Source organism: Geminocystis sp. M7585_C2015_104, from assembly GCA_015295805.1.
GTDB lineage: Bacteria > Cyanobacteriota > Cyanobacteriia > Cyanobacteriales > Cyanobacteriaceae > DVEF01.
The window spans coordinates 1-57,671 of the sequence record DVEF01000093.1 but is presented as its reverse complement, the minus strand read 5'-3'; the positions used below and the strand labels follow the sequence as shown (position 1 = coordinate 57,671).

Genomic DNA, 57,671 nt, shown 5'->3' with positions numbered 1-57,671 from the left:
AGGCACAGGTTGTGTGGTAGCCCTAGGGATGCGAATTTTTCCCCCCTGTGCCATTTCTGTGCTAACACCACTAGGAGTCTGAGGCTCAACCCGGGCGTACACCCCCAGGGTAGTCACTAAACTAAGTAAGACTACGATAACTCCCGTAAAAACCACCTGTCCTATGTCCTCCCAGTGGTGGCCAAGGAGGGTGAGCAGGAGGAGACTAAACGAAAAGAGGGCCGAGCCAATACAGTAGTAACATAATGTTTGGAGTTTGAAGGCCAAAACATACATCAAATAACTGCTGACAGAGGCCATGACAAAGGCCCCCACCAACATAAACCACCAAGTCCAGTCTTCCAGTTTTTGGCGTAGTTGTTTATTCTGCTCAGGGTTTACAAACAGGGGACAGAGGGCAAAAGTGGCCATGCCAAAATAGGCTAGTGCTCCGAAAAGACTCAAGGGGGGGCCTGTTTTCCCCATAGGATCTAACGGGTAGGCATAAGGACTATCCAAGACGCTGTTACAACCGCCACTGGCCCCTTGGGAGGCGTCGCAAGCCACTGAACCCCCGGCCATTTTACTAATAGTCAAATAAAGGGTTAGAATCAAACCTACAATGGCAATGGCGCCAATGAGAAAACGGGATTTTTTTTGTAGCCAAGACTGTTGACGGTAACGAAGCATAGTTGAGCTACTCCCCCAAATCAATGCCATCTCAATTCTAATACAGGGGAGGAGACTGTCATGATACCTTCGTCTTGAAAGAGGAGGAGGTAGGGGAGGGGGGTATACTGTTGGCCGCCTCTACAAACTGAGCTACCCTGATGGGATCGATGGGCTCCTCTATCTTGCCATTGCGCTTTAGAGAACTGGCTACAATCACACCGTCGGCAATGGTTAGTAGTTGTCCAATGTTTTCCCAATTGGCCCCACTGCCTACTAATACAGGGGTGTCCTTGGCCGCCTCCTTGGCCAACTCTAGGTCTTCTAGACTGGGAGGCAACCCGGTGGCCCACCCCGACAAAATCACCGCATCTGCCAACCCCCTCTCAATGGTGTCTTGTACCGCTGTGGTTAAATTGGGAGTTCCTAGAGGACGGGCGTGTTTCACCAGCACGTCAGCGAAGATGGCAATGTCCTTCCCTAATTCTCGTCGATATTTTTGTAGTTCATGAGCTTTACCTTCTATGAGACCCTGATCAGTAGCCATGACGCCGGTGTAGACGTTGACCCTGATAAACTGAGCCCCCACACAGGCAGCAATGGCAAGGGCACTGTGAGCGTCATTGCGTAGGACATTCAGGCCGATGGGCAGCATGACCAGATTCATAATCCTGTCCACGATGATGGTCATGGCACTTACCACGGCCGGATCAACTCTATCTTTGGGGAAGGGGGCATCGAAAAAATTCTCCACGATAATCCCATCCACCCCACCAGCTGCCAAAGCCGTAGCCTCCTGTTCAGCTCTTTCAATTACTGCCTTTAAATTCCCCCCCCATCTTGGCGAAGTGGGCAAAGGCAACAAGTGAACTACACCAATAACCGGTTTTTTCTTAGCAAAAATCTTCTCTGTTATCATAAACTTTTAATATGCCAGTAGAGTCACCAGAGCAGCAAATGTAGTAAATATAGCTTCGAATATAGCTTCTCACCAGGCGGGATTTTATTGTACTCGTCGGTGAACCTCTCCCAACATTTTACCCCAACTGGTTTATGACCCCTTGGAAAAGTGCGAAAAAATTTCCCCTCTTCTTCCTCCCCGCTTTCTTCGGCGTTGGTGCCATTGCCATCTGGCAGGGCACTGTAACATTTTGGCACAATCTAGTTTCCACCTTTACCCCTACTGTTGTCACCCCTGCTATCACAGACTCCTATTCTCTTCTCCAACAAATTCGCTCTGTAGGGCATCTGGTTACTACTGTGTTCTCGATGGAGACCATTGTGCCTGCCTCCTCCCAAAGAGTAATCGGCAAATGGGTGATTGGCGAAACCAAGTTGCTGTATCTGGCTAGGGGGGAGGTGAAAGCCGGCATAGATTTGAGTCAGTTACAACCACAACACCTCCAAGTCACAGGTGATAGGATTACAATCCAACTGCCCCCCCCACAAATTCTAGACAGCAAAATCGATGTCAACAACTCTCGGGTATACCACTACGATCGTGGTTTCCTCAATCTAGGTCCAGATAATGCCCCACAACTACAAGCCCTTGCCCAACAACATACCCTCCAAAAAATCACTGTCGCCGCCTGTCAACAAGACATTCTCACCCAGGCCAACGAAAAAGCTGTTACCATTGTGGAACAATTACTTAAAAACTCCGGCTATAACCGTGTGGAAGTCAAAACTAGCCCCTCCTCTTGTCCTCTGAATTCTCCCCAATAGTTTAATTGCTTTATTCTTCTCTTTTAATCTCCCCGGTTTTTCTGTTATAGTCGCAGTCTGTGCCTTTTTATTTTGCCGGCAAGTTATTTCTAAATAAAATTTAAACAAACTTTAAGATTGTCAACCAGAATACGGAGGAGCTTGCATATTTGTGCTATTATAGGGCCAGGAGTAGTTGTTAAATACTAATTCAAAAAACTTATTTAATTAATGGAAGCGGCTGACCCTCCGAGGAATAAAAACAATTCACAAAGTCTCCATGTGGAGCTCATAGGGACTATAATAGCCATTACTACCCTAATTACCCCAATAGTGTTGATAAGTAATTTTTCCAACAGGCCGGGTTATTCTTCCCTTGAGCCTGTTTTATTGCTAAAAAATGACTCCTGATAATACCTTTTTAAAAACTCATTTGCCGTGAGAGATTGCCCTGGGTTGGTGGGCTTTTTTTTTGGCTAAGTTGACATTGGTTCTCTGGCAGTCTAATGGATAGAATAAATGGTTTCATGGAAACTCTTGCTTTCTTGCCAGGGAAAAGAGAAAGTAAAAAAATACCATTAAGGCCCGGAAAAATTGTCAAGAGATGGCCCTAGGGTTTTGGGCCATATTTACATAAAAAATGACCCCTTTTTAACAACCCAAACCTATGAGCTTTTTCCCAAAAACCCTTGTATTCTAACCTAATTTTTGCTGTCATATTTCTTCCCTACGATTGCTTTTGCTTATGGTATCATCCTATGGTTGTAACTGGTAAAAACTGAACCATCCATAGGAAAGGCATTCCCCATGAACCACCAGGAAAAGGGAGCAGTAAAACGCCTTGGTTACATGGCTTACAAAAAATAGTTCACCCCGTGGCAGGGTTTGGGCATTTACATCTCATCAGAGAGCATTTTTATTCACCTATTCCCGAAACCCGGAATTTTAATAAAGACGAATTGTGGACAAAACATTTTGAACTTGTCGGCACCAATATTAACGGATATACTAGCTGTAATTGCTTTCCATTTTATCCCAGTTAAAGTTCTAATATTATAGCTTGCTACTCAATTTTATTTTCAGTTTAATGTTCTATAAATATTAGACAAAAAATGGGATATTTGATTCGGTTTATGGGGAATTTTATCCCCTATTTTTCTTAATTTTACGCCTAGAAAAGCCTTCGAGATTGGTTTAGGATATTCCATCCTTGTCTGGGGGGGATATTTTAAAGAATGAAGAAGAAGACAAGAACTACAAAGGCGAGTTGGTAGCAATTGAGCTATTTTAAAATGATATTCTAAAAGCTGGTTTTACCCGCCCCGATTAATGCCTAAAATAGTTCAAGATATTCCTCTGACAGAATTTGAGAAATTATGAGAAAATGATATTTTATTTATTAACTCAACTCATGGGTTAAAAATTGGGAGTGATGTTCAGTATGAATACCTCGAAATGTTGCCAAGACTAAACAAAGGAGTAATAATTCATAGTAACCACATATTTTTGCCCTCGGAATGCCCAAAAGAATGGGTACTGGAACCATGCAGATTCTGGAATGAACAGTATTTGCTTTAGGCTTTCCTGGCTTTCAACCTTTCCAGGTTTTATGAGCCGGCAGTTATGTGCACTAAAAACATCTCGGTAAACTGGAATTAGTTCATATAACAGAAATGAGGCATGGCCCGATTTTTGATGAGAAAATTTTGGATGAGAAAAATTAAATGAGAGAGAAATGAGAGAAATAGGGGTATCTATTAGAAAAAGTTGTTGTTATTTAGAGATTTACCCAGAGTTGGCGGACAAAGGTTCATCTTGAAGGTTCTATTAAGGGGGTTCAGGATTTAGATTTATGTAAAATAGGGTTACTATTCATTTTGGGAAAAATAAAGGTTTAACAAGAAAAATTCCCCTCTTGTTCGTGCAGGGGGGCAACAATAATGGCAGCAAAAAGGATAAAACCAACCCTGGGCCATACTCAAAAAAACCCAGGGTTATTATTTATTATGCATTTTTGATTATAATCAGCCCCTTATCTCCGCCAAGAAACTTTTGGCATAATCTGATTCATATCTACCCTGTCTTTGTATTTCATGGCAAAGTTGAGAAGAGAATCCAAGAGGGAATCAGAAAGGTAATGGGGTTGTAAACCTAAGTCTAATAGTTTGGTATTTTTGGCATTAAAATAGTGTTCTTCTAATTCTACCCGTGGATTTTCAATATTCTGAATTTCTACCTTTAAACCCATGGCCGCACCAGCTTTTTGTACCATATAGGCTAGATCTCTGATGCTAAACAACTCGGTGAATTGGTTAAATACCCTGAATTGCCCTGGTTCGGCTGGATTAGCTATGGCAAGTTCCACACATCTTACAGTGTCGCGGATATCCAAAAAGGCCCGGGTTTGTCCCCCCTTGCCATATACTGTTAGAGGATGTCCTATTGCTGCTTGAATACAAAAACGATTCAAAGCGGTGCCAAAAATGCCATCATAGTCGAGACGGTTGATTAAAATCTCGTCCATCCCGGTTTCTTCCGTCAAAACCCCGTAGACTACCCCCTGGTTCAAATCAGTGGCCCTCAAACCCCAAACTCTGCAGGCAAAATGAATATTGTGGCTATCATGGACCTTACTGAGGTGATACATGCTACCAGGTTGTTTGGGATAGGGTAGGATGTCTTTTCTGCCGTTGTGTTCAATTTCAATGTATCCTTCTTCAATGTCAATATTGGGAGTGCCATACTCCCCCATAGTACCCAATTTTACTAGGTGGGTGTCGGGAAACTCCTCCTTCATGGCATACAGGATATTGAGGGTGCCTACCACATTATTTACCTGGGTAAACACCGCATGTTCCCTGTCTATCATAGAATAGGGAGCACTTCTTTGTTCGCCAAAGTGTACTACCGCTTCCGGCTCAAATTTGCGAAAGGCTTTGATAAGAAAATCGTAATTGGTAATGTCACCTATGAATAATTCTATTTTCTTCCCCGTTAACTCATACCACCGTTGAATCCTCTTTTGAATTGGGGCAATAGGAGTAAGGGTATTCACCCCCAGTTGCTCATCCCACAGACGACGTACTAAACTGTCAACAATCCCCACTTCATAGCCTCTGTTAGACAGATGGAGTGCAGTGGCCCAACCACAATAACCGTCTCCGCCTATTACTAGTACTTTCATCTTGATTCTCTCACTTTTTCTGTCTTAACACATTTAGGTTAATGTACCAAATTATTGCCACTGACAACATCTTTTGTTCAAGATTTTTAATTGCCGGGTTTAATGTTGTACTTTACATAATTCCCTACTGCCGTTGAAGTAGTGGCCATAACCCCAGTGGCTTAAAACAACAAAAATACGTGGCTCGTAGCTCCTTTAAAGAAAGAAAGGAAAGAAATAATATATAGTCTTAAGAGGCGCATACTGTTCAGAACCCTATAGGATATAATCTTCTGTAGTTGCTTGTTTGTTCCATCCAACAGGCATCCCGATTTTAAATTCTGCCATCCACCAACGGGGAAAACATGACGAAAGCAAGAAACGTATTTGGAAAACCCTTAGAAGTTTGTTGTAAGTCTCCCCTCACCGGTTTCTACCGCGATGGTTGTTGTAATACTGGCCCCGGGGATTTTGGACTACATCTTGTATGCGCAAAGGTAACAAAAGAGTTTTTAGAATTTACACTAAGCAGGGGGAATGATTTGATTACACCTATGCCCTTGTATAACTTCCCGGGTTTGAAACCAGGAGATAGGTGGTGTTTGTGTGTTAGTCGTTGGTTGGAGGCCCTAGAAGCTGGTGTAGCCCCGCCTGTAAATTTGCATGCTACCCATGAGAAAACACTAGAATTTGTCCCCCTCGAGGTGTTACAAGAGTACTCTCTAGATCTTTGATTTTAACCTGTCTTGAATATTACAGTGCCATACTCTATTCTTACCCCTGTTGTCTCTTTTTTTTCTCGCTTTTGATGAGTCGTCTAAAGCCGTGTTTAGGATTTTTCTCCCATTGTCTTGACAAAAAACACAACCTGTGTTGGATTTGGTTGGGAATGGGGATAGCAGAGGGGTTTGAAAATGGAAGAAAGCATGGCGAGATGGGTATGAATTAGAGAAAAGAGAACCATTATTGATATGGATAGGGTAAATTTTAAGGACTGTTATAACCTGGCCCCTAGAGCAATTTTTGAAAAAGTTTGGCAAAAAGGAAGATAAGCACTAGCGGGGTTTAACTGAAAAGATAGCGCAATGCTGTTGGTACGATCCTATCTACGGGGCGCGTAAGATCATTGAAATTTATAGTAGTAATCTGGCCCATATTGAATACTTTGCCACCATACGGCACGAAGCTAAGTTATATCCTAGTTGTGGGGATTGAAAAACTGGTGCCTATTGATTAGAAGTCATGAAGTCTTTGAAGTAGCCGTAGTTTTTTGCTACAAAAACGTTTTTTCCCCTCTTCTGCTGGGTGTCTGTAGCCGGGTTTAATATTTTTCATCAGTTTGTCTTTCTTGGTTCCTATAAAATAGGCCCACAAAAAATGCAATTTATATTATCTACGGCGGGAGATTATAACCAATTTTGCCTGGGAATAAGTAGGCGAATTGCAAGGTTTGAAATGACTATTTCAGGTGGGAGAATAACTCCTCTTGAATTCTGTCAATGACAGACATGATTCCTATGTTAGGGGCGCGGAGAAGTTGGTATTTCAACTCTTGTAGATATTCCATCAAATTTTTTTCTAAAATAGGTCTTTCTACTTGGGCGTTGTGATATACATCCCAAAAATCCCACAGCAAAATACCGAAACCAATAGCTGCGTCTAGGGCGTAAAATGCCATCTTAGCCGCCAACTTTCCTCCTGTTTTAGTGGCGATTTTTGTGCCCAACTTTGCCGTAATCTTGCCGCCAGCCGCCGATAAAGATTTTACCAACAAAGAGGCACTAGCCCCCACAAATAGTTTCGATGGGGTGTTGGAAACACTGCCAACATAATAGGTAGTAACAGCTAAATCTCTCAAATATCTATCCCATTCTTCTTGGGGTATTTTAAACTCCGCCTTAACATTATCAATAGCGTTTTTAACTTGTTCGAGATAGTATTCTACTGTCTGCTGAGTGATTCTTTCTATTTTTAATTGGGCGGTTTCGGGGGATAGTACTCTTTTGGCAAATTCTCTCTGAAAATCTGCCGTGATTTCTTCAGCTACTTGGGTATTTATGTCTTTTTCGCTTTTCCCCAATATTTTAGATATTCCTGCCCTCCCTAGGGCTAACAATCCCCTATATTCTATCCTCTTTTGGTTCCAATAGCTAAAGTACCAATCCAAAAAACTGGGGTTGATTTTCTTCTCCAAATATTCAAACCAATCGTCTAGTTTTCCCGCAGCATACCTCTCAGTATTTTTATAAGCAACTTTTACACTATTTCTGACGGCTTCATCTACCTTCTCCCAATCAATTTTTCGGGTTTCTATGAGGATTTCTTTTGCGGGTTTGCTTGGGGGTGCCTTGAAGGAGTTGGCAACAGTTATTTGCCCTATTATAGGTACAATCACAAGGATTATAACTGCCAGCCAAACATAGGGAGTAAATGCCCTTAATACGTCTGCTATTGCCCTCAAATACTCGGCTTTTGCGGTAATTTTGTTAGGATTTTCTGGTGGTTCGTAACTAGATTTTTCTTCCGTATTTTTCTGGCTTCCTTCCGACATAAATTCCGACACAAAGTGGGTAAAAAATGGAGTTTTTCAGTTATTGTATCATACAGCCCATTGCCGCGGGATTTGGGTATAGGGGTTGGGGTGTGGAGGGTGGGATAAAGGGGGTAAGGGAAAAGGGTTTGGGGCTAATGGCGTTTTTCAGTATAAATTTCTGTGTTTGGCCTTTAATTTTTTATTAGTACTTCTTATTATTCGTATTTCTAACAGTAGCCTCTTGAAGTTGGGTTTATTCTATAATATCCCATATAGTGGGGTTTTAGACATTAAATTTTATTCTCTCCTGTTTAGGGTTGTCATTATGCCTTCTAATCTCCCTTTACAACATCTGCCTCTTAGTAAAGTTTTTAAAGCTGGTACATTTAAATTTAACTCTGTCTATGTCTTTTGCTGAGTATTTTTTTTTGACGCTTTTTTTGCCCGGCATGGCTTGTGGGAAGAAATATTTAACTATCTGAGCCGGCTAATTTCTACCTGTAACTGGGAAATTGGCACTATAATACAGTAGTAATAAAAATAAAAGAAAAGAAAGGAAGACGACCCTTGGCAAAGTCTGAAAGTCTAAGCTCATTTTTTCAGATGTTTATATTTTTTTACTCATACAAGGTAGCGCCTTAATGGCTAATAAACCTCCATATTCTACACTTTTTTTATTGCAATATCCTTAGTGATAGTCTGAGAAACCAACACCGATTCGGCCCTCTAACCCCCTTTTTTTAGTGGCATCAAAGGGAAAAAAAATTACATGTTTTATTGTGGGTAAAGGCACAAGTATTATTAATGCAGCAAAAAGCAGGGGTTAAATTACTTTAAAAACCTGCTACTGCCATAACAAATTCATCTAGGGCACCGGGAAGGAATGCTTTTTTGGTGTTAGGGGTTATTTTCTTGTTTAACACAGAGGAAATAAGGAGTGTGAATCTAGGTTCTAATAAGGGCTTTAGTTAAGCAAATGCCTGGGGGTTGCAACAGAAATAAGCCGAGAGGGATTAAAACCTTATCCTTTTAACTGTGGCCAATATATCCCCTAGTTTGCCATGAATTTCTAATAACTTCTCCCCTTTTAAATGGACATCAGAAGTAGGATAATGTTCTAACACTTTGACCACACTAATACTGTTGTTTTCAAGGGCACAACTAACCAAGGCACCACGGAGAGACTCCCGAGAAGCCTTGCCAGTGGGAGTGGAGATGATTTCTGAAAAGGTATCGAGGATAAGGTCGCCAACGGGATTATTTAGCATCCTGGAAAGCATAACGCCACTAACGGGAATTGGTTTACAGAGAAGACTGTTGGTGCTGTCGATTGTTTGTTTCGACATTCGCAAGTAAGACTCCAAAGCTGGGGTGGTTTTGCCTGATTTACAAAAGTCGGTAATGTCGGCAACGGGAAGGGATTGTCGCCAAATACCGTATTCGATAACCACCCTTTCGGCGGCAAACAGGGGTGAAAGAGGGAAATGTGATGATATTGCCGCCAAGACGCCTATTACCTTTAAACCTGCTGTTAAACTGCAATGCCTAATCCTAGACATTTTTTTTCTTTTTTAGGATATAGGGGGAATATGAGCCTAGGGGTTTAAAATCACAAACCTCTACTAGGCAGGACGATTTTTGTGTAAAAATGTTCAGTCTATGTCTGGATGACCTATAAATTCGATGGATTGTTTCCCTTCAATGACTTCCCCTATGACATAAGTGTCTATCCCGACTTGTTGGAAATGTTGGCAAGTGGCTTCCATCTGTTGGGGGTCGACGATGACTACAAAGCCAATTCCCAGATTGAAGGTATTTAGCATATCCTCGAATTTAACCTCCCCTTTCTCTGCCAACCACCGGAATATTGGGGGAATGCGCCAGCTGTCTAGATTCACTACAATGGATTTGTCTTGGGGGAGACAACGGGGTAAGTTTTCTGGAATACCACCACCGGTAATATGCGCCATCCCTCTTATTTTTATACCCTTTTTTAATGCCTCTAACACTGGCTTGACATATATCCTGGTGGGGGTTAAACAAATCTCTCCAAGGGTTTGACCGCCTAACTGCCTACAACGATAATCCCAAGTTAACCGGTGGGTTTCAATAATCTTGCGCACCAGGGAGAAACCGTTACTGTGAATACCACTGCTGGCTAATCCTATTGCTACATCCCCCACTTCAATTTGACTGCCATCGATAAGCAAACTTTTTTCTACTACCCCTACGGCAAAACCAGCCAAATCGTATTCCCCCGGCTGGTAAAAACCCGGCATTTCTGCTGTTTCTCCCCCTAACAAGGCGCAACCACTCTCTTTACATCCCCTAACAATACCGTCTATAACTCCCTCTAACTGCTGTTTGTCTAGTTTGCCTGTGGCTATGTAATCCAAAAAAAATAGGGGGGTGGCACCCAGGGTGAGAATGTCGTTAACACACATGGCTACCAAGTCTATTCCCACCGTGTGGTGAATCCCCAGCTTATGAGCAATTTTCAACTTAGTCCCCACTCCGTCTGTTCCTGATACTAACACAGGCTGTTGATCCCCCGGAGGTAATTCAAAACAACCACCAAAACCGCCTATTCCCCCCAACACTCCCACGCCATGGGTGGAGGCTACCTTGTCTTTTATCCTTCTAACAAAGTCTCTTCCCGCTTCTACGTCTACTCCTGCCTGTTTGTAGTCCATTTGTACAGCTCCCTTCTATAAATTTTCTTTATACCCTATCAGTTTGCCCTCTGACAGATCAAAATTTCTTATTGTAACTGCCCAGTTTTTTGACAATTTCTTTACAATTAGATGATATCACTCCTCTTCCCCCCTGTCCAATTTCCCCATTTGTGTTGGCTTGAACTCTATTTTTTCCTTTTCTATTCAGTTATATTAGTAACCCTTATAACTTTATAATGAGCATTTTTGTGTCATTTTTTATTTTCTTTTTATATTAAGTTTACAAGAGAAACTTTTTATATTCCCTAGGCCCTTGTTCGGCAATTGCTCTGAAAATGAGAGCGAATAGAATCCCCTAATATGGCGGAGACTGACCTATTAGTTCTTTAAAACTAAATCTGGCTTTTGAAAAAAAGTACAAACTATCCATTCTCTCTTATTTAGCGATAAAAAGCAATAAAAATAAAAACAAAAAATAATACAAAATGAGATGTATAAGAAATAATTAAACATCGATAAAGGTGGTTGTGTTAATTTAGTTTAAGTCGAAAGAAGGGGGCAATGAGAGAAAAAAATAGAGGGGGAGAGATTTTAACCCCCTCGGAAACAAAACCAAAAGACACACGCTGAATCACACCCAGAAAAGGACTATGACCATGAACGAGAAATTTTTTACTAAAGTTGCTAAAGGCTCAGTCTTAACAACACTAATTAGCATAGGAATTACCGGACAATCGCCTGAGGGAGTAGAAGCAAAAAACTACCCCAAGCAACAGGAAAAAATAATAGTCCCCGTTGAAAATGTTTTAGCACGAAATGCCACAGAGCCCATCAAAGAATTTCGTTTCACCAGACTATATAGACACCAGTTACAAAACCGTGGTGCCATAACTTTATACTACCAAAATACTCCTCTGTTAACGTTTCTGGAAACCCCCAATGGCGGCGCTTTAGATGGTGCAGTCAAATTGGCGGAGAAATTGGAAGCAATTTCGGATAAGCCTTCTGTAGCCTCGCAAATCAATGTTATTTGGAATGCTGACAATGACTATTCCCTCGTAGTTGGCAATGAGGAATTAATAAGACTAAATCAACACACTATCTTGCCGGATAGTACTGACAATTCTGCTGAGGATGCTTTACAGTTAACTAATCGTCTTCGTCGTCTAGTGGGGGGTGCCCCCCCCTTAAGACAAATTCAAGGGCAACCCAAAACCGTTGTCAAAAATAACTTTAACCCCCTTGCCCCCGTTAAGAATCTGAGAAAGGCTGCCCATGGCATAGCTTCTTGGTATGGCCCCGGATTTCATGGACGACGCACCGCCAGTGGCCAAAGATTCAACCAACATGAATATACTGCCGCCCACCCTTCTTTACCTTTTGGCACCCTTGTCAGAGTTACTAATGTCCGTAATGGTCGCTCTGTTGTAGTACGGATAAATGACAGAGGGCCAAGAAAACGAGGACGAATCATTGACCTGTCGGCGGCGGCGGCGAGGGCTCTCGGTTTAAAATCCAGTGGTATAGCACCAGTTACCATTCAGGTTATAGGCAGGTAAGGGAAAATCTAACTACAAGTTTGTCACTGTCAATGTTTCGGTTGTGAATTCGGGGTGAGGATGGGCATTGAATTCTTCTCCCCCCAGCTGGTTTGTAATGACAGTTGACAATAAAAACCCTACAACCGACTACAACTCACCCCTCCTCTGTTAGCCTCCCGTGCCCAAAACCTCCCTCGACAGGGGGGGGACTTTGTAGCCTTGAATCCTGATTGAAACACAAACATTTATGGTTGGGTCTTTTTCCATCTATTCAAGGGGAGTATTTTGACCCAACCCTGAGTGTAACAGTTAGGCGCCTTTTAAACCCTGGGAGGTCATTTTCATGATTTCACGGGTAGAAAAGCCAATATTGGCCAAGGCGTCACCATAGCTGATCAAAAAGTCTTCTACTAGTTCTTCCTTTGTCATACCTAAGGTTTTGGCGTCTTTTTCCACCTGGTTTAACATTTGCCACACCAGGGGCAGATTTTCGCGGTTAGCCTCTTCCAATTCGGCTTTGCATTCCTGGAAGTGGGCCTTTAACCATTCTTCGCCAAAATTGAGATGTAAATACTCGTCTTTGACAACTCCCTCTGTGATTTTACGGGCAAAGGGATCGGCTACAGGAATATATATGTTGTAGGCGGCAATGGCAAAGGCTTCAATAATTAGTGCCTGGATTAACAGACAGGTGGCTACTTTCCCCTCTGCCTTGGCTTTTTGGAAGTTTTCCCGTAACTGGGCAAAAAATTTTTTGGCAAACTCCATGTCAGGAATGACATCTAAATTCCGCCCACAGGATTCAAAACCCCTTCTGTGACGGGATTCCATCTTGGCCAAACGGGTTAATTCCTCTTGGTATTGGGGAAGTAATTGGGCTATGTCAATATAGTTGTCGTGAGCCTGCTGTTCCCCTTCAATTACAATGGCATTAATACGACTATAGGCATCTTTGTAAACGTCACTAGTATAATCTATGGTGGCAGCGTTGACCGGTTGCATAAATTCTCAAATCTCCTCTAAGTTTGTCTATAGACTAGTGCAGCAGATATACGACCTGGGCAGTCGTGTTTCCCTAGTGCAAGATGATGAATTATTTTATTACAATTTCCGCTCATGTTGTCGATTTTTTCAGGGAATTAGGGCTCTGATTCGATTTTATTTGCTGATATGTTATCTAGCTACTGATTAGTTGAAATAGTACAATAGAGTGCCCTTTACTGCTACCATTCAGTTTCGTCTAACCGGCCTTACATTCCAGGGGGTTGAATTTGTTCAATTATCTTCTGGAGACGTTGTTTGAGGGTGGGATTTTGTTTTATCTGCTGGGTAATCTGGTTAAATTGACTGACAGTTAGCCCATTATTTTTCACAATAACCTCTGACTGATTACAATATTCTTCCGCCATATTGCGGGCAGCCGGGGGCAGTTGACTAAAACTCTTTTTTTGATCACAGGAAACAGATAAAGAGGCATTAGAACCCACTATGTTCTCTATACTAGCATAGGTGGCCTTTCTAAGATTCTCAATGGCAATGACAGCTTTGGCGTATTTTCGCAACTGTTCTTCAGTAATCTCCTGTGTCTGTGCCAAAACGGAAGTAGAAGAGAGGGGAAATCTAGTCACCGGGAGGAGATTAAGGGCAACCGCCATGCCTACAAGGCCACCAACCAGTAAACTATGAGAAGACTTTTTCATTGTCCTTGTCATAATCTGCTCAGAAGAATAAGGCAGACAATATCCCTACTACCTAGTATGAAGTAGAGGAGTAACCAATAGTTCCCCCTAGCGGGAGTCTGGTACCATAATACTAAAAGTAACACCGGAAGTTGCTAGGCAGGCGAGAAATAACAATACCCATCTTAGGCCAAAATAGGTCTCTGCTACCCCCGCCAAAGCCAAGGGCAAAGAAAGGGCAATGTTCACGGCGTTATTCTGTAAACCGAAGACTTTTCCCCTCTTGTTGGGAGGGGTTTCCACCTGGATGGTGGTTTGCATGGGCACTCCTACAAAAGAGGCAGAAAATCCCAAGACTACGGTGATTATAAGAGTGGACACTAGACTGTTCATCACCACAGGCAACACCAACAGACTACCACCCATACCCACAAAGCCCCAAAAACTGAGACGGGAATAGGGTATTAGTTTCCCTTGTTGAGTCACAAATGCAGCGCCCATAGCCACCCCTACCCCTGTAGCCGCCAACAGATACCCAAATTCTTCCGCTCTCATCCCCGGTATCTTTTCCGCCATTGGCACTGCCAACACTGCTAGAGCTGCAAAAAGGGAAAAAAGTAGTATTTGCTGTATTATTGCGTATCTAACAATGGGGTTAGCCTTCAGGTATTCTATTCCCTCCTTGATGTCCTGCCATAGGTGAATTTCACTGGTTTGAAGATGTTTTTTAGTTTCCCTAAAGTATAAAAGTGTCAGTATCCCCCCTGCTGTCAGATAACATCCTCCTACCAGTAATTCTCTCCCGTGGGGAAGGGGTAGGGTGTCTGCCATTGTTAATAGGGGCTGTCCTATGGCAAAACCCACAATTAACATCCCCATCATGGTGGTAGTGTAAATGGAGTTAGCTGCTAATAGGTCTTTCCTCCTGACAATTAGCGGTATTGTCGCTTGTTCGGCTGGTGCGAAAAACTGTGTCAAAGTAGAAACACAAAATGTTACCAACAGAGTAAGCCAGAATCCCCATGGCAGAGAAAACAGTTTAAGATGGGTTGTTTGCCACGACAGACACAAAGGGATAATTAGTACTAACAACCCTCTTCCCAAATTGGATGTTACTAATACCATTTTCTTTGACCAACGATCCACGTATACCCCCGCCAGACTCCCGAAGAGAATCGCTGGGATGGTGAAGGCGATCATCACCATGGATACTTTGCCGCTGATACTTTCCCCTGGTTGTTGAAAATAGGTTTTAATTATCCCAATCATCAATACCAGGTAGATTTTGTCTGCCAGTTGTGAGAAAACCTGTCCCAACCAGAGGAGCAGAAAATTGGCATTTTTTATTACATTCATTATTTCATTATCTGTTTCCTTAGGCCCTTCTCTCAAGAGTTTATCGTATTCTTCTTTTTTTTCTAGGGAATCTGTAGGCATTTTCATTGTTTTTTAGAATAATATTTGCCCTTTTTTAGGGAATCCCGTTGGACAATTCTACCACATCTTTCTCCCAAAGAAAATTAGGAGGAGAATTTGAACAAAAAAACACCAATCCTCCTTTGAAAAATTTTTGTTTTCGTGGGGCTAAATCTCCAGCCCTGCCGGGATTAGGAAAAGCGGGTTAAAACTCCATCAAAATGTCTGCTAGTACCTCGGCGGAACGGATTTTGAAGCCTAGATACCATTGTAGATAGTTTTTCAAAAGGTTCTCTATTTTTTGCCAACTCCTTCTCAACAACAAGTCATCACAGTGGAGGAATCCTGCTGGGAGAAAGGGCTGGGGTAGGGCCTGTAATAACGCCAATTCTAAGGCATTTAATTCCTCTTCTACCAGTGCATATGAACTTTCTTGTCTAAAACACTCACTGATTCCCCCACCGGCAAAGGAAAATCCCACACGCCACCCTGGTTTGTCAAAATTGGGGGTTATGGGTCGCTGACTGAAGACACAATTGTATACTTGCGGCGCTATACCACTGAGGGCTAGGAGATGATATATTGCCTGGGCTATATGGGGGAATAGCCAGTCCTGTGGTTTCAAGTCTCCTAGTCGCCTCAAATGGGCCCTGAAAAGATTATACAACTCCTCCTGGGACTGTCCGCTCAATGCCAGATGCAACACCACCTCTGCTAGATACTGACTGGCTGCCAGTTTGCCTATGTTTTCTCTTAGTCTGGGATAGTACTGTTCCGTTTCTATCTCCTTGATCTTGTCTAGACTCCGTCCCCTTATCAACAGGAAATTGTTTTCCAACAACAATTCTGTCTTGCCTCTTAGGGGGGATTTGTGTTTCTTTGCCCCGGGCGCTATGGCTTTTTTCAACCCCAGGCTAGGAGACAGAAAGGTAACTAGCACATCCTCTTCCCCCAACGCCTTCCGTCTCAGTATAATCCCTTTGGTTTCAAAAACATTACTCATTTACTGGTCGAGTAGCTGTTGTTGTTTCACCAACTCCAATCCTCGGGATGTGCCCAAACGGGTGGCGCCGGCTTGTATTAGTGCCAAGGCTTGCCCCAATTCGCGAATGCCACCAGCGGCTTTAATCCCCACTGCCCCGCCAACGATTTCTGCCAACAGCCTTACATCTTCCACATTGGCGCCGCCAAACCAGCCTGTGTTGGTTTTCAAGAAGGCGACTCCTGCTTCCAAACATACCTCTGCTGCCATTTTCTTCTCTTCTACAGTCAGCAGGTTAGTTTCCAGAATCGCCTTTACTCTTTTACCCGTTTCTTCTACAATGGTGGCTATTTCCTCATGAATTGAATCCCATTTGCCCTCTTTTGCCCAGCCCAGGTTTATTACCACCTCCAACTCCTCGGAGCCATTTTCTGCCGCTTCCTGTGCCTCATACAATTTGCAGCCGGGGGTGGTGTTGCCGGTGGGGAAGCCAATCACCGTGGAAACTATCGTTTTCTGCCTGTGGAGCAACTCTCTGGCCAGTTTCACCGCCTGTGGGTAAACACACACTGCCGGAAAGTTGTACCTGATGGCAATCTCACAGCCACGCCTTACATCTTCCCTGGTGGCTGTGGGTTGTAGTATGGCAAGGTCAATATATTCGGCTATATTAATCTCCTCACGCCCCATATCCTAATTTACGAGTTTTGGGTGTCTTCTGGGTTTCCTGGGGATGATTCATAAAGGGAATCGAGTTTCCGACGCGCTTCTTCCAGGGAAACTGACCGAATCACCAATAGAGGTTCATCAATGGGTTTCCCTTCTTTGTCAAACAATTCCGGGTGCGTTCCCTTTTCACTAACTCCTCCACCTCCCCCCTTATTAATCCAGGCCCTTTTCTGGGATTCCACACTTATACTGACTAGGCTACGGATTAGATTGCTAATGGCAAAGAAGGCAATCACCGTAAAAGCCAATATGTACACCAGGTGCAACATCTTTTCCTCAGCCATAACTCCCGTTATAACTAATGAATGGAACTAGAAACTGCCTTGTTTTAACTCCCGCCATCTTCTTGCCACATCCCAACATTCTGCCACCAGCTTATGCCAGGGTAGAAGTGCCTTCGTGTCCACTCCCACCTGTCCTCCGGTGGCCCTAAATAGCATAATTGCCGTTTCCACCTCCTTCTTGGCTTGCCTTAGTCTGGCCAACAACCCTTCCTGTTCCTCTTCCGTGAGAAAAGGCATCCTCTCCGATTCTAGCAAACAGGAGGCTCTATTGAACCAGTACACGAAGTCCTCTAGGAGGGGGGCTAAAATTTTCTCTAAAATCTCTTTTTCGGTTGGTTGCGACGGCTGCGACGGTTGCATAGTCTTATTTGCCCTCTTACTCTTATTCTACTATTCTAGTCTTCATCTTAACCTAGTTTACATTTTTTTACAATTTCCTCATTTTCTGCCTCCCCTGTCTGTGGTCTACCATGATAACTGTTTGTTGTTAGGCTAGGGGTGCCATGACGCTAACACTAACAGAGTTTGTGGTTCGCCTCATAGTGGCGTTTTTACTGGGTTCAGCCATTGGCTTGGAACGACAGTGGCGGCAAAGAATGGCGGGTTTGCGCACTAACACCCTGGTGGCCATAGGGGCAGCCTTATTTGTGATGCTGTCGGTGTTGACGCCGGGAGATTCCAGCCCCACTCGCATTGCCGCCCAGGTGGTGTCTGGCATTGGCTTTTTGGGGGGTGGTGTAATTTTAAGGGAGGGACTGAGCGTGCGGGGGTTAAACACGGCGGCTACCTTGTGGTGTGCGGCGGCCATTGGCGCCTTGGCAGGGGCTGGTTTTTTGACCCAGGCAACCCTTGGAGCCTTATCGGTTTTGGCCACCAACTTATTCCTGCGGCCTTTAGGTTATCTCATTAATCAGCAACCTCTCAAGGGAACAGAGATAGAACTGTGTTACCGTTGTGATGTCGTTTGTAGGGCAGAGGTGGAGGCTCATGTTCGTGCCCTGTTACTCCAGTCCATGGGCGGTGGCAAGTTACAATTGCGTTCTCTTTATAGTGAGGACTTGGAAAACAAACCCGACTGTGTCAGTGTGGAGGCTGAATTGATTAGCCAGGAGAGAAATGATGCTCTTTTGGAGAATATTGTCAGTCGTTTAAGTTTGGAGCCGGGGGTTGTTTCCATTCGTTGGCGTATTATTGAACAGGAATTTGGCTGACAGCCCGGAGAATATTTTTTTCCCTGTTACAATAAGTCCCAGACCATTAGACTAGGATTAGATAGTAAATCCGGTTTTGGTTTAGGTTATGTGGAACAGTCCCCGCTGCGATCGTTGTGGCAAGGAGCTTTCCTATAGTGACTATCAGTGGGCCAAGCGTTGTCAGAATACCTATGGCCGGGCTCACCTGATTTGCTTCGACTGCCTCAGTGGCCCTTGTTGTCCCATTTGCGGTTCCCTCCTGGAAAACACCGAGTAGGGGGTGGTAATTTGGGACCTTAAGGGGTACTAGGATTTGGGTATTTTCTTCCTTGAAAAAACACAAGGCCACACCCTCCCATCACCACGGATGGGCAAGAGGCGGCACACCGCCGCCATTGTACATCAAAAAACGGGAACTTGTCAAGGGCTATGGGACATTCTTTGGCTTTCCTGACGGGGGAAAAAGGGAAAACAGGGGTATAATAAAACCCTAGAAGAGGAAAAGGGGAGGGTTATGGAACAAGAATGTTCAACACTAAGGGAATGTGTAAAACAACTGGGACTACAGTCCATAAACAGACATATATTCCTGTGCTGTGACCAAACTAAACCCAAGTGTTGTAGTAGGGAAGAAAGCCTAGAATCGTGGGAGTATCTCAAGAGAAGACTAACGGAATTAAAGCTAGACACCCCCACTGGGGGGAGAGACTGGTGTGTATTTCGGACTAAAGCTAATTGTCTAAGGGTATGTCAGGAGGGGCCAATTTTGTTGGTCTATCCGGAGGGGGTGTGGTATCGTAAGGCAACACCAGAAGTGATTGAAAGGGTCATCCAGGAACACCTGCTAGGCAATAAAATAGTAGAGGAATACTCATTCCACCGTCATCCTCTTCCCCAAAATGAACTATGTGACAGGGATGAGAATAAAACCGGGGGGGAGTTGTCAGTTTCAAACTAACGCCGAGGGAGTAGGAATATGAAGGAGAGAGAAAAAGTGGCCAAAGTGCCAAAGAAACTACTGCTCGTGGATGACGACCCGAACCTAATTCTACTGGTGAAGGACTATTTAGAATACAACGGCTATGAGGTGATTACTGCTAGTCATGGGAGGGAGGCTTTGAGCATTCTAGAGAGGGAAACTCCGGATTTAATCATCTGCGATGTGATGATGCCGGAGATGGACGGGTATAGTTTTGTCAAACAGGTAAGAGAAAATCCCCGTTGGCGTTGGCTGCCTGTTATTTTCCTTTCCGCTAAAGGACAGGTGAGCGATCGCATCAAAGGTCTAAATGAGGGGGCAGATGTTTATATGGTAAAACCCTTTGAGCCGGAGGAGTTGGTAGCACAAGTGAAATCAACGCTGGCTCAAGCCGAGCGACTCATGGCGGCCAATCCCAGACGCACCGAGACCCTACAAAGACTTCAAGTTCCTCTACATGTCCAGTTGACCCCCACTGAAAAAAAAGTAGTCTCTCTTGTTGCCAGCGGCATGTCAAACAAAGAAATAGCTGAAGCCTTGGGGGTTAGTCAAAGGACTGTGGAAAGTCATGTTTCAAACATGTTGAACAAGACAGGATTGAACAACCGCACAGAGTTATCTCGTTGGGCATTGGAAAATCAAATTGTGTAGGGGGGAAGATGCACAAAATTCCAGTGACTGTCATCACCGGCTTTTTGGGCGCGGGGAAGACTACCATTATTCGTCATCTGTTACAAAACAACCGGGGTAGAAGAATTGCCGTATTGGTCAATGAGTTTGGGGAAGTGGGCATTGACGGGGAGTTGCTCAAAAGTTGTAGGGTTTGCGATGGGGAGGAGGGGCAAGAAAGCAATATCATCGAGTTGACCAATGGTTGTCTTTGTTGCACCGTACAAGAGGAATTTTACCCGACGATGCAACAGTTGCTCGCCCGGCGGGACAAAATTGATGCTATTGTCATTGAGACTTCCGGTTTAGCCCTACCAAAACCCCTAGTACAGGCCTTTAGATGGCAGGAGATTCGCACTCGGGCCACAGTGGATGGGGTAGTAACAGTGGTGGATGGTTTTGCCCTGGCCACTAAAGGTTTTCCGGTATCTGATCTGGAGGCTTTGGAGGCACAAAGGAGAGCCGATCCCAGTTTAAATCACTCTACCCCCCTAGAGGAGTTGTTTGAAGACCAACTGGCCTGTGCGGATTTAGTCCTTTTGAGCAAAACTGACCTATTGGACGAACTCAGCCAACACCGGATTGCTTCTCAGTTACAAAAGTGTTTACGACCAGGGGTGAAAATGATTGCCCTGCGGGAGGGGAAAATTGAGCCGGAGGTGTTACTGGGGTTTAACGCCGCCGTAGAAGAGGATTTGGCCAATCGTCCCAGCCACCACGATGATGAAGGGGAACACGAACACGATGAGCAAATTACCTCTCTGCTGTTGGAACAGAGGGAAACAGTTGCACCCCAAGCCTTGCTAACCAGGTTACAGGACTTGGTAGCAAGGGAGGAGATTTATCGCATCAAGGGGTTTGTCAATGTGCCCCATAAGCCCATGCGGATGGTTTTACAGGGTGTAGGCAATCGCTTTGAAACCTTTTTTGACCGTCTTTGGCAACCCGGGGAGGAAAGAAAAACTAGACTGGTGGTGATAGGGAGAAACCTAAACCCCGTCGCTGTGGGGGCCTACAGCCAGATGACTGTAGTACCACCTCAAAGTGCTTGAGCCCTCAACCAGGCGATGGGTAGGTATAACAGTTTTTTGGGGGTTGGCACAAAGGCGCGGCGGTTGAACACATCATAGTCGTTTTTGACAATAACATCCAGGATGCCTTGATACAACATAAGGGCAGCCCATACCGGCCATCGGGCGTCTTTACTTAGGGCACTAATTCCTTTTTCTGCTTTCTGGTAGAATTGCCTCGCCCGCTGGATTTCAAAGTCCATCAGTCTTCGCCAACGCTCATCTATTACCTTGTTTTTTAGATCCTCTTCTGTGTAGTTAAATCTTTCTAAATCCTCCAGTGGGATATAAATTCTGCCCCTGTTAATGTCCTCCCCCACGTCTCTGAGGATGTTGGTGAGCTGGTTGGCAATTCCCAGGGCGATGGCTTCCTCTTTTGGGATATAGACGGAATTAGGCCCCCAGGGGGTTTTGGAAAGACTGTCATCCACCCCTAACACGGCAGCAGACATTAACCCCACAGTCCCAGCTACCCGGTAACAATACACAAGAAGGTCAGAAAAGGTCTCATAGCGGTTGCGGGACAGATCCATCCTTTGGCCAGCGATCATGTCCCGGAAGGGTTGAATGTCTATGGGAAAGCGTTTAAGGGTGTCTACCAAGGCCACATCAGGATCGTCAATGGGTTGTCCGGCAAACACAGACTCCAGGTGACGCTCCCACAAGTCCAGAGTTTCATGGGTGGTATTGGCTGCCTGCGGGCCATCTACCAACTCATCTGTGCGCCTGCACCAAACATATATGGCCCAGATAGCATTCCTTTTCTCCTTGGGCATAAGAAGGGTGCCTAGGTAGAAGGTCTTAGAGTACCTCGCCGTCACCTGACGACAATACTCGTAAGACTCTTCCACACTAGCAAGTGGCCTTTTTGGTTCTAATTTTGGTGAAAGGTGCAGCATTCATCCCTGCTGAAATCTTCTGTGACAACAACAAGATAACTAATAAAAATTCTCTAGTATTGTCTCACGAACTTGAATTAATTGGGACAAATTCTGGAAAGGGTGGTTATCTTGTGCCACTAGCAGCGGCCATGGCCGTTTGACGGGAGGTTACGGGATGGTCCTCACTAATATATTTGGCGGCTAGTTTTCCTGATAGGACTGCTCCTTCCATACTACCCAGGTATTGTTGCATAGTATAGTCTCCTGCCAGATAGAAATTGGGGATAGGAGTCCTTTGACTGGGGCGGCACTTTTGTCGTCCGGGGGTAGCCTTGTATACTGAACGGGGGGTTTTAACCACATGGTACTTACGCAACTTAGCCGGATTGTCGCCGGTGAAGTGTTGGGGGAAGAGTTTTTCTAATTCCTTCATGGTGGCGGCGACGATTTCCTCGTCCGACCTGCTAATCCACTCGGCGGCCGGCGCCAGTACCAATTCTAACATGGAGCGGTGGGGGTCACTGTACCCCCTACAGGTATTACTCATGTCTGCATAGACACTCAGAAGGGGCGAACGGGAAAAGAGAAGGTGGTCAATGTCCGTCAATTTGCGATCGAACCATAGGTGGACATTAATAACAGGCACCCCTTCTAGGCCCTGTAATTTTTGAAAAAAGGGCATTTCCCTCCACGGTGCTGGCAATAGGACCTTCAGAGGGTCTACTGGTATAGCACTTACGTATATATCCGCAGTTACAATTTCATCCGGTGCCCCATTTAGCCCCCGAATGAGGAAGCCTTTTACGCTGCCATCTTCCCTTAACAGGATTTCCTTAAGGGGAGAGTTCAAACGCACCTCGCCCCCCTTTGCAGTGATATAATCTACTATGGGTTGACAGAGTCTTTCGGTGGGGGAGCCGTCCAAAAAGGCCATTTTCGAGCCGTCCTTTTCCTGTAAGAAGCGATTGAGGGCAGTAAGAAGTACAGTAGCAGAGATTTCGTCGGGGTTGATAAAATTGAGGGCCTTAGACATAGCAATAAAGACTTCCTTTTCCACCCGGGGAGGGATGGACTGTTTCCGCATCCATTCTGACCAAGTGTATTTGTCCATCTCTTCCACGTATTTTTGCCCCCTAATCATGGCCGGTATTAAACCAAGGCCAAATCTAATTTTCTCCTCCCAAGTCAACATGTCATTGTTGCGCAAAATCGCCATAATCCCATTGAAGGGTGCAGGTATGTCCGGGAAATCAAAGCGAGAGTAGGTGCCCGGCTTATCCGGCTGATTGAATATCATTGTATGTTCCTTCCACTGCAGACGGTCTTCTATGCCCAATTCCTTCAACAGTTGCAACATATTGGGGTAAGCACCAAAAAACACATGAAGTCCCGTCTCATACCAGTCACCATCCTCGTCTTGCCAGGCTGCTACCTTCCCTCCCAACACATCTCTCCTTTCCAACACCAGGGGGGTATATCCCGCGTCTGCTAGGTATTTTGCACAAGAAAGTCCTGCCAATCCTGCACCTGCTATTGCTACTCGCATTTTTCCTTTTCTCTACTCTTTCCTCTTTATCATTTTAGTAGCATTTCTTGACATTTCGTTACATTTTTTTCCTATTTTCCTCCCTCCCCCATAATCCTCTTGACATCTTCTGTTTTTTTATGTTATACTGCCGGTATAGTGGTCGTTGCCGCCTCTCGACTCGTGGTGAGGCGGCTTGGTGCTTTTTGGGGGTTTAGGGGTGAGCAATGACAATACCGTAGGAGGAGGGGGAAAGATATTGAGAAGCAGCCAGTTGGATGTGGTGGGGAGAGAGGGATTTGATATACTGTTCGTACTCCAAGGCGCCCTTGAGGGAGGCTAATTGGGAGTAGTAGTAGCCGTAGAGGTTAGTACGTTCGCTTGGTTTTTCTTTTTGGAAGATAAAACTACTAGTGACATTGTGTTTAACGCGATTTAGTTCCTCTTCTCGGACCCCATGGGATTGGATAGACTGGATGTGGTTGGAGATGGCCTCTGTGACCATGGGGATATTCTCTTGGGGAAGTTGTGCCGAGATATAAAAAAGCCCCTGGAGTTGGTAGGTAACATTAGCGGCGGTGATACGGGTAACAAGACGGCGGCTTTCTCGCAAATCCCTTACCAGACGGGAGAGTTTGCCACGCCCAACAATCGCTGCCAAAACGTCTAGGGGAAGAGTTTGCTGGAACTGTTGTAATCCCGGCACCCGCCAGAACATCATTATACGGGCTTGTTGGAGACTGGGATCCTTGTATCTATATTCAACTACTTTTGTAAACGGAGGTTCAGGGGTTCGGTGAGGGAAATAGTTATGGTGTGGTAGGTGGGAGTCGGGGGATGGAAGGTGGGGGTGATAGGATTGGATGATGGTTTCTGTCATGTAGTCTGCTGGCAAGTTGCCTACAGCGACGATGACTGTATTGGCTGGTTGATACCACAGTTGGTGGAAGGCACGCATTTGGGGCAGAGTGAGATTGGCGATGACAGTTTCCTCCCCCAAAATGGGACGATGGTAGGGGAGGGATGGGAAACACAGTTGGAGGGTTTTTTCCCAAAGACGACGACGGGGATTATTGGCAGCGCGTCTAATTTCCTCTTGTATTACTTTTTTTTCTCTTTCAAATTCCTCGGGGGGAAAAGAAGGATGGGTGACTAAATCCAATTGGAGGGGTAGTATTTCGGCAAAATCTTCACAGGTGGCAGTAAAATAGTAGTGGGTGTACTCATGACTGGTAGCGGCGTTAGCACTGCCCCCTTTGGCCTCTAAAATACGTTCAAATTCTCCCAACCTTACCAGTCTACTCCCCTTGAAAATCATGTGTTCCAAAAAGTGTGCCATCCCGCTAGTCTGGGGGGTTTCCATGGCACTGCCCACTTTAAACCATACATTGACGGTGACGGCGGGAACTGGTACTTGTTCTGTTATGATAGTTAGACCATTGTCCGGTATAACAGTCACTCTTGGATTAGAGTCGGGCAATTGCTCAGAAAAGACATTTAGACTCATGGGATGGCACCGGCGTCCTTATTAGTTATTTTGGATTATTATTGAGGGTGAGAAGGGTTAAAAAGGAGAAAAAACGAAAAAAGGGGTATAGCAAAAAAATCTAATCCCCCATTTCCTGTTAATTGTAACTGGTGATAAAGGAATTGGGGGAGAAGGGGTGTTACGGAGAAGTCTACAACGCCTAGTTGCCCGACTATTCTTCTTTTTCTTCTTCGCTTTCTTCTTCCTCTTTAGTGGGGTAGACAAAGCTATTGGATTTACCTGTCAAAACAGACTTGCCCAACGCAAGGGCCTTTATTGCCTGGATTTCTGCTTTTCTATACCAGTGGGCGCGACGGGAATCTCTTTTTGCTTTTGAGGTTTTCTTTTTTGGTACTGCCATAGTCTTTACTCTCAGTACAATTCTGCACGCAGTTTTATTATTCTATCCCTATTTCTCTACTGTTGACAATATTCGTCTTAGTTTTGTTGTAATGAGGTTGTGCTACTTTTCCGTTTCTGTATCCACAGACAATAGCTCTTCTATGTCAATATTAGTTGGGCTGCGACGGAGGAAGTATCTAATTTTAGCCAGAACTTTTTCTTGGTCAATAGGTTTACTTAAAAAGCTACTAGCCCCAACAATTTTGCTTCTAAGTCTGTCGAACATGCCATCATTACTAGTTAAAATAATCACAGGTATGTCTTTCAGGGCTCGGATTCTACGTATCTGAGAACATATTTCATAACCATTGACTATAGGCATTATTAAGTCTAAAAAAATCAAGTCTGGCTTATGTTTCAAGATCTCAGGAAGGGCTTTTAAGGGATCTCTAACAGCTACATATTGGTAGCCTGCCTCGGTGATAATATGCTCCATTATTTGACAAGTTTGTATGCTGTCATCAATGCACATAATGAGGATTTGCGAGGTGGTTTTATCGACTTTTTTTCCGCTATTCGTGACAGCCTTTGCCCCAAACTTTGTAGGTTTATCCTCTGTTTCCACCAGGGCGATTAAATCCTTTTCTAAAAAGGGTTTCAGCCATACAATTAGTTTGAATACTGTGAGATTTAATTTTTCAGCTATTTCTATTAGGGTGGATTTCCCGTTGAGCAGAGATACCAACTTTTTGTAGGTTTTTTCCTTACCCTGAAATGCGCCTTGCAGCAGGATAGGATTCTTGACAATGGGGGCTTTATGGGGATTATAACGGGTAATACCTTGTTTTTGCCACAGTTGCCATTCCTTTTCTAGCTCTTCCACAATGGACTGAATAGTTAGTAGGGAGATGATGTTTTTCAGCCCAGATTCTTCGGGGAAAGATTCCCTTACCTTAACTATTTCATAGCTTAGTTTTTCTTCTGTTTCCGCCTGATAAATATCAAATATAGTTTGGAGTATGTTGGATTTAATTATAGATAATGCCTGCTCTTTGGTAATCAAAAATCGCTTCAATAAAAATACCAACAAATGGTAATTCCAACACTCGAATTCCTGGTGTTTTTCTACTTCTAATAGTCTAGGATCTATGTCGGGACAGTATTTCTTGAACAATTTCTCCCACTGACTAATGGGATGATAACCACCATCTGCCCATACTAGACGACTGAGACAAAAATATACCCGCCACTGAATCCCATTTGCCCTCTTGACGTCAATTCTCCCTGTGAATTGTTTAGTTTGTAAGGATTGGAGTGCCCTTTTGAATACTCCTGAACTGTTCATCTCTTTTTTCTTACCACTGTATGTATTAGTATTTTACATAGGTGCAATCGGACAAATAAATGGCCAGGGGGGTAGGAGTGTGGGTTTGTGGGGGATTGGGGGGCCTACAACCATAAGCCCTTACCTTACAAGCCCTTACATGGGGATTGGGGGAGAATTGGGGGATTTTTTTTTTATAGTCTGTCCTAATCGATATTCTAAAATAAACACATGGACAAAAATAAAAAACTAAAATAAAGAAACAAAGGCTCCCCTAAGTAGTTACCGCTAGAAGATGACAGTGGCGCGGGGTGAACAACAGGCAGTATCATGGAACAAAAATAGATAGTGCATGGTGAGGGAAAAATGACTCTAAATGAGATGGAGGTAAGACAAAGACTGGTAGACTTTCCGGGTTGGATCACCAATGGGCAGTGTATTAGTACTACCTACAAGTTTAAGGACTTTGTGCAGGCAATAGACTTTGTGAATCGGCTAGTGGCGCCGGCGGAAAAGGCTGGACATCATCCGGATTTAGAGATTTCCTATAACAGGGTTACAGTCCGTTTAACTACTCACGATGCCGGGGGTATTACAGAAAAAGATTTTGATTTGGCAAAGGAAATTGTTAGAATAGCCAAACAGTTTCAATAGACTCAATAGAAAAGAGACTGCCATATTTGACGGTAGGCTGGGGAGAGAGAGGGGGATATAAATTCACTGTTGTCTAGGATGGCGGGAGTGGGGGGTGGGATGACAACATCAGGGGGGATATGTGTTAGAAGAGGGGAATAGCCACTGGTAAACAGGCTAATTTGTTTGCTAGCCTCTGGTTGCCAGCAAAAGTCTACCCACTGGTAAATCATCTCCTTCTGGGCGGGTGTGAGATTAGCTATAGAGGGTAAAACCCAAACGTCTGCCCAAAGGGAGGTGCCGGGGGAGGGTATAACAGCCTTGATTTTATGATAGCGTTGAACCACTGGTACAATGTCACTAGACCATCCTACTGCCAACCAGGTGTCGCCAAGAATTAGCGGTTGGAGGTAGTTACGGGAATCATAGAATTTAACCTGTTGATGGAGAGTTTGTAATTGTTCAATGAGACTAGGGATGGATTGGGGATTAGGGGTATTGTAGGAGTATCCTAATTTTTTCAACACCAAGCCAATAACTTCTCTGGGGTGGTTGGGGAGAGAGATACGCCCTTTTAAATCCTCATGCCACAAGTCTTGCCAGTGGGAGGGTTGCCAGCCAAGGGATTGGAACAAATCCTGACGGTAAGCAATCATAGTACACCCCCAGCGATAGGGTGCACCCCATATTTTGTTGTCTCTCGTCACCAGCTGTTGGAATTTAGGGGGTATTTGTTGCCATTGAGGAAGAGATGATAATGCCAGAGAGTGAATTAAATTCTTGTCAATAGCCAGTGTTAGCCAGTAATCCCCCAAAGAAACCAGGTGTGGAGAGGGGGATTTATTATCTTTGTCCTCTCGGGCAACCAGGAGTTGATATAGTACTTCCAGACTGGCTTCTGGTTTTAGTTTGACTGTTTTGAGACTGGGATTTTTCTTTAGGCTGGCAAGTAGTTGGGGGGGGAGGGATTTTGCTAAAAAGGCGATGTTTAATTCTGAGACATTCTCACTGTCACAGGCTGATAACAGACTAATCAAACTGATTGCCTCTGTCGTGGTGGCCAAGAATTTTAAGAATTCCCTCCGTGGTAATGACATGGGATATGTGGGATAGGCACAACTGTTTGTTAAATTTCACTGTTGAGTGCTGGGGATAGTGATTATGACACAACAGTCATAGAAAATCTTAAATGAATCGGGAATAATGACAGCTTTTTGGGGAACTAATTCTAGCATAAGAAACAGGAGGAATAATTTTTGCTAACAATTGTATTGGATTTTTCTGTCTATGAAGGACCAGGCATATTATTTTACAAAACTTAACAATAAACTGAATCAAATTTACTCTATGGTAAAGGAACTAGGGGAGTATGTGGGGTGGCCGGGGTTAGAAAAATGGACGAGAAACTCCGATTTAGCCGAGGGGGTGAAAGAGATAGAAACGCAACATACTGCTGAAAATCACAAGGATATCATCGACGACGAGAAATGTTTTTCCGTATCTTCACTTAAATGTACCAATATATCTTGTGAGGAACAGGTAAACCGGCTGACAGCACAGTTAACTGCGGCCTATTATAGGATAGCTTCGTTGGAGGAGGAGTTACTAACATTGCGACACCGTTTGGAGAAGGAAACGGGAAACCATAACTTCCACCATCCCTCGTAACTGGTGTTTGTCCACACCTAGAAGATGGGCGGCAACAGCACTCCCACCAGCCCCAACCCCCTCTTTAACAAAACCCCTCTCGTAGGCGCGTAGACATTCCCAGGAAGAGTTAGTAAAATCCAGTTGGGTGGCACAGAGGGAGACATCCCCCACATTTTCTGCCAAAGCCACCGTATTGCCTGTGTAATCCTCTGCTACCCAACGGGTGGTGGCAACGATGATATTGTCTAAAGGGAGGGGGTAGTCATAGTGGTGCGCTAGGGCTTTTACAAGGGCAAAAACAGCCAACATCTGGGTGCCCCCGGCCAACATAACTCCCACTTTCTGACTGGCGGCAAGGGCGATAGAGGCAACCACCACTTGCATTGGATCCCCAACAGCGGCTATAATCTCCAGGGGAGTGTTAAGATGGCCCCCTGTCTTGCTTAATCCCTGACAGACGATTTGCCATTTTTGTTGGTGATTGCAGACGGGGTGACTACTGTTTACCATACCATAGGCGGGGATTCGTAAAGCCGTTAGGACGGCCAAGGCGGTGGTAGTGCCAGCCACAACGCACTCAGCCAACAAGAGATACTGGTGGGGGAAAGCCTTTTCTGCCAGAATTGTACCCCATTTTAGCCCCTGTTGATGGAGATGTTCTACCACAGACAGAGGCAAAGCCTTACCCGTGGAGACACAATCAGCCGTCTTGCCGCCCAAGTCTATCATGGAGACGGAGGGGGGATAGGGTAAACCGGCATTAAACAGATATAGAGGCAAATCCCATTTTTCTACCACGGCGCGACTGATAAGGGTGGGGGAGACACCTGCAGAAAGGGGTGGTAGGGGAAATACGGGGTGGGGTTGAATGCCCTTAGCCAGGAATTCCGCATCTGCTAGGGCGGTAAAACGACGGGAAGAGGGGGTATTACCGGCATTGGAAATGCCCTCAATGCTGGCGGTGGCGGTGAAGGCAAAAGTGCAGGTGAAAATAGGTTTACGGTTTTGGTATTTTTCTAGCCATCTTCTTCCCCTTTCTGTTTCCGTGTAGATTTTAATATCATCCAGTGTCATGGCCAGTTGTTATGATAAGCCTATTCGTAGTCCAGGATTACTTGTAGCCATTTTGGTGGGCGAGGGATAGGGGTATGAAGACGATCGAACATTAATAGGGCCACCAGATGTACAGTCAGACAGTAGATGATATTATTCAACAATACCACAGCTATGGCCAATAGTTGGATTAGGAAAAAGCTAGGGCGGGCAATTATTCCCAGTTTTAAAAAGAGCCAATCTGCCAGGTTAGTAATTTGACTGATGACGTAAACCCACAAATCTTCGCCCAGGAGGATGGAAAACAGCCAAAAACGGAAGAAAAAGCCGAAACTGCCCAGAATGCTGGCTGCAAGTACAGACATATACCAGTTAGCCCCAAGACGCCACATGTATCCCAGCTGTATTCCCATCAGGCCATAGGGGATAATATAGATGATACTGCGGGGAGGCCCCATAAGGATGGTTAGCAATAGTCCCGAAACGATGGTGGTGATTATAGCAGCTCTTTTTCCCCGTCTCAGGTAAACTAGGGCAATGGGGAGGGGGAATAATACACGCAAAAAGGGGCCAAAACGGAAATAATAATCTATGAGCCAAATGATACTAGCAGTGCTTGCCAAAAAAGCACTTTCCACCAGGGAGATGGTTTCCTGTCTATACTGGTAGTGTTTCTTACCGCCGGGGGATGAAGTGGGGGAATTAGCCGGAGGAGTTTGGTTTTCTCCCCTTTCCCCCTCGTCTTCATCTAACCACTGGTAATCTTCTTCTGCAGAAAAGGGAGACTTGGAGTCAGTCAAGGGTGGTGGGACTTAGACACTGTATTAGCCATGATAGCCTATGGTTTCTATTCTCGCAATGGGGGGCCAGCTTATAGTCGTCTTAGTGGCGATTATCTAAACACTGGACTACCATGGAGGCAATGATATCAGATGGGAGGGACAAATGTGGAGGGAAATTAGCAGTCTTATAGTTTAGAACAAAACCTATTGCAGAAAGGGGGTAGCATTTAGGTGGCTATTCTATCACATTATCATTTTAACGGTTTTCAGCCGTTGGACTGACTGTTCTACCTCTGCTACCACTTCAGAAATATCAACAGTATCAAGTAGGGTATTCTTTAACCCATGTAAGAGGGCTTCAAATAAGGATACAGATCGTTTAACTACAGAAGACTACAAGACGCCAGTGGGGTTTTTTTAAAGGTATCAGAAACAGTGCACTCAGCTTGTGCACACTTTATAGGGAATATAACATAGCTATAGGCTTTCCTGATGGGACATATCCCCAGAAAAGAGCCTCCACTTAAAGGAAGGCCAGTTCACAGAGCTATGGCAAGTTATTGGAAGAAATCAGGCGAACCAATGAGTATAAAAGAGCTATAGTAGTAATGCTTGCCAATTTCAGGTTTCAGGGGCGTCATAAGGTTAAAAGAGAGCTGAGGAACTTGGTATAAGCCCTGTGGAGAATACCACCAAAAAGTCAGAGCTTTACGATAAGGTGGCAGGAATTCCTAGATCCTACGGTAAAGTTACATACCTCCGTCTGCTGTCTTTCTCCATGAGGTGTTGTTTTACACTATATACTGTTAGTCTGTTTTGGGGTTTCAATGCCATGGGAAAATCCAGCCCCTGCCCAGCGGAGAATATAACCCTCATTTCCCAGTTGAATCGCTATCAAGGCATCAGCGGGGGACAATTACAATTAACAATTAAAGGCACATGGTGGGCAACAATTTTGTCCTGGACCATAACACTGGCACTATTATTGTATTATTGTGAACCTTGGTATATTTGGGTATAGTCAACTAAATCTAAGGCAAGGGTAAAAGTTACAATGTTGGGGAGTGGCTGTGGTAAGCCCATTAACATTCGTCCTGTAGTCGGTAAATCACCCCCATAGGCCCGCCGTGGGAGATAATAACAATAATTCATCTCCTCAATCTTCCTCCACCCTTTTGCATTTTAGCGGTGTCTTTTAATTATTTTATGAAATTAAAATTTGGGAATTATTTAAATTGGCCCTCAATAAACGCTAAATTTATTCATTTATTTTTTCTCAAATATTCTTAGTTTCGTAGCAGAGCTATTGTATATTCAGAGAGGGAAAATACAGCAATCTATTTAACAGTTTATTGGCGGTTGCGGAGTATTAAAAAGAGAATTTAACAGAGTCTTAACCCGGCCGTGGTAGAATGGGGGTGGAATAGGGTAAGGGGTGGAGGATAAAAAGATGGAAACTAGTGAACAAGAGAGTCTCAGCAGAGAGGGTGCTAGGGTTTATGCTGCGCCCCATGTGGAACATGTTTCCCTGGGTGGGCCCATAAGGGCGATTCTTTTGTGGATACCCACTATTTTTATATTCCTAGTGGCCACTGGCGGGAGTCTTAGTGGGGAAAACCTGGGGAAACGTGTAGGATGGTTGGGCGGGGCAGCAGTTGTCAGTTTTTTGTGGAGTCAGTTGGTGGGAGGCGTCAGGGTAGCGGCGGAGTGGGAAAAGGGAGTAATCCTCACCCTAGGTAGATATTCCGAGGTGAGGGGTTCGGGTGTGTTTTACGTTTTGCCCTTTATTGAAACAGTAAGATTTGTAGACACTAGGGTACAAGTAATTAATATCCCTCGTCAAAGGGCCATAACTAAAGACAACGTACCAGTAGTTATTGACGGGGCTCTATTTTTCAGTGTCAAAAAACCGGAATTGGCCGTTACCAAGGTGCAGGACTACCGCTTTGCCATCTCCCAGTACTCCCAGTCTGCCCTACGAGATGTAGTAGGCTCCTACTCATTGGACGAGTTGTTGTCAGAGAGGGAAAAAATCCAAGAACAAATAGCCTTTATTGTAGGGGAGAAGGTCAGAGATTGGGGGCTGACAGTGGAATCCATCCAACTACAGGACTTTGACTTGCCAGAAGAATTGAAGAAGGTAATGTCCAGGCAAGCCTCCGCAGAGAGAGAAAAACGAGCCACTATCACCAAAGCCGAAGGTGACCGTCTGGCGGCAGAAAACCTAGCCAAGGCAGCAAAACTGATGGCGGAAAACCCCATTGCCTTGGAGTTGAGGACGTTACAAACTATCGACGGCCTGGCCAATAGCCCCTCCAACACAGTCATCCTCTTCCCCATGGAGTTGGGCAATGCCCTCAAGTCCATAGGCCAACTGGCACAAACTCAGTCAACCCCACAACGGGGGGAAGAATCATAAGTGCCGAGGTAGGGATACCTTGTGGGGGTATTACACTTTTGATGTGTGGCTTGTGGGAAAACAGAACCAAAACTGACAGATTGAATCATAAGCTACAAACCAATAGTCACCACTGCCTGGTACTCTAATTCCAATCGGTAAGAAGAAGTACACCTGCCGGGAATAAATGTAACCCCCTAGATGGCCACTGATATAAACGCCCTTCTTGCCTCTCCCTGGAGTTTAGTAATTTACCAAAATAGTAAAGTGTTACAATTTTAGGGGTTTAATTGGTCCTCTGTCCACAGGGCTTTACTGCTGGCATAATACAAGTTTCCAAACATAGGACTATAACTTTAGCTCAGCGTCAAAAAGTCATGAAATGTAGCCGCACAGTCCACCCACCGGCCGACGTAGACTGTAACGTAGACTGTATGCGTTGCCTGAGAAAACCACAAACTCCGACGGCGATGCCCATGATGGACTGTATTTACTAGTAATACCAAATCCTCAGTATTCCATATACTCCGGAGACTAACACAGTATGGGGAAGTTAATGAGACTGGCAGTGGAAATGAGTGAATTCATCGGATGCGGGCGAAAGTTATTAGTCAAAGGTTCATAAGGAGTTGAATACAAGAAGGGGACAATGGTTAGTTATAACGGGCTGTAGTAAAATTGTGCATGGTTACGAGTTGCTGGTAGAGTTCAATGGCACTTGTCAAAAGGAACGCCAGTGAGATTGTAGTAAAGGGAAATAACTTACTACTAGTATTTGCTTTTATAATCGCTTCGGTTTTGTTTGGGGCTGGCTTGGTATATTATCTGGGCGAAGTGGGAGGGTTGGAGTTTTTTTGCTATAAGAAAAATCCGGAATTAACAACAACAGACTGTACTGTCACTTTTAGGCCAAGGTTTCAAATATTCCCCACAAAGGAGAGTCAGTATTTTGAAATTAAAGAATTCGACTGCCAACGGAGAAGGAGTGGAAAAGCAGTATTTTATGATTTTATCTTATATGGCAACCAATCAGCAGAAAAAATACCATTATCCAACTGTTCCTCCTGGGGGAGTAAAAGGGCAGAGGAATTAAACGCCTTTCTCCAATCCCCTCAAAAAGACATTTCCTTTGTTGAGTACAACGGCATTGACTGGGTGGAGCTTCTCTTACTTCTGTTGCCCTTTGTAATTTTCTCATCATTCTCAATAATATTGGTATTATTTTTTATAACAGTGACTATTACAATTAATCTTCCCCTCCGCACTGTCACCCATGAGGAGAAAGGTTTACTCTTTTCCCACAAGAAGGTGTACCCGCTGGCAGATGTGGACTGTGTGAAAGTAGTGATAGTGAGGGGGAAAAAAGAGAGTTATAAGGTTCAAATACTGTTTAAGACTAATAGAGAATCTCTTTTTATCGCCTCAAAATCCCAGTGGGGGGAGGCGGAAAGATTGGCAAGGGAAATCGGTGAGTTTATCGGCTGTAGGTTAGACCTTACTAGTCAAGGCAATTAACAAAAGGTGGAGTTAATTGGGGTTAGACGGCAATGGGTTTTTCATGGCTGACTTTTTCCAGTATGCTGATTTGGCCTAGCCGCTTAAATTCTCTCCTATTTTTGGAGTACAAAATATTATAAAAGAATTACTGATTGTAACTGAAACAACTGACGGGGTGAAGACAGGCTAAGTAATTAGGTTTGTTTGGCAAGGGTTTCTGGGGGTGTGGCCCTATTGCCGGACTACTCGCAATGGCCTAACGCCACTAATAACTTGGGTCTTCTGGCGGTTTACTATAAATGTCTGTATCATGGTATGATGCTAAAATGACCGCCATGAATCCCTCGTATTTCAGCGCCACTGTTGGGCACTGTTCCCTGTTGGGCTAAATCCTCGATGGTGATGTAAAATTTCCCCGTCTGCCAGCGCCCTTGATACCACCTTGATTGCCGTGGCAATTTCTGTCTGTAATGCCTGTTTTCCGATTTCCCATTTCCTCTTTCTTCCCGTCTGGGGCACTAATACTAAACGGGTTTTTACTCCCTCTTGTTTAGCTCAATTTTCCCAAAATCTTTGTCCTCTCAACCCATCCTGTGGCAGGGAGGAGCTCACAAGATAAGGCAATTTCAATGTAATATGGTTTCGGAGGCCACATTCTCAATTGTGTCCTTTCCACTTCTCCCTTCTCCCCCTTTTTAATTGCCTTTGTGAAAAACTCCCTTCTAGACTTTCTAGGGCTTTCCTTTGGGCGTCATTACTACAGTCTAATGCCTTGGAGGCGGTTGCCAATTTTAATCTTCAGCCGTCTTTTCTATTGTATTGTCAGGGATGGGGGTTTTGATGATAATGTCTATTGCCCGGGCTTGCGGCAGTCTCCCCCTATCGCCACAGAGGGGAAACTGGCAGGGACAGACTTATGTGTTTTGGGTTACAATCGTAAAGTAGATAATTGGGTTATCCTAGGGAAAAAAGGATAAGGACAACAGGAGAAGAAAATGGCAGGTACAACCATAAATAATACACAAATTCCTGAGGATAGAGAAATGTGGCTTAGTTTACAAAGGGCAATTGCCAAAACATCCGGTTTCAACAGCTGGTGTCAGGAAAATCAAAAAGAGGGGGATATAGAGGAACTGGTGGCAGAGTATTTACGCTTCACTCTAGAAACCTTAGCATATTAGGTACGCCAAGGAGATTATTTTTTCTGACTGTTGCCGGGAAGGGGAAGGCGTAGGAAGTCTTGAAACGACTGGGGTGATATTAAATACCATGTCAACCCTACTGCCACCAACAGGAAAACAATGGCAGAGATACTATGGATTACAATGAAGAGGGGATTTTCACCCCTTTGTCTTCTTCTGGTGGCGGGGAAGAAAACATTACTACTAGTATTTTGTAAAAGAAGTCTGGGGTGGTTTGTGTCTGTGGGTTGTGGTGACGGAGGGGCAATAGTATAATCACAGGCAGCAGCCGTTTCGGCGATGGTAGGGGGGATTACGCCAGTCTTTAGCCAGTTTTTGAGTTGATTGGGGGGAATGATGGCGAGATTTTTCAAGTTTAACTGCTTTAATTGAGTCTTGAGGTTGGTTTCGCTGGTGACTAAGACTATCAACTCTTGGGGGTTTTTCAGGGTAAAATCATAAACGGTTTCAGCAATGCCCATCAGGAGTCGCGCTTTTTTACTCATGTCCATCCCTTCTAGGATGTTAGCCATAGGCAAGGGAGACATGTCTGAGATGATTTGCCAGCCACTGTCGGGGAAAAAACGCGTAAATTCCCTGGCTATCTTCTCCTCTTTCTCCGTGACGGCGCGAAGGGTTAAAAATTCCACCTCCCGCCAAACCACCTCCGGCAAATAACAATGCCCCAAGCGAGAAAAGTCCACCCAGTCCTTGGCCAGCCCTGATAAAATAGTACTTAGTTCTACCACTACTAGCATGGATGTGTCTGTTTCTGTGATGTCCTTGAAATTAGTGGGAAAAATGAGGGAAAATAGATGACAACATATTGAATAACACCAGCGCCACTTTTATCTGCCCAATGGATTCTCACTCGGCTAGTAGACTGACAGAAACACCTACTAACACTGTAGCATCACTAGAGAAGAAAGAGCCTGTTAATCCTCCGCCGCGGGTTGCCACGGTGCACCGGGTTACAAAGGAAACTGAGGTTCTGGTAACGGTAAACCTAGACGGCACAGGCCTTTGTGACATTTCAACCCCCATACCCTTCCTGAACCACATGCTACAACAGGTTGCCTCCCATGGGCTTGTGGACTTGCAAATCCAAGCCACTGGTGATACCCACATCGATGATCATCACACAAATGAAGATATAGGTATTACATTGGGACAGGCCATAGCCAAGGCGGTAGGGGACAAAAAGGGGATAAATCGTTTTGGTCATTTCGTCGCGCCTTTAGATGAGGCTTTGATTCAGGTGGTATTGGATTTCTCAGGAAGGCCCCACTTGAGTTATGGCCTACAAATCCCTACGGAAAGGGTAGGGAGTTATGATACCCAGTTGGTGAGGGAGTTTTTTGTAGCCTTTGTAAATAACAGCTTTATTACTTTACACATTCGGCAATTGGATGGGATTAACTCCCACCATATAATCGAGGCAACTTTTAAGGCTTTTGCAAGATCCTTGCGTCAGGCCCTAGAAAGAGACTGTCGTCGTTTACAAGAAATTCCCAGTAGTAAGGGGGTATTGTAGATGTAGATATTCAGTGAGGAGGAAGGTAAACACTATGACAGGTAACAAGAGGACATTGCTGGTGGCATCCACAGAGGCTTATACGGGAAAGACGGCCACCATCATCGGTATTGCCAAACAACTACAACAAAGAGGGATAAAATTGGCCTATGGCAAACCCATTGGCACCTGTTTTCAGGAAAATGATAGGCTGGAGGATGAACAGGATTTGCAATTTATTTCCCAACTGTTGAGTCTGGGGGGTAATAGTCTTAAGCCCCCCTTATTGCTTTTAGATGAGAAAACCATTATTTCTTCCCTTGGCAAGGAGAATCAATACCGCCTGCAGTTGCAACAATACTGTGACTCCCTGGAGGGAGATTTGATTCTATTGGAAGGTGCCAACAACTTGTTTCAAGGACAATTATTTAATCTTTCTGTCCCGGAAATGGCACATGCCCTCCCCGCACAGGTACTAATAGTGGTTCGATACAACTTGAACACAAATGTAGATCAAATCCTGCTGGCAAAACAGCTTTTACAAGACAAACTCATTGGGGTATTGATTAATAGTGTGCCCCCAGAAGCCGTGGAGATTATGGAAGACAAGTTGAAACCCTTTTACCACAGTAGGGGGATAGAAGTTTTAGCCTGTCTCCCCAAAAATAGGCTACTGCAGAGTGTTAGTGTTAGGGAATTGGTGCGACAACTGAGGGCAAGGGTGTTATGCTGTGAACATCGTCTGGATTTGATGGTAGAATCCCTCACGGTGGGGGCGATGAATGTGAATGCCGCCTTGGAATACTTCCGCCGCGGGAGGAATATGGCCGTAATTACAGGAAGCGATCGCACTGACTTGCAATTAGCGGCCTTAGAGAGTTCTACCACCTGTTTGATTTTAACAGGACATGTGCCTCCCCAACCATTAATTCTTTCTAGGGCGGAGGATTTAGAGGTTCCCATTCTAATGGTGGACTGTGATACCCTAACCACTGTAGAAATAGTCAATCGGGCCTTTGGCAAGGTAAGACTCCATGAGCCAGTCAAGGTAGAATGTATGCAACAGTTAATCCAAGAGCATTTTCATATCGAGACTTTGATGGAAAAACTAAACCTATAGGGAGTGGCTACAATAATGGGAGTAGTAGACAAGGGGGATGCCATGATTAATAATAACAACAGTGGGCAGAAAAAAACAGCAAGCTGGTCATTTTTGCTAAGCCAGGTAGCTAAAGAGATAAATTGGCCCCTTTTGGCTTCTATTTCTGCCCATGGGGTGTTTTTTAATGCGGTTTTGCCCCGAATTGGGGGGGATGTCCAGGCACAAAAAATTGGTGCTACTCCTGTAATAGAACTTAATCCGATAGAACAAACAAGACTCCCCAACCTGGATGGCATGGGGATTTTGCCGCCAGAATCACAAACACCAGTCAGTGGGGAGAATGTCATCCCCCTGCCGCCACCCCCTTGGGAAACTTCACAGTCTCCAGCTTCCAACCCGCCGGCGGTAGCCAACAATATTCCTCTGCCGCCACCCCCCGAGGCGGCTAGCTACGATTTTTCTCCACTTCCTCCCTCCAACACGTCTCCCTCTTCCCAATATGATTATCAGTCTTCCTCCCCCACTCCCTCTCCCTCTCCTTCTCCCCCTCTACCCCCCCCCCCGCCCGTGACTTCAACCACTATAGCCTCCTTACCTCCTGAAGTGCCAGTAGGGGAGTACAATGATATACCTCCTCCCCCTGCCACGAATAAACAACAGGAAATCTTGGACGAAGCCAAAAGGGCGGAAATTAGGAGACAACTATTTGCCAACCAACCCATTGAGATTGCCGTCAATCCCAGGGATGTGATCAATAACCGGAATATTAAAATTGACTTGCGTAATCAGTCTGCCTTAGATTTGGCAAAACCTGAGGAAAAATTAAAACCCACCGACACATCCACTCCCACCACACTGGAGGAAAAAGTCACTGCCAACAACCCCCCCATGACAGGGTTGGAGGGAGACAATACCAGTGATGAGGTGGCTAGGAGAAATTATATTGCCTGGGCAAGACGAGTGCAAAACATTAGGCCAAAACAGTTGGAGTTTACAGGTTTGTATCCGCCTCAAGCCTGTAGTGGCAAGTGGGAGGGAGTCGCCAGTTATGGTGTTGTGGTAAACCCTGAAGGAAAAGTGTCAGAGGCGGAATTGCTAAAAAGTTCGGGTTATCCCCTATTGAATGAAACCGCATTGAAACAAATTAAATCCCATCAGTTTGAGAATGACACTGGTAACAACACCCCTTATCTGGTAGATGTGAGATTCACCTACGATAGCACAGTATGTGCCGCCGCCAACACCTCGGAGGGGGTGGGTGAGACAGCCAAAACCTCGGAGGGGGTGGGTGAGACAAAAAAAAGGGAAACTCCCCCCGCCTCGGAAATAACACAGTCGGAGGGGGAGGTCAAAAATAGTACATCTTCTAGAGAAAACAGGGATAATAACACCCCCGATTCAGCCGCCAATAAGCCGTCAACAGACAATCCCCCCCCTACAAAACCTGCTTTAAAATTCAACCCTTCGGCAACTCAACCCCTAAAGGATAATCTTCCTACTATCAAACCCAATGTAGCAGTTACTCAGCCTTCCAAAGACAATCCCCCCGTCACCCTTGGAGTAGAGTCGAAACCAAAAGAGGCCAACACAACAGCTTCAGACAATCTCACCCCCAAGGCGGAAAATACTGAAAACACCCCCACTGCCGCCGGGAAAGAAAAAGAGGCATTACAGTCTCCCCCACCCCAAGCGGAAGAAGAAACACCACCCCCAGAAGTGCCACAGGAAGAGGGTGGCAACTACTAGCCGGCTAGGATAAAAAAGTACTAAGATCCAAAGAAGGAGGAATTAGGCGGGGGCGTCTATGGAAATGGAAAAGGCAAAAGGCGACTCCCCTCCAGAGGAGAAACGACACACCAGACGCATTTTGGCGGTATGCCGGGTGTTAGACGAGGGGGGGCATTTTTTAGGTTTTACCCTGGACCTTACACGGCAAGGGGTCAGACTGATTGTAGACAAAACCTTTAATCCTGAGGGGAATTTTGAAGTTATTTTAAGCCCCCCTCAGGAGGACGAGGAAATTGCCCCGGACATCAGTATTACAGTCAAACCCTTGTGGCGTTGTCCTGCCAATGATGAATTTGACGAGATTGGTGGTACAATTGTCACAGTGGACTGTCCTGACTCTTTGACAGAGTTGATGGAGTACTGCGATCGCCGAGCCGAGGATAGATACTATTCTCAGGCCTAGTTTAAACTATCCTGCTGTTGTTAGTTACGGCATTCACCAGGTTAGTTAGACTCTGTCGTATTGCTGCCTGTAGTTTGTGGCAGTAGATCTCTTTACTCTGCTGATACTGTTGGGGGTTGTCTATGAAGATAATACTGTCCACTTCCTTCATGGTAAACATTTGGAAGAGGATTTGGCTGACAGGGAAGGCTTGGGGTACAATTTCCAGTTTACTGGTTTTGTTATCGGGGAATTGGGTGGCATCTTCGGCGGTGGGGAAGGCGTAGATGACTTTTTTTTCTAATTCCGGGTGTTTCTCATTTGCCAGAATAGTCAGGACTAGGTTATTATCTGTGGTTTGTCGGAGATAATACTCAGTATGTCCCAACTGTTGGGCAAAGGCGCTGATTACAGGTATAACGCCCTTTTCCATTATAATAGAGGGGACACCGTATTTGGGGGCTTCTGCCACTAGGTGGGCTAATTGTGCTTCTAGATTCATGGTTTTTAGATACCCTTGTCCATTACTTCAATTTTATCTCTTTTCCCCCTTTGTGGTGATTTAGGGGGTGGGATTTAGGGATTATGATGTAGGGGTTTGTGAGGGGTTTAGTGTGGAGTTGCCCCCTGACTCAGAATCACCTCCCGCCCCTTTTACTCGCCTTGGCAGCGAAGCAGTATCCTCTCGCGGTGGGCTTTGAGGAGGGTAAGACTTTCACCACTTATCCTCTCCAGCATATAACAAACCTTTTCTGGTGTCAAGAGGGAGCCGTCATTTTTGGCACTTCCCACATACCTCAGAGTGGCAGTGTCTTTTTGGGCAGAAAGGAGGGAGAGATGGTAAAGGTTTTCCCGGAGATTTTCCACTTTCCTCTTGCCATCTTTGCCGGTTTTCTCTTTCTCGATGGTGGTGGTGTTTAATAGTGCCTCTATCCAAGACTGCCATTGGGTGGGGGGAGTGGGTTTATCGGCGGCAAGGGTGATGGTATATTCGGCTTTGTCTAAAAGTTGGGTGGCAAAAGGGGACTTGACTGGGATTTGTTCTACCTGGAAAATGGGTAAACCGGGGGGGAGTTGTGCTGTCAGTCTTTGCCTGAATTCTTCAACCGTCATGGGGGTATGTAACTGGAATTCTACAATTTCCCCACTGCTTGTCATCCCAAGGGGTAAGGCAGAGGCTATGGAAATCTTGGGAGTGGGATGGAAACCTCCAGTATAAGATATGGGCATACCAGCACGTCTGATGGCCCTATCAAACAAACGCATTAAATCCAAGTGACTTATCAATGCCATGTCTCCCTCTTTGCCAAACCAGACGCGGAGTCTTTGCACTACCGTCTGATTGGGTTTGAAGTCTCCCTCATACTCAGGGATAGGAGGGGGAGTCACTACCACATTGTGCCCAAATTCTGGGCTACATACCCCACAACTACTACAACCCTCAAAGGAGCAATCAGGTACAACTACTTCTTGTAGTGCCCTTTGTAAGTCCTCTTTGAGCCATTTTTTGTCTATGCCAGTATCAATATGATCCCAGGGAAGAGGTGCATCGTAGTCTATTTTACCAGTATCGGCCTCAAAAACGTTCCACTCACCCCTTTCGATTTGACGATATTTCCAGGTTAAGCCGGCTTCACTGATAGCCTTTTCCCATGCCTGATAGGCTTTATCTATATTTTCCCACCAGGCGTCCATACCGGCGCCCAATTCCCAGGCGCGACGTATAACTTTTGCAAGTCTCCTGTCACCCCTTCCCAGGAAGTCTTCAATGGCGGAAATCCGCACGTCGGTATAGTTTACCTTCACTCCCCTCATCCCCTCAAATTCTCTTCTTAGCAAATTCTGTTTACGGATAAATTCAGCGGTGGAAACAGAATGCCATTGGAAAGGGGTGTGGGGTTTGGGGGTAAAATTAGAAATTGTCAGATGGAAGTCAAGAGGTTTTCTGCTTAGATGACGACACTCCCTCCGCAACCATTTAACCGTCTCGGCAATACCTATTACATCCTCATCTGTTTCCCCAGGCAAGCCAATCATGAAGTAGAGTTTCACCTGTTGCCACCCTTCCCTTACTGCCGTTTGTATTCCTCGGAGTAAGTCTTCGTTGGTTAACCCCTTATTGATTATGTCTCGTAGTCTTTGGGTTCCGGCTTCCGGGGCGAAGGTCAATCCTGTTTTCCTAGTACCCCCAACTATTCTAGCAATATTTTTGTCAAAACGGTCTACTCTTTGACTGGGCAAGGAGAGGGAGATGTTTTCATCCTTGAGACGGTTTTTGATTTCAATGCCTACAGCCGGGAGGGAGAGATAGTCGGAGCAACTGAGGGATAATAGGGAGAATTCGTTGAATCCTGTTTTTCTCATCCCCTCCACAATGGTATTTATAACATCTTCTGGCTCTACATCCCTAGCGGGGCGAGTTAACATCCCCGGTTGACAAAAACGACATCCCCTAGTACAACCCCTTCTAATTTCTACTGTCAGACGGTCATGTACTGTTTGCACATAGGGCACTAAACCGATAGAATAGGCTGGGATGGGTGTAGCCACACGTCTTAGGATTCTTTCGGGTACGTCTGGACGATTGGGTTTAACTGTGCCATCGGGTTGCATATCATAGAATTGGGGCACATAGACACCTGGAATTTGAGCCAAGTCCAGTAGTAATTGTTGCCTACTGAGGCCCTGTTTCTTCCCTTCTTCTACCACTAAACCGATTTCTGGTAATAATTCCTCCCCGTCGCCTACTGCGATAAAATCAAAGAAGTCAGCATATGGTTCGGGGTTAGAGGTGGCGGTTTGTCCACCGGCGAAAATGAGGGGATAATTGCCTTCTTGTCTTTCCTTCCAGGTGAGGGGGATTTGGGCTAGACTAAGCATTTCTAGGATGTTAGTGGCGCCCAACTCATAACTTAGACTAAAACCGAGAATGTCAAAATCCTTTACGTCTCTTTTGGATTCTAGGGCAAACAGGGGGGTGTTGGTTGCCCGCATTTTCTTTGCCAAATCCGGTCCAGGTAGATAGGCACGATCGCACAGTTGTCTTGGCTGGGTATTGAGGATATTATAGAGGATTATGTGTCCTAGGTTAGAGGCCCCCACCTCATATACTTCTGGATATGTCAACACCCATCTTACGGTAGCACTTTCCCAGTCTTTGTGTTTTGCCCCCAATTCGTTACCCAAATAACGGGCAGGTTTGCTTATTTCTGGGGTTATCAATTCTTCTACGGCTACTCTCATGCCACTCCTTTCTTACTATTACAATAACAGCACTTATTTAAACTGTTTTTTTCCTCTTGACCCTTACATATTATAACCCATAATTTAGGAAATACATCAAATTTTGTCCCGCAAATTTATGCCTATTGGTATTTGGATATTAGGAGATCAACTCACTGATAAAAATCCTGCTATCTTGGCAAGCAAGGAGCAAAAGAGAGAAACACTTATTCTTATGATTGAGAGTTTAGAATATGTAAAAAAAAGACGTTACCATAAGCAAAAGCTGGTGTTTATTTGGGCGGCGATGCGTCATTTTGCCCAGAAGCTATCCGGGGAGGGATGGCAGGTAGACTATGTGGTAACCCAGGGAGATTTTGCCCCTATTGTCCACCACTGGATTAGGAGTAATAAAATTGCTGAATTGAGAATTATGCTTCCGGCAGATAGGCCTTTTTTTGAGTATATTAACAGTCTGGGATTAAAAAGCAAAATAACCTGGTACAACAACATAAACTTCTTGTGGCAGCCGGAGGAATTTAGAGAGTGGGCGGAGGGAAGGAAAAGATTGATTTTGGAAGATTTTTACAGGGAGGGGAGAAAAAGATGGAAGATTCTTTTAACAGAAGAAGGGAAGCCAGTGGGAGGTAAATGGAATTTAGACAAGGAAAATAGAAAACCCCCCAACAGGAAAATATTGCCCCCCAAAAGACTAAGCTTTGAGCCAGATGAGATTACAAAAGAGGTAATAGAAAAGGTAAAAAAACTGGATATACCCACCTATGGAGAGTTGGAAAGATTTGAATGGGGTGTTACAAGAGAGTCGGCATTGAAAGCGCTGAGGGATTTTGTGAAAAACCGTCTCCAGAGGTTTGGAATATACCAGGATGCGATGTTAACGGGAGAACAATATATGTGGCATAGTCTACTTTCCCCCTACCTAAACGTGGGATTATTACAACCATTAGAAGTGATAAAAGAAGTGGAAAATGTTTACTATCAAAATTCTATCCCTATCAACTCAGTGGAGGGTTTTATCCGTCAGGTATTGGGGTGGCGGGAATACATGTATGGAGTATATCACTATGTGGAAAAAGACTATTTTCAGTCCAACTGGTTTAACCATACTCAGCCATTACCTCCCTTCTTCTGGGATAGCAATAGGACAGATTTAAACTGTCTTAAACAAGTACTAAAACAAACAGAAAATACAGCCTATGCCCACCATATTCAAAGACTAATGATTCTCAGCAATTATGCCCTAATAAGTGGCATTTGTCCACAGGAAGTGGAAAACTGGTTTCACTGCGCCTACATCGATGCCTACGACTGGGTAATGCAAACAAATGTACTGGGGATGGGACAATTTGCCGATGGGGGTTTTCTGGCTACTAAACCCTATATATCCTCTGCTAACTACATAAGGAAAATGAGCGATTATTGTGACAGTTGCCGCTATAACCCTCAATCAAGAAGTACAGAAAATGCTTGCCCTTTTAATTATCTATATTGGGACTTTCTTGCCCGTCACAAAGATAAATTAAAGTCCCAGGGGAGAATGGCATTGGCATTAAAACATCTAGAGAATATTTCCCCTCAAGAATTGCAACAAATCCAAACCCTGGCGACAAAATGGAGGGGAAAACAATACTTATAAAAACTTAACAATTACCCCTCCTCAGCCTAAAACAGCTAAGGGCAATAAAAGGCAGAATAACAATGAATAAAAAATGTTAAGAATAAATGAAAATAAAAGACGCCCCCAAAAACCCCATGCTAATATAGAAGAAGAAAAACCCTAGGGGTTAGAATGAAACCCCCCAGGGGAGTTGTTGGAATAGCTAGCTAAAAAGTCAAAGGAAAAACCCTTGCCCCGTTTACCAAAAAAACGAACCCAACTAATGGAAGTGTTTTAACATATTTTGCCCTTTTTGTAAAGTAGTGTAACGGGGAGGGGGAGTAAACAAAAGAGAAGGAGGATTTGAGACTATGGCAACGGTAATAGGCAAACGTCTAAGATTGGAGCCATCCTCCCTGTGGGATGCCTTTTGTCGCTGGGTAACAAGCACCAATAATCGCATTTATATAGGGTGGTTTAGGGTGTTAATGATACCCACCATGTTGGTGGCGGCAATAGTATTCGTAATTGCCTTCATATGCGCGCCGCCAGTAGACTTGGATGGGATTCGGGAGCCAGTGGCAGGAGCGTTGTTGAGTGGTAATAACATAATAACAGCGGCAGTGGTCCCAACCTCGGCGGCAGTGGGCCTACACTTCTACCCCATCTGGGAAGCGGCATCCATAGAAGAATGGCTGTATAACGGTGGCCCATACCAGATGATAGTCTTCCACTTCCTGATTGCGGTTTGGGCTTACCTGGGAAGACTATGGGAATACAGTGAGCGTTTGGGAATGCGCCCTTGGATTGCCACAGCATTTTCCGCCCCCGCTGGTGCCGCTACTGCGGTGCTACTGGTGTACCCCATAGGTCAAGGAAGTTTTGCTCAGGGGATGCCTTTGGGAATAGCAGGCACCTTCAACTTTATGTTGGCAGTACAGGCAGAACACAACATCCTGATGCACCCCTTCCATATGTTAGGAGTAATAGGGGTATTCGGAGGTGCCTTGCTTTGTGCTACCCATGGCTCCCTTGTAACCTCATCTCTAATACGAGAGACTACAGACGCTGAATCGGTAAACGAGGGCTACAAGTTTGGGCAACAGGAAACCACCTATAATCTAGTTGCTGGCCATGTGGGTTATTTGGGCAGACTGTTGATACCCTCTTTGGCGCTTCGTAACAGTCGTTCAATCCACTTTCTCCTAGCGGCATTCCCCACCATAGGCATCTGGTTTGCTACTCTAGGCATCTGTAGCGTTGCCTTCAACCTCAACGGCTTCAACTTCAACTACTCCATCCTCGACAGCAGCAACCACGTCATCCGCACCGAGGCTGACTTGTTGAACCGAGCCAACATGGGGTTGGAAGCAATGCACGCCCCCAATGTCCACACCTTCCCCAATCTACTCTAGTATAGTCTAACATGAACAGGCCCCCGTTGGGGGGCTTTTTTGTCTATTCCCTCACTTGGTAGGCGAAGGGGAAGTTTTTTTGTAGTTCAATCAACTCGTCCCTATGGGCTTGGATAGTAATTACGGTTTGGGTTTTGTCGGTTTCCGGATTGCCGTCTAAACGGAAGATTACTTGTTCTACCCTTCTGGCCTTGTGCCAATAGTACCACCCCGTAAAGGGTGCTAGCAAGGTTAGTCCTAGTGCCCAGTATAAGGGTTGCGACTGGAAAAGCATTGACAGCACTAATCCTAGACAAAACAACCCACATCCTGCCAAAAAGCTTAAAAATACTGCTAGGAAGCCACTGGCAGCCACAAGGCCCTCCAGGACTACCTTATTCTCCTCTGGATGTATAGATTTTACTCTATAGGCTCTCCGGAAAAAATAGTCACGAAGATAGCTGAGGATATTATCGGGATTGTCTTGACAGGCGAGGGTGACAGTTTCTCTACGTTCCTTTACACTACCTCTGATGAAGAAGAAAAGGCCAATGAGCAACAATAGAGTTAGGATAAGGGTAGACAACATTTCCTTTAAGGGAACAGGACACTGCTACAATTAACACTAACAGGAGACGGCAGCAAACGACAACTAACCCCCCACCATGGAGAAGATTATCGCCTATTTGGGACCAGAGGGCACTTATTCAGAAATGGCAACCCTCTTCTATGCCCAACAGCTGAAACGGGAAAAGGGAATAACCTCCCGTCTGCTTCCTCTGGTTAGCATCCCTCAAACCCTAAAGGCGGTGGCCATGGGGAAGGCAGATATTGCTATAGTACCAGTGGAAAACTCTATAGAAGGCTCAGTGGCAGTTACCCTAGATACCCTCTGGGAATTAGACTGTCTCCATGTCCAACAGGCCATCACCATCCCCATTGTACACAATTTGCTGTCCCATGGTGACAGTTTGGCACAAATACAAACCGTCTACTCCCACCCCCAAGCTTTGGCCCAATGTCAGAAATGGCTAGAGAAATACCTGCCACAAGCCCGTCTTATCCCCACCAATTCTACCACAGAAGCCCTATTACACCTCAAGAATGAGCCCACCGCCTCTGCTATTGCCTCTGCTAGGGCGGCACAACTGTATGAGCTTCCCATAAAAGCCCATAATATCAACGACTATCCCGACAATTGTACTCGTTTCTGGGTGGTGGCAAAAGACTCCCTCACAGACGGCTGCTATGTCTCCCTTGCCTTTGCCTTTGAGGCTAATATCCCCGGTGTGCTGGTAAAACCTTTACAAATCTTTGCAGAAAAACAAATAAACCTGACTAAAATAGAATCTCGTCCTACTAAACGCTGTCTAGGAGAGTATCTCTTCTTCCTGGATTTACACGGTGATAGTCGTAGTCCTCAGGTACAATGTGCTCTAAAAGAACTACATAAAGTGACCAAAATCACCAAAATCCTTGGCAGTTACGACGTCATTGCGGTAACAGAGAGTCAATTGTGTTTTTCCTCCTCCACAGACTGAGAATCGGGGGGAGAAGCAGAGAATACCCGCTTGAATTTTCTAATAGGCAGGATGGCACTGAGGGAAGTGTTCCTGTCATTGCTCTTAATACAGAACTCCATCTTTTCTAAGTCTATGTCTAGATAACGGCTTACTACCTCCACAATCTCATCCCGCATCCTGTTGACGGCTTCCGGGTTAATACCGGCGCGATCACAAGATAATACCAGTTCCAAACGGTTCTTAGCCTTTATTCTACTACTGGAACCACCCCAGGGATTAAATTCTCCTATCATGCCTTTGAACATATTACCCCATCCACTCATTACGGGTTGTTAAAACCGAAAAAACGACGGATTTTCGCCAATAAACCCTCCTGTGTACCCATCAAATCCAAAAAAGGCACCTCCATCCCATTCAACCTTTTAGCAATATTTTTGATGGCCATAGCCGGTAGGGTATCAGGATTGCTTAACACTAGGGGCTCCCCTTTATTAGAAGAAGTTATAACTCTCTTGTCATCAGGTATAATGCCAATTAGGGGAACCACCAGCAGGTCTAGTATATCCTCTACGCTGAGCATCTCGTCCATTTTAACCATTTCTGGACGCAGACGGTTTACGATGAGACGGATACTCTCCATCCTTTCACATTCTAGCAAACCCACCACTCGATCAGCGTCTCTCACGGCAGCTACTTCGGGGGTGGTGACAATCAAGGCTTCCTTGGCAGCGGCGATGGCGTTACGGAAACCCATTTCTATCCCCGCTGGGCAGTCTATTAGGATATAATCGAAACTGGAAGTTAGTTTTTCTACGATCTCCTTCATTTGCTCGGGGTTTATTGCGTCCTTGGTGCGATTTTGGGCCGCTGGTAGTAAAAATAGCCCTTCTGTGCGTTTATCCTTTACCATCGCCTTTTCCAAGGTGCATTCCCCCGATATGACGTCTATAATGGTGTATACCACCCTTTGCTCTAGTCCCAGTAACAAGTCTAAATTTCTTAGCCCGAAATCTGCATCTATTAAACATACTCTTTTGCCTAATTGAGCTATTGCTGTGCCCAAATTCGCCGTTATGGTGGTTTTCCCCACTCCACCCTTCCCACTGGTTATGACAATCACTCTACTCATAAATTACAATATCTACCAGCTAATACGGCTAGATAATTTTAGCGAAAAATGTCATTGCCACTGCCACCTTCTGGCATGGTTTGACACTTTCCACTCTTGTTGTCCTATCTCATGGGATGTATAAATTATAAACAATTGAGCCCCATTTTTCTCCAAAAGCTACTTCATTATAATCACATTGTCTCCCACCACCGCACTTCTGGCCAACACATTCCCCCGACTATCTTGGAGACTAAACTTATGTAAATCCAGGGATTTTGCCTTCTCAAACAATTCTCTTGCCAATTTGTTTTTTTCGTTTATCTTTAGATTTTGCCAGTCATCTGTCAAGGCTATGGTTATGCTATTTTCCCGGAAGTCTACCAGGATTTTTACTACCATATTTTCCCCATACTTTTGGGTGATTGTTTTTAGTTTATCTTCTATATTCTTCAGTAAGAATTGTTCAGGGGAAAGGTTAGCTAAATCTGTTTCTTCTACTACTTCCTCTTGGATTTCCTCTTCGCCATAGTCTTGTTGATTTTCAGATAGATTCGCCTCTTTCTCCAATTCTAGCGGCAATTCCTGGCTATAATCTTGTTGAGGCTGTTGGGAAGGAAGATTTTCCCTGTTTTCTGATTCTAACAACTCCGTTTGCCCCAGTTTATTGTTAGGATTCTCCTCTGGCATTCTCGGCTTCCCGGCAAGGGAGGTTTCTTCCGTCTTGGCTACCACTTTTCCACTGAAAACTACCCCGCTGAAGAAGGTGAGAATATTAAATCCCAGACTGACAATCAACACCACAACTAGTATCAAATTGGTATTCACCCCCCGGTTTTTGCTTTTACTTACGCTACCTACAGCCGTCTCCTTTTCTACTGCTTGGGGTTGGCTGTCTTCTGGAGGCAGGTTTTCTGTTTTCAACTGTAAATAGTCTACTAGGGCATTGCTGGCTTTCACCAAGTCGTCTACCACCTTTAAACTGGGCAAATCCCTTGGTGGCTTGTGATTTAGTATTTTAATTGCCTTTTCTAACTGGACGATAGTGCGTTTCAATGATTTTTTTAGTTCAATTACGGTATATTTGTTCTCACCCTTAGAATTCTCACTCATTTCTTTTATGGGCAGAAAATTGTCTCCTTTATTGATGATACAACACAGTTAACCTCTCAACTATTGTCCTTTATAAAATTCCCGGCCGCCCTATTTTGAAGGTATACTGGTGTTAAACTATGGCAAAATTATCAGTTTTGCCTTGGCTAGTTTGAAAGACAAAATAAATCCAAAATGGGGAAAAATTCTCGAGATGAATACAAATTTAGAGGAATTTTTACTTCCTTTTTATTCTTGTGTTTACTGTTAACTAGTTGTGCTTCCGTATCCCCCCCTCCCCTTGAATTTGCCCCCAGGGGCGAAATTGTCAAAAAAGCCTTACAATTATACCTGGAAAATAAATACAATTACTTAAGTAAAAACTTGGGCGCCCCTCCACTTTCTTTTCAGATAGACAAGATAAATGTCAGGAAAATTCAACCAACTGTTAAGTTTAATCTCCCTGTATATTGTCTAAAAGGAGAGTATGAAGTCACCCTGGTATCCGGAAGGAAAACAAAAAAGAGAATCAAAAATAACTTTAGTTTATACCTGCACAGACAAAGACAGGGCAAGACTTGGCGCGTGTTTTTACCTAGTTACCATTCCCCCACAACCACCTATTTACACTATCTAATTAGCTAAAATGTATAACGCTTTACTTTTTTTTAAAATTTTTCCTGCTAGCCTGAGGGGAGGAGAAGATAAATCAAATAAGTCTTGCCAATTGTCACCTTTGTGGTAGATTTTACCATTAAAAAGATAAGGAGGCTGCCATGGCAAGGGTAATAAGTTTTGAGGAGTTGAATAGTCAGGGAATTTCAGCAGAAGACTTCAAAAAATCTCTGACTTTGAAATACCAAGCAAAAACCTATAGACGTAGGGCGGATTTACCGAAAAAATTTAGGGAAAAGGCAATGGTTTTATGTGAAGAGATAGCCAGGGAAGGCAAAGACTCTTTTGTGACTGAAACAAGTTTTTCCTACACCGTTTGGGAGGAAGAAATACCTATTGTAGAAGGACATAAAAACACCATCATTAGGGAAATAGAGGAAAATTATGTTAGGGAATCTCCCCCCTATACTCATGAGAATATAACCTCCGCAGAGACGGCAGAGATAAAAGAAGAGATGGTTAATAGGCAAAAAGCCGAGATGATTGAGATGATGACTAGAATGCTAGAAAAAACAACCCTTGGCGAATTTACCGGCGAGTATACGGGCGAAGATAAAAAAGTAAAGGACAACAGCAGTGGTGTTAAAAAGGAATATAACCTGTTCCAGTATACACAGGAAAAGGACTCTTCCCTCACCCTGGAAGACGCAAAAACACAAAACAGGCAAAACACCACAGCAGTTTTCCCTGAGGATGTGATTAAGTATCGTGGGGTGGCAGTAAATCAGGTGGAAAAACCCACAATGGTAGCCAACCCCTCCCCCCAAACCCCCAAGAAGACTAGAGTTTATCGTGGTGTTGTTTACTAATTACCATTGGCAGCCAAAAAGACTAAAGTCTTTCATGACTTGGTTTACCATTCCCCATACCCCACCCTCAATTTCCTATGGCCTATACCCACCCCCACCGCCAACTCCTACTCTTCTGGTTTTGGTTTTCCTAGAAATTTGCAATATGAGAGAATAAAAGACAGGCACAAATACTAGACTCAAGAGGGAAGAGGTAATTAAACCGCCTATAATGGCTATAGCCATGGGTTGTCTTAATTCTGCACCAGCGCCAATGCCAATGGCAATGGGAAGCATGCCCATTATAGTGGAAAGACTTGTCATCAAAATAGGGCGTAAGCGGGTAAGACAACCCTTGACAACGGCAGTCTTTATACTCATTCCCTCTTGGCGTAATTGATTGATAAAATCCACTAGCAGGAGGGCATTTTTGTCCAATAAACCGAGGAGGAATAGAATACCAATGAGAGAAATGATACCAAAGTCCTTTTGAGTAATCAACAAGGCAAAAATAGCGCCTACCATGGACAAGGGCAAAGATAATACTACCACCAATGGCTCCCTTAAACTACCAAAAAGTAGCCATAATGTCAGCAACATTAGAATTAAGGCAACCAGAAATACCAGAAAAAACTGTCTTAAAACCTCTCCCATTCTGGCAGAATCGCCGCCAATAACGAGATTGACTTTTTCTGGAAGAAGGGGTTGAATCTTCTGGATTACCTCCTGAGTCAGATTACCAATAGCCTCCCCAGTCGCCAGATTGGCATTGAAAGTGATAGACGCCTTCCCATCAAGCCGTTGGATGAGATTAGGAGTGTTGTCATCGGCAAGACTAATATCGTTAGGAGAAACAGTCAAGTCTTCCAAGCCAGGGATTTTTTCAAGCTGTGGTTTTATCTTGGCGGCGGTGGCGTATAGAAGAGGAATATCCTCACTTGTCAGGGAAACAGAAAAAGGTTGACTATCCCCCGTGTCGACGAATTTTATATCCTCCACACTATAGGTGACACCTTTAAGGGAAAGTTGAGACAACCTGTTACGGATTTCCTCTTGAATGGTGGCAGTATTCTTATTCCTGTCGGATTTCAACCTGACATGGATTTTGCCGCGATTGGGTTGATTTCGCCAACCAACTAGGTTAAAAACAGTTTCTATTTCGGGAATGTTTGCTATTTCTGCTTCTATCCTCTCGCCAACACGACGGGTTCGCCTTAAAATAAAACCACTGGGATTATCTTTAATGCCGGCTAGCCAGTTGAAAGCCGAATTGTTATCCCCACCACCCCCTGTGGCAGGGGGGGAAGTGGAGGAAGGCCAACTCGAGGGGATTTTGGGTAAGGCGGTAGTGTAGAAAATATTAAACTCCCCCCTATCCAGTTTGGGAATAAATCCTCGGGGAATAAGGGGGATTAGGGCAAGGCTAAGACAGAAAATAACAATAGTGGCTGATATTATTATTTTAGGGTGCCCCAATGCCCAATTGAGCAGCTTTAGGTATCTAGTAATCAATTTTCTCCCAATACTGGCGGTTAAAAGTCTTTCTTGTCTTCCCCCCCTCAACCAGTAACGACACAAAACAGGAGTTAGTGTCCGTGCCACCAGAAGGGATATAATCACAGAAGAGGACACAGTTAAGGCAAAGGGTTTAAAGAATTGTCCTAAATTGCCGGTAGTAAAAGCAACAGGCAGGAATACAACCGCAATAGAGATGGTGGCTGCAAGAATAGCTAAGCCAATTTCCTCACTTCCCCTGATAGCCGCCTGTATCGGTGTTTCTCCCCCTTCCAGATGACGGCTGATATTTTCCACTTGGACTATAGCATCATCTACTACAATTCCTATTACCAGGGCTAGAGCCAGAAGAGTAATAGTTTCTAGATTAAAACCGGCAATATGCATTACAATGAAAGTACCCAGTAGAGACAGGGGTATAGCAAAGGCTGTTATGATAGTGGCCAATGGGTTGCGTAGAAAGAGGAATATAACAACTACAGCCAGGATAATAGCCAACCAGAGACTATCAATGGTAGCCTGGGTAGCCTCTTGTATATAATCGACTTCCGTTTGGGCGATTTTAAAATCAATATCGGGGAAAAGGGGTTGTAATTGCCGACGCAGAGACTCTGTAGCCTTTACTATTTCTAAGGTGTTGGCACTAGCCTTTTTGACAACTTGTAAAGCCAGGGCTGATTCCCCATTAAAACGTACAATAGTATTATTTTCGTCTTCTAGTCCTAGAAGACTTACAGAAGAAACCCCTGTTATTTCCTTCAGACGGGGGATGATTTTTTCCTTTGCCGCTACCGCGGTTTCTTCTAGACTTTTATCATCACTGGTTAGGACATAGGTGATGGCAGTAGACTCATTTAGATTATAGGGGATAACCTCCAATTTCGTTTGTGGAGGCAACCAGACTGAAGAGACAGCCTTTTTCACCTCTGCGGTTGCTACTTCCAGACTCTTGCCGGCGTAAAACAGAATATTAATTACCCCCTCTTGGGGATAAGATGTAGAAGTGATAGACTCGACACCCTCCAATCTTAGTAAGGGTTGTTCTAGTGGATGTATAATCTCTTGGGTGAATTCAACCGTATTAGCAGCGGTGTTGCTACGGGCATGAATAATCACTACAGGGAAAGTCACATCGGGGAAAAGGGCATATTTTAAGGAAAAAAAGGCTAGCAATCCCGTCACAGCCACGAATAACCAGAAAATGAGAGTAACCCGCGGGAATTCCAAGGCTAGTCGGGAAATATTTAGTCTTTTTTTACGCCAATGATAGTCTATCCCCATAATTCATATCTTGGAAAACACCTTATAGCCTACCAGAAAAACTGGTGTGTTACATCCAGCAATTATTGGGGTTTTTTGTTGTAAATCCCTTCCACGGCTACACTACTCATATTCTCTGGAATCGTTATGTATAACAGTTAGGATACAGATGCCAGGTTGATTGTCATCCTGATAGTGTCAGACGCTGGATTTATTCTAGGAGTTTCGTCTTCATTTCATGTAACTTGCTGGTATTAGAGACATTGAGACTAGTATAGGACTATCGGGTATATTGCGATTCCTGCTACCATAATTGAGATTAGTCTCAAGGTGTTATCTTAATGGCATGAAACACTAGAATTATCCCACAGCTATCAGACAGATTTTCATTTTTGCTGAGACATACTGCCACTAGTCTGGAGACAGGAAATTGATTATTATAACCCCTACCAATCACACTAAGAAGAGTATACCAAGGGTTGTGACTTGTAATAGGGCTAAACCCTGAGAAGAATTTAGTAGAGATTATCATTCAAAGTAGGATTATACACAACACACAGCAGGGTAAGAAGGGTAGACTGCCACAGGTGGGATTACAACTGCAGACAAGTGAGAAGACTTAGAGATGATTGATTGGGATTCAAGGTGGTATTGATTAAACATATAAGGGGTTGTAGCCATAGGGTTAACTTTGGTATTAGTCCAGAGATATATTATCAAAACCCTAGTCTTTGGGACTACCCTGAAGACTAAAAAATTAGGAATACTTGGCGTTATTCCGGGATACAATCACAGAGTTAGGATGGAATCTAATTTTTTCCGATTTTAGACACCTAGCAGGATAACTCTAAAAAGGTGTGATTACTTCCGCCTCAGTTTACAGGGAGAATACAGAGGCAGGGGGATTTAATAGTCATAGGATACTAGCCTAGTATTTTAATGCTAGCTGTCATAAATAAAAATAATTAGTGGAAAGTTGTGGGATTTTTTTTGACATTGCCTCTATCAAACCCAGGATATGGCTGGAGTGGCATTAACTGTGGTTTTATCCCGGTTTACATCATGGGATTAGTCTCCAGGCATGAGGTTTGTTTTTGCTTGTATTAAATACTGGCATTAGTTTACAGCCCTCGTGGCATTAGACACTCACATTTTGTAATTGTTACCCCAACTAAATATATTGAATATGAGTATTGGACGGATGATAGTCTTTATTGCCATAAGACACTAGGGATACCCTACTAGTGTCACTTTACTGAAATGAGACAGTAGCACTATTCCACAGTTATAGGAAAAATTGTGACACAAAAGAGATTGTAACATAAAGTGAAGCCCCGGGAGGCGGAAAGACGCAGAATAAAACACTGATTGTGCAAGACGGGTAATGGTGACAATTGTGATTGAAGATGGCATTAAACACATAAACAAGCGAAGAGAAACAGAAGTGATTGTAATTCAAAGTGAGATTAAATATGGGGAAAAAGTTACAGCTGTTAGGTGGATTGCCATTTTGGCCATTTTGTCCTAGTATAAACAGTGGGACAAGTTTGGGGTAAAATCTACCTAATCCCTAATAGAGGCTTAAGAGTGGTTGATTGTTTTTGTACTTAAGCCCCAGATGTTGGTCTAGCATTGTTGATATAGATTGTTATTGCTATTGGAATTAGAGAGAATTAGACACGGGGATTATACCACTAAAGTGAAGACATGGGCTTGCTTTTTATTTTGCCTGTGTCAAATCCCAAGATTAGTCAACAGAAATGGGGAAAATTGGGGAGAGTTTAGGAAATTCATATTATCATTCCCTTTTGCTGGGGATGAATACTGCAACGTGGGATTAGTTGGCTATTATCCCCACCAATGGAGGCGTCGGATGGTTTTTCACGCCGCTTATTTCAAAGGATTTCAATATTACCCTCCCTTTACACTCTGGGGGTAGCCATGGGAGTTGTTGTTTTACTCGGATTTAGACACTGAGACAAGGATAGAGATATCGGGGTGATTGGTTGTGATAGTAGGATTAGTCTACAGATGTCAGGGGATGAGATAGAAGCCGGGTTTTATGTTGCCTGTGTCAAATCCTGGTATTAGTCTGTTGAGGTGGCATTAATTGTAGTTTTATCTGAGTCTAGACTTTGAAAAAGGAGTTATTCTATTGTTATGTTATCCCCATTTATACTCTGCAATCAACCCACAGCAACAGGGGTTTATTGTTTTGCCTGAAATTAAATACAACTATGGGTTTACAAATATTGAGTTGATTGTAATTTCCCTTGGTATATTTTAAGACGACTCCAAAAACATAGACTTTACTGTAATCCCCACAAAGGTTAAACATTAATAAATGTAACTTGAAAAGGGATTAAACTTGCATACGAGTAGAAACGAGCAGCGATGATTAGTATTTGAAGTAGGATTAAACATAGAAAGAAAAAGTCATGGCCGTAGGGTTTACTGCTGTTTTGCCCCAAAATGAGTATAGGAGTTTACACTCGAGAGGGAATCCACCAGTGTCATTCTCACTAGGATTATACCCATCTTGTGGACGATAGGAGTCTAGAAATGTCAAATTGCTTTTTATCCTGCCTATGTCAAACCCCAAAGGTAGGGGGTTTATAGACGGGAAGGAGGG

The 57,671-nt window shown here is 44.3% G+C and carries 54 protein-coding genes (1 of these 54 running past the window's edge); 24 read left to right on the top strand and 30 right to left on the bottom strand.

The window, feature by feature from the left end:
* Both IGQ44_11395 and IGQ44_11390 read right to left on the bottom strand, forming a co-directional pair.
* Positions 1-669 carry the 5' portion of a vitamin K epoxide reductase family protein gene (locus IGQ44_11395; protein HIK38579.1) on the bottom strand. The gene continues 339 nt to the left of window position 1, outside the view, so the window shows 669 of its 1,008 coding nt (coding positions 1-669); it begins with the start codon at positions 667-669; its stop codon lies off the left edge, out of view.
* 58 nt (positions 670-727) lie between these two features.
* Entirely contained in the window at positions 728-1,567 is an 840-nt protein-coding gene (locus IGQ44_11390) for a BtpA/SgcQ family protein (protein HIK38578.1), read from the bottom strand.
* A gap of 134 nt (positions 1,568-1,701) precedes the next feature.
* On the opposite strand from IGQ44_11390, the gene IGQ44_11385 reads away from it, so the two are divergent.
* Positions 1,702-2,373: a DUF4230 domain-containing protein gene (locus IGQ44_11385; protein ID HIK38577.1), complete on the top strand. Its 672-nt coding sequence runs from the start codon at positions 1,702-1,704 to the stop codon at positions 2,371-2,373.
* Between the two features lie 2,011 nt (positions 2,374-4,384).
* On the opposite strand, the gene IGQ44_11380 is transcribed toward IGQ44_11385, so the two are convergent.
* Positions 4,385-5,536: an NAD-dependent epimerase/dehydratase family protein gene (locus IGQ44_11380; protein HIK38576.1), complete on the bottom strand. Its 1,152-nt coding sequence runs from the start codon at positions 5,534-5,536 to the stop codon at positions 4,385-4,387.
* A gap of 344 nt (positions 5,537-5,880) precedes the next feature.
* Here IGQ44_11380 and IGQ44_11375 point away from each other — a divergent pair, with 344 nt between their 5' ends.
* On the top strand, positions 5,881-6,249 hold the full coding sequence (locus IGQ44_11375) for a DUF2237 domain-containing protein (protein ID HIK38575.1): 369 nt from the start codon (positions 5,881-5,883) through the stop codon (positions 6,247-6,249).
* Positions 6,250-6,974: 725 nt separating this feature from the next.
* Here the strand turns inward: IGQ44_11375 and IGQ44_11370 are convergent.
* The 3 genes from IGQ44_11370 to IGQ44_11360 all read right to left on the bottom strand — a co-directional run bounded on the left by IGQ44_11370 (position 6,975) and on the right by IGQ44_11360 (position 10,741).
* Positions 6,975-8,066: a hypothetical protein gene (locus IGQ44_11370; protein HIK38574.1), complete on the bottom strand. Its 1,092-nt coding sequence runs from the start codon at positions 8,064-8,066 to the stop codon at positions 6,975-6,977.
* A gap of 995 nt (positions 8,067-9,061) precedes the next feature.
* Positions 9,062-9,607, bottom strand: a complete 546-nt coding sequence (locus IGQ44_11365) for an alpha/beta hydrolase (GenBank protein HIK38573.1) — start codon at positions 9,605-9,607, stop codon at positions 9,062-9,064.
* A gap of 93 nt (positions 9,608-9,700) precedes the next feature.
* On the bottom strand, positions 9,701-10,741 hold the full coding sequence (locus tag IGQ44_11360; protein HIK38572.1) for a phosphoribosylformylglycinamidine cyclo-ligase: 1,041 nt from the start codon (positions 10,739-10,741) through the stop codon (positions 9,701-9,703).
* Positions 10,742-11,379: 638 nt separating this feature from the next.
* On the opposite strand from IGQ44_11360, the gene IGQ44_11355 reads away from it, so the two are divergent.
* A complete protein-coding gene (locus tag IGQ44_11355; GenBank protein ID HIK38571.1) occupies positions 11,380-12,282 on the top strand; it encodes a septal ring lytic transglycosylase RlpA family protein in 903 nt (300 codons plus the stop codon).
* A 291-nt stretch (positions 12,283-12,573) separates the two neighbouring features.
* Here IGQ44_11355 and IGQ44_11350 read toward each other — a convergent pair whose 3' ends face one another.
* The 7 genes from IGQ44_11350 to IGQ44_11320 all read right to left on the bottom strand — a co-directional run bounded on the left by IGQ44_11350 (position 12,574) and on the right by IGQ44_11320 (position 17,714).
* Positions 12,574-13,266 carry an aldehyde oxygenase (deformylating) gene (locus tag IGQ44_11350; GenBank protein ID HIK38570.1) on the bottom strand — a complete coding sequence of 231 codons (693 nt, stop codon included), beginning with the start codon at positions 13,264-13,266 and terminating at the stop codon, positions 12,574-12,576.
* A 248-nt stretch (positions 13,267-13,514) separates the two neighbouring features.
* Positions 13,515-13,964, bottom strand: coding sequence for a DUF4168 domain-containing protein (locus tag IGQ44_11345; GenBank protein ID HIK38569.1), 450 nt, complete (start codon positions 13,962-13,964; stop codon positions 13,515-13,517).
* An 87-nt stretch (positions 13,965-14,051) separates the two neighbouring features.
* The gene (locus tag IGQ44_11340; GenBank protein HIK38568.1) at positions 14,052-15,380 is read right to left on the bottom strand and encodes an MFS transporter; all 1,329 of its coding nucleotides are present in this window, start codon (positions 15,378-15,380) and stop codon (positions 14,052-14,054) included.
* A 184-nt stretch (positions 15,381-15,564) separates the two neighbouring features.
* Positions 15,565-16,362, bottom strand: a complete 798-nt coding sequence (gene recO, locus IGQ44_11335; protein ID HIK38567.1) for a DNA repair protein RecO — start codon at positions 16,360-16,362, stop codon at positions 15,565-15,567.
* Positions 16,363-17,031 (bottom strand): deoxyribose-phosphate aldolase, encoded by a 669-nt coding sequence (gene deoC / locus IGQ44_11330; protein ID HIK38566.1) that lies wholly within the window; start codon positions 17,029-17,031, stop codon positions 16,363-16,365.
* A gap of 8 nt (positions 17,032-17,039) precedes the next feature.
* Positions 17,040-17,339 carry a DUF2973 domain-containing protein gene (locus IGQ44_11325; protein HIK38565.1) on the bottom strand — a complete coding sequence of 100 codons (300 nt, stop codon included), beginning with the start codon at positions 17,337-17,339 and terminating at the stop codon, positions 17,040-17,042.
* Positions 17,340-17,381: 42 nt separating this feature from the next.
* Positions 17,382-17,714 carry a DUF2605 domain-containing protein gene (locus IGQ44_11320; protein ID HIK38564.1) on the bottom strand — a complete coding sequence of 111 codons (333 nt, stop codon included), beginning with the start codon at positions 17,712-17,714 and terminating at the stop codon, positions 17,382-17,384.
* Positions 17,715-17,857: 143 nt separating this feature from the next.
* On the opposite strand from IGQ44_11320, the gene IGQ44_11315 reads away from it, so the two are divergent.
* The 6 genes from IGQ44_11315 (at position 17,858) to cobW (ending at position 21,247) form a co-directional block, all read left to right on the top strand.
* Positions 17,858-18,565: an MgtC/SapB family protein gene (locus IGQ44_11315; protein ID HIK38563.1), complete on the top strand. Its 708-nt coding sequence runs from the start codon at positions 17,858-17,860 to the stop codon at positions 18,563-18,565.
* 88 nt (positions 18,566-18,653) lie between these two features.
* The gene (locus IGQ44_11310) at positions 18,654-18,824 is read left to right on the top strand and encodes a hypothetical protein (protein ID HIK38562.1); all 171 of its coding nucleotides are present in this window, start codon (positions 18,654-18,656) and stop codon (positions 18,822-18,824) included.
* 52 nt (positions 18,825-18,876) lie between these two features.
* Positions 18,877-19,041: a hypothetical protein gene (locus tag IGQ44_11305; GenBank protein ID HIK38561.1), complete on the top strand. Its 165-nt coding sequence runs from the start codon at positions 18,877-18,879 to the stop codon at positions 19,039-19,041.
* Positions 19,042-19,061: 20 nt separating this feature from the next.
* The gene (locus tag IGQ44_11300) at positions 19,062-19,505 is read left to right on the top strand and encodes a ferredoxin (GenBank protein ID HIK38560.1); all 444 of its coding nucleotides are present in this window, start codon (positions 19,062-19,064) and stop codon (positions 19,503-19,505) included.
* A gap of 18 nt (positions 19,506-19,523) precedes the next feature.
* Positions 19,524-20,177, top strand: coding sequence for a response regulator transcription factor (locus tag IGQ44_11295; protein HIK38559.1), 654 nt, complete (start codon positions 19,524-19,526; stop codon positions 20,175-20,177).
* 8 nt (positions 20,178-20,185) lie between these two features.
* Complete coding sequence (cobW, locus tag IGQ44_11290; protein ID HIK38558.1) at positions 20,186-21,247, top strand: cobalamin biosynthesis protein CobW; 1,062 nt, start codon at positions 20,186-20,188, stop codon at positions 21,245-21,247.
* Here the strand turns inward: cobW and IGQ44_11285 are convergent.
* The 5 genes from IGQ44_11285 to IGQ44_11265 all read right to left on the bottom strand — a co-directional run bounded on the left by IGQ44_11285 (position 21,235) and on the right by IGQ44_11265 (position 26,886).
* Entirely contained in the window at positions 21,235-22,164 is a 930-nt protein-coding gene (locus IGQ44_11285) for a phytoene synthase (protein ID HIK38557.1), read from the bottom strand. The genes cobW and IGQ44_11285 overlap by 13 nt on opposite strands.
* 106 nt (positions 22,165-22,270) lie before the next feature.
* Positions 22,271-23,692, bottom strand: a complete 1,422-nt coding sequence (gene pds / locus IGQ44_11280; GenBank protein HIK38556.1) for a 15-cis-phytoene desaturase — start codon at positions 23,690-23,692, stop codon at positions 22,271-22,273.
* 193 nt (positions 23,693-23,885) lie between these two features.
* Entirely contained in the window at positions 23,886-25,178 is a 1,293-nt protein-coding gene (locus IGQ44_11275) for an insulinase family protein (GenBank protein ID HIK38555.1), read from the bottom strand.
* 193 nt (positions 25,179-25,371) lie between these two features.
* Positions 25,372-25,560: a 50S ribosomal protein L32 gene (locus IGQ44_11270; GenBank protein ID HIK38554.1), complete on the bottom strand. Its 189-nt coding sequence runs from the start codon at positions 25,558-25,560 to the stop codon at positions 25,372-25,374.
* A gap of 102 nt (positions 25,561-25,662) precedes the next feature.
* A complete protein-coding gene (locus IGQ44_11265; GenBank protein HIK38553.1) occupies positions 25,663-26,886 on the bottom strand; it encodes a response regulator in 1,224 nt (407 codons plus the stop codon).
* Positions 26,887-27,231: 345 nt separating this feature from the next.
* Between IGQ44_11265 and IGQ44_11260 the strand changes: the two genes are divergently transcribed.
* Complete coding sequence (locus IGQ44_11260) at positions 27,232-27,519, top strand: 4a-hydroxytetrahydrobiopterin dehydratase (GenBank protein HIK38552.1); 288 nt, start codon at positions 27,232-27,234, stop codon at positions 27,517-27,519.
* A gap of 2 nt (positions 27,520-27,521) precedes the next feature.
* Here IGQ44_11260 and IGQ44_11255 read toward each other — a convergent pair whose 3' ends face one another.
* Positions 27,522-28,595 carry an extracellular solute-binding protein gene (locus IGQ44_11255; GenBank protein ID HIK38551.1) on the bottom strand — a complete coding sequence of 358 codons (1,074 nt, stop codon included), beginning with the start codon at positions 28,593-28,595 and terminating at the stop codon, positions 27,522-27,524.
* Positions 28,596-28,845: 250 nt separating this feature from the next.
* On the opposite strand from IGQ44_11255, the gene IGQ44_11250 reads away from it, so the two are divergent.
* Positions 28,846-29,166: a hypothetical protein gene (locus tag IGQ44_11250; GenBank protein HIK38550.1), complete on the top strand. Its 321-nt coding sequence runs from the start codon at positions 28,846-28,848 to the stop codon at positions 29,164-29,166.
* Here the strand turns inward: IGQ44_11250 and IGQ44_11245 are convergent.
* Complete coding sequence (locus IGQ44_11245; protein HIK38549.1) at positions 29,104-30,222, bottom strand: TIGR00303 family protein; 1,119 nt, start codon at positions 30,220-30,222, stop codon at positions 29,104-29,106. The genes IGQ44_11250 and IGQ44_11245 overlap by 63 nt on opposite strands.
* A 20-nt stretch (positions 30,223-30,242) precedes the next feature.
* Positions 30,243-31,001: a DUF2232 domain-containing protein gene (locus IGQ44_11240; GenBank protein ID HIK38548.1), complete on the bottom strand. Its 759-nt coding sequence runs from the start codon at positions 30,999-31,001 to the stop codon at positions 30,243-30,245.
* Positions 31,002-32,433: 1,432 nt separating this feature from the next.
* Between IGQ44_11240 and IGQ44_11235 the strand changes: the two genes are divergently transcribed.
* Both IGQ44_11235 and IGQ44_11230 read left to right on the top strand, forming a co-directional pair.
* Positions 32,434-33,402 (top strand): slipin family protein, encoded by a 969-nt coding sequence (locus tag IGQ44_11235; protein HIK38547.1) that lies wholly within the window; start codon positions 32,434-32,436, stop codon positions 33,400-33,402.
* A 690-nt stretch (positions 33,403-34,092) separates the two neighbouring features.
* The gene (locus tag IGQ44_11230; GenBank protein HIK38546.1) at positions 34,093-34,896 is read left to right on the top strand and encodes a hypothetical protein; all 804 of its coding nucleotides are present in this window, start codon (positions 34,093-34,095) and stop codon (positions 34,894-34,896) included.
* Positions 34,897-35,186: 290 nt separating this feature from the next.
* On the opposite strand, the gene IGQ44_11225 is transcribed toward IGQ44_11230, so the two are convergent.
* Positions 35,187-35,336, bottom strand: coding sequence for a hypothetical protein (locus IGQ44_11225; protein HIK38545.1), 150 nt, complete (start codon positions 35,334-35,336; stop codon positions 35,187-35,189).
* Positions 35,337-35,660: 324 nt separating this feature from the next.
* On the opposite strand from IGQ44_11225, the gene IGQ44_11220 reads away from it, so the two are divergent.
* Together IGQ44_11220 and IGQ44_11215 are read left to right on the top strand one after the other, a co-directional pair.
* Positions 35,661-35,855, top strand: a complete 195-nt coding sequence (locus IGQ44_11220; GenBank protein ID HIK38544.1) for a hypothetical protein — start codon at positions 35,661-35,663, stop codon at positions 35,853-35,855.
* Between the two features lie 18 nt (positions 35,856-35,873).
* Positions 35,874-36,059, top strand: coding sequence for a hypothetical protein (locus tag IGQ44_11215; GenBank protein HIK38543.1), 186 nt, complete (start codon positions 35,874-35,876; stop codon positions 36,057-36,059).
* A 14-nt stretch (positions 36,060-36,073) separates the two neighbouring features.
* Here the strand turns inward: IGQ44_11215 and IGQ44_11210 are convergent, their stop codons facing one another.
* Positions 36,074-36,817, bottom strand: coding sequence for a hypothetical protein (locus IGQ44_11210; protein HIK38542.1), 744 nt, complete (start codon positions 36,815-36,817; stop codon positions 36,074-36,076).
* Between the two features lie 101 nt (positions 36,818-36,918).
* Here IGQ44_11210 and hisB point away from each other — a divergent pair, with 101 nt between their 5' ends.
* Genes hisB through IGQ44_11190 form a run of 4 tightly spaced genes read left to right on the top strand, consistent with a single transcriptional unit; the run spans position 36,919 to position 40,865 of the window.
* Positions 36,919-37,593, top strand: coding sequence for an imidazoleglycerol-phosphate dehydratase HisB (hisB, locus tag IGQ44_11205; protein ID HIK38541.1), 675 nt, complete (start codon positions 36,919-36,921; stop codon positions 37,591-37,593).
* A 34-nt stretch (positions 37,594-37,627) separates the two neighbouring features.
* Positions 37,628-38,692 (top strand): phosphotransacetylase family protein, encoded by a 1,065-nt coding sequence (locus IGQ44_11200; protein ID HIK38540.1) that lies wholly within the window; start codon positions 37,628-37,630, stop codon positions 38,690-38,692.
* 15 nt (positions 38,693-38,707) lie between these two features.
* Entirely contained in the window at positions 38,708-40,420 is a 1,713-nt protein-coding gene (locus IGQ44_11195) for a TonB family protein (protein HIK38539.1), read from the top strand.
* 58 nt (positions 40,421-40,478) lie between these two features.
* Positions 40,479-40,865, top strand: a complete 387-nt coding sequence (locus tag IGQ44_11190; GenBank protein ID HIK38538.1) for a PilZ domain-containing protein — start codon at positions 40,479-40,481, stop codon at positions 40,863-40,865.
* A gap of 1 nt (position 40,866) precedes the next feature.
* Here the strand turns inward: IGQ44_11190 and IGQ44_11185 are convergent, their stop codons facing one another.
* A complete protein-coding gene (locus tag IGQ44_11185; protein ID HIK38537.1) occupies positions 40,867-41,346 on the bottom strand; it encodes a hypothetical protein in 480 nt (159 codons plus the stop codon).
* A 152-nt stretch (positions 41,347-41,498) separates the two neighbouring features.
* Positions 41,499-44,087 (bottom strand): TIGR03960 family B12-binding radical SAM protein, encoded by a 2,589-nt coding sequence (locus IGQ44_11180; protein HIK38536.1) that lies wholly within the window; start codon positions 44,085-44,087, stop codon positions 41,499-41,501.
* A 118-nt stretch (positions 44,088-44,205) separates the two neighbouring features.
* On the opposite strand from IGQ44_11180, the gene IGQ44_11175 reads away from it, so the two are divergent.
* Positions 44,206-45,723: a cryptochrome/photolyase family protein gene (locus IGQ44_11175; GenBank protein HIK38535.1), complete on the top strand. Its 1,518-nt coding sequence runs from the start codon at positions 44,206-44,208 to the stop codon at positions 45,721-45,723.
* Between the two features lie 332 nt (positions 45,724-46,055).
* Positions 46,056-47,099, top strand: a complete 1,044-nt coding sequence (locus IGQ44_11170; protein HIK38534.1) for a Photosystem Q(B) protein 1 — start codon at positions 46,056-46,058, stop codon at positions 47,097-47,099.
* Positions 47,100-47,142: 43 nt separating this feature from the next.
* Here IGQ44_11170 and IGQ44_11165 read toward each other — a convergent pair whose 3' ends face one another.
* Complete coding sequence (locus tag IGQ44_11165) at positions 47,143-47,667, bottom strand: cofactor assembly of complex C subunit B (GenBank protein HIK38533.1); 525 nt, start codon at positions 47,665-47,667, stop codon at positions 47,143-47,145.
* A 76-nt stretch (positions 47,668-47,743) separates the two neighbouring features.
* Between IGQ44_11165 and pheA the strand changes: the two genes are divergently transcribed.
* Positions 47,744-48,619 carry a prephenate dehydratase gene (gene pheA / locus IGQ44_11160; protein HIK38532.1) on the top strand — a complete coding sequence of 292 codons (876 nt, stop codon included), beginning with the start codon at positions 47,744-47,746 and terminating at the stop codon, positions 48,617-48,619.
* Here the strand turns inward: pheA and minE are convergent.
* From minE to IGQ44_11145, 3 genes are all read right to left on the bottom strand, one after another.
* Complete coding sequence (gene minE, locus IGQ44_11155) at positions 48,589-48,906, bottom strand: cell division topological specificity factor MinE (protein HIK38531.1); 318 nt, start codon at positions 48,904-48,906, stop codon at positions 48,589-48,591. The two genes, pheA and minE, sit on opposite strands and share 31 nt — an antisense overlap.
* A 17-nt stretch (positions 48,907-48,923) precedes the next feature.
* A complete protein-coding gene (minD, locus tag IGQ44_11150) occupies positions 48,924-49,730 on the bottom strand; it encodes a septum site-determining protein MinD (GenBank protein HIK38530.1) in 807 nt (268 codons plus the stop codon).
* 159 nt (positions 49,731-49,889) lie between these two features.
* Complete coding sequence (locus IGQ44_11145) at positions 49,890-50,822, bottom strand: hypothetical protein (protein ID HIK38529.1); 933 nt, start codon at positions 50,820-50,822, stop codon at positions 49,890-49,892.
* A gap of 755 nt (positions 50,823-51,577) precedes the next feature.
* Between IGQ44_11145 and IGQ44_11140 the strand changes: the two genes are divergently transcribed.
* Entirely contained in the window at positions 51,578-52,285 is a 708-nt protein-coding gene (locus IGQ44_11140) for a hypothetical protein (GenBank protein ID HIK38528.1), read from the top strand.
* Between the two features lie 75 nt (positions 52,286-52,360).
* Here IGQ44_11140 and IGQ44_11135 read toward each other — a convergent pair whose 3' ends face one another.
* Positions 52,361-55,054, bottom strand: coding sequence for an efflux RND transporter permease subunit (locus IGQ44_11135; GenBank protein ID HIK38527.1), 2,694 nt, complete (start codon positions 55,052-55,054; stop codon positions 52,361-52,363).
* A gap of 1,369 nt (positions 55,055-56,423) precedes the next feature.
* Between IGQ44_11135 and IGQ44_11130 the strand changes: the two genes are divergently transcribed.
* Entirely contained in the window at positions 56,424-56,567 is a 144-nt protein-coding gene (locus IGQ44_11130; GenBank protein HIK38526.1) for a hypothetical protein, read from the top strand.
* The last annotated feature ends 1,104 nt before the right edge of the window (positions 56,568-57,671 follow it).

Coding starts and splice junctions, on each gene's coding strand:
- IGQ44_11385 (HIK38577.1), top strand. CDS start 1,702: ATGACCCCTTGGAAAAGTGCGAAAAAATTTCCCCTCTTCTTCCTCCCC.
- IGQ44_11375 (HIK38575.1), top strand. CDS start 5,881: ATGACGAAAGCAAGAAACGTATTTGGAAAACCCTTAGAAGTTTGTTGT.
- IGQ44_11190 (HIK38538.1), top strand. CDS start 40,479: ATGGAAATGGAAAAGGCAAAAGGCGACTCCCCTCCAGAGGAGAAACGA.
- IGQ44_11285 (HIK38557.1), bottom strand. CDS start 22,164: ATGCTGCACCTTTCACCAAAATTAGAACCAAAAAGGCCACTTGCTAGT.
- IGQ44_11245 (HIK38549.1), bottom strand. CDS start 30,222: ATGACACTGGATGATATTAAAATCTACACGGAAACAGAAAGGGGAAGA.
- IGQ44_11250 (HIK38550.1), top strand. CDS start 28,846: ATGGTAAAGGAACTAGGGGAGTATGTGGGGTGGCCGGGGTTAGAAAAA.
- IGQ44_11230 (HIK38546.1), top strand. CDS start 34,093: ATGGCACTTGTCAAAAGGAACGCCAGTGAGATTGTAGTAAAGGGAAAT.
- IGQ44_11380 (HIK38576.1), bottom strand. CDS start 5,536: ATGAAAGTACTAGTAATAGGCGGAGACGGTTATTGTGGTTGGGCCACT.
- IGQ44_11300 (HIK38560.1), top strand. CDS start 19,062: ATGGAACAAGAATGTTCAACACTAAGGGAATGTGTAAAACAACTGGGA.
- IGQ44_11200 (HIK38540.1), top strand. CDS start 37,628: ATGACAGGTAACAAGAGGACATTGCTGGTGGCATCCACAGAGGCTTAT.
- recO (HIK38567.1), bottom strand. CDS start 16,362: ATGAGTAATGTTTTTGAAACCAAAGGGATTATACTGAGACGGAAGGCG.
- IGQ44_11195 (HIK38539.1), top strand. CDS start 38,708: ATGGGAGTAGTAGACAAGGGGGATGCCATGATTAATAATAACAACAGT.
- IGQ44_11215 (HIK38543.1), top strand. CDS start 35,874: ATGGCAGGTACAACCATAAATAATACACAAATTCCTGAGGATAGAGAA.
- IGQ44_11370 (HIK38574.1), bottom strand. CDS start 8,066: ATGTCGGAAGGAAGCCAGAAAAATACGGAAGAAAAATCTAGTTACGAA.
- minD (HIK38530.1), bottom strand. CDS start 49,730: ATGAGTAGAGTGATTGTCATAACCAGTGGGAAGGGTGGAGTGGGGAAA.
- IGQ44_11165 (HIK38533.1), bottom strand. CDS start 47,667: ATGTTGTCTACCCTTATCCTAACTCTATTGTTGCTCATTGGCCTTTTC.
- IGQ44_11315 (HIK38563.1), top strand. CDS start 17,858: ATGACGCTAACACTAACAGAGTTTGTGGTTCGCCTCATAGTGGCGTTT.
- pds (HIK38556.1), bottom strand. CDS start 23,692: ATGCGAGTAGCAATAGCAGGTGCAGGATTGGCAGGACTTTCTTGTGCA.
- IGQ44_11355 (HIK38571.1), top strand. CDS start 11,380: ATGAACGAGAAATTTTTTACTAAAGTTGCTAAAGGCTCAGTCTTAACA.
- IGQ44_11275 (HIK38555.1), bottom strand. CDS start 25,178: ATGAGTCTAAATGTCTTTTCTGAGCAATTGCCCGACTCTAATCCAAGA.
- IGQ44_11270 (HIK38554.1), bottom strand. CDS start 25,560: ATGGCAGTACCAAAAAAGAAAACCTCAAAAGCAAAAAGAGATTCCCGT.
- IGQ44_11185 (HIK38537.1), bottom strand. CDS start 41,346: ATGAATCTAGAAGCACAATTAGCCCACCTAGTGGCAGAAGCCCCCAAA.
- IGQ44_11180 (HIK38536.1), bottom strand. CDS start 44,087: ATGAGAGTAGCCGTAGAAGAATTGATAACCCCAGAAATAAGCAAACCT.
- IGQ44_11295 (HIK38559.1), top strand. CDS start 19,524: ATGAAGGAGAGAGAAAAAGTGGCCAAAGTGCCAAAGAAACTACTGCTC.
- cobW (HIK38558.1), top strand. CDS start 20,186: ATGCACAAAATTCCAGTGACTGTCATCACCGGCTTTTTGGGCGCGGGG.
- IGQ44_11145 (HIK38529.1), bottom strand. CDS start 50,822: ATGAGTGAGAATTCTAAGGGTGAGAACAAATATACCGTAATTGAACTA.
- IGQ44_11390 (HIK38578.1), bottom strand. CDS start 1,567: ATGATAACAGAGAAGATTTTTGCTAAGAAAAAACCGGTTATTGGTGTA.
- IGQ44_11360 (HIK38572.1), bottom strand. CDS start 10,741: ATGGACTACAAACAGGCAGGAGTAGACGTAGAAGCGGGAAGAGACTTT.
- IGQ44_11265 (HIK38553.1), bottom strand. CDS start 26,886: ATGAACAGTTCAGGAGTATTCAAAAGGGCACTCCAATCCTTACAAACT.
- deoC (HIK38566.1), bottom strand. CDS start 17,031: ATGGGGCGTGAGGAGATTAATATAGCCGAATATATTGACCTTGCCATA.
- IGQ44_11235 (HIK38547.1), top strand. CDS start 32,434: ATGGAAACTAGTGAACAAGAGAGTCTCAGCAGAGAGGGTGCTAGGGTT.
- IGQ44_11130 (HIK38526.1), top strand. CDS start 56,424: ATGGTGACAATTGTGATTGAAGATGGCATTAAACACATAAACAAGCGA.
- IGQ44_11345 (HIK38569.1), bottom strand. CDS start 13,964: ATGAAAAAGTCTTCTCATAGTTTACTGGTTGGTGGCCTTGTAGGCATG.
- IGQ44_11350 (HIK38570.1), bottom strand. CDS start 13,266: ATGCAACCGGTCAACGCTGCCACCATAGATTATACTAGTGACGTTTAC.
- IGQ44_11170 (HIK38534.1), top strand. CDS start 46,056: ATGGCAACGGTAATAGGCAAACGTCTAAGATTGGAGCCATCCTCCCTG.
- IGQ44_11340 (HIK38568.1), bottom strand. CDS start 15,380: ATGCCTACAGATTCCCTAGAAAAAAAAGAAGAATACGATAAACTCTTG.
- hisB (HIK38541.1), top strand. CDS start 36,919: ATGGATTCTCACTCGGCTAGTAGACTGACAGAAACACCTACTAACACT.
- pheA (HIK38532.1), top strand. CDS start 47,744: ATGGAGAAGATTATCGCCTATTTGGGACCAGAGGGCACTTATTCAGAA.
- IGQ44_11210 (HIK38542.1), bottom strand. CDS start 36,817: ATGCTAGTAGTGGTAGAACTAAGTACTATTTTATCAGGGCTGGCCAAG.
- IGQ44_11260 (HIK38552.1), top strand. CDS start 27,232: ATGACTCTAAATGAGATGGAGGTAAGACAAAGACTGGTAGACTTTCCG.
- IGQ44_11255 (HIK38551.1), bottom strand. CDS start 28,595: ATGTCATTACCACGGAGGGAATTCTTAAAATTCTTGGCCACCACGACA.
- IGQ44_11310 (HIK38562.1), top strand. CDS start 18,654: ATGTGGAACAGTCCCCGCTGCGATCGTTGTGGCAAGGAGCTTTCCTAT.
- IGQ44_11140 (HIK38528.1), top strand. CDS start 51,578: ATGGCAAGGGTAATAAGTTTTGAGGAGTTGAATAGTCAGGGAATTTCA.
- IGQ44_11325 (HIK38565.1), bottom strand. CDS start 17,339: ATGTTGCACCTGGTGTACATATTGGCTTTTACGGTGATTGCCTTCTTT.
- IGQ44_11320 (HIK38564.1), bottom strand. CDS start 17,714: ATGCAACCGTCGCAGCCGTCGCAACCAACCGAAAAAGAGATTTTAGAG.
- IGQ44_11365 (HIK38573.1), bottom strand. CDS start 9,607: ATGTCTAGGATTAGGCATTGCAGTTTAACAGCAGGTTTAAAGGTAATA.
- IGQ44_11175 (HIK38535.1), top strand. CDS start 44,206: ATGCCTATTGGTATTTGGATATTAGGAGATCAACTCACTGATAAAAAT.
- minE (HIK38531.1), bottom strand. CDS start 48,906: ATGTTCAAAGGCATGATAGGAGAATTTAATCCCTGGGGTGGTTCCAGT.